A 57093-nucleotide genomic window follows, 5' to 3' on the forward strand; every position below is an offset into this window, starting at 1 on the left:
GCACTCCCCGTGAACTCCACGCCGCCCCTCCCCCCGGCAGCATCGTTCGCCGAGCTGGAAATGCCGGCAGCCCTGCTGTCCACATTGACCCGCCAGGGCGTCACGGAACCGTTCCCCATCCAGGCCTCCACCCTCCCGGACGCGCTCAACGGCCGCGATGTCCTCGGCCGCGGGCGTACCGGATCCGGAAAGACCCTCGCTTTCGGCCTGGCGGTGCTCGCTCGTACCGCCGGCCGACGCGCTGAGCCGCGTAGACCGCTGGCCTTGGTGCTCGTCCCCACCCGTGAACTGGCCCAGCAGGTCACCGACGCCCTCACCCCCTACGCCACGTCCGTCGGCCTTCGATCGGCCACCGTCGTCGGCGGCGTATCGATCTCACGACAGGCCACCGCCCTCAAACACGGCGCGGAGATCCTGGTCGCCACCCCGGGGCGGCTCGCGGATCTGATCAACCGAGGCGCCTGCCGGTTGGACCACGTGCGCATCACCGTCTTGGACGAGGCGGACCAAATGGCCGACATGGGTTTCCTGCCGCAGGTCACCGCACTGCTGGACCAGGTGGCCCCGGACGGCCAGCGGATGTTGTTCTCCGCGACCCTGGACCGCAACGTCGACCGCCTGGTCCGCCGGTTCCTCACCGATCCAGTGACCCACTCGGTCGATCCCTCAGCGGGGGCCGTGACCACCATGGAACACCACCTGCTCCACGTCACGGAGGCGGACAAGCACGATACGACCACACACATCGCCGCCCGCGAAGGCCGCGTCATCATGTTCGTCGACATGAAGCACGCCGCCGACCGGCTGACCCGCAAGCTCCTCACCGGAGGCGTACGGGCCGCCGCACTGCACGGAGGCAAGTCCCAGCCGCAGCGCAACCGCACCCTGGAGCAGTTCCGCACCGGAGACGTCACCGTACTCGTCGCCACCAACGTCGCCGCGCGCGGCATCCACATCGACGGACTGGACCTGGTCGTCAACGTCGATCCGCCCAACGACCACAAGGACTACCTGCACCGGGGCGGCCGCACCGCCCGCGCCGGCGAATCCGGCACCGTGGTCACCTTGGTCCTGCCCAACCAGCGCCGCGACATGGACCGGATGATGGCCACCGCCGGCATCACGCCGCACTCCACGCGAGTGCGGTCCGGCGATGCCGAACTCAGCCGCATCACCGGCGCCCGCACGCCCTCCGGCATCCCCGTGACCGTGCCCGCTCCGGCCACCGCAGGTCCCCGAAACGGCGGCTCCGGGCCGGGCCGTCGCCGCGCGCAGAACCGCCGATCCTCGCGACCCGCGGCGATTCGCACCGCCGGCGTCTGAAGACGTTCACGGAGCGGGCCGCCGAGAATCGTTGTGTCGGCCCCTCATCCTTTCGGGCACCGATCGTTCCAAGGCGGACGTCGGCGGGTCTACGTCAGTGCAGGACGCTGGTGGCGACCGCGGCCCAGGAGAAGGTGAACGCCCAGAATCCGGGGGCGAACCGCAGCCGCAAGAACGCCGGGAGCGGCCGCAGCTGGGCGAGCATCATCAGCGCCCCGTATCCGGCAGGATCGCGCTGAAGGCGTCCATGCGGGGCCCTCTCAGGGACAGGTAGGCGATGGTCGGCACGGCCGGAGGTGCGGCCTCGATCGCCAGCGTCGGATAGAGGGCCGGCGGCAGCGCGGGACGGAAGAAAAGCCGCGCCATGATCATCGAGCCGAGGATGAACCAGCAGATCAGGCCGAGGCCGAGCATGGCGTAGGCCAGCAGCCGCTGCCCGATCGCCGCGACCAGGCCGCCCGCGACCGGTCCAGTTCGACCAAGGCGTACCGGAAGCGATCAGCCGGGCGGTTCGAACTGCTCGATGCGGCCGTCGGCCGGCCCATCACGGACTGACGCACGCGCCGTATCCGGGGGACGACGTCCTGCGGGCCTCGAGCGTCTGTTGTGCGTGATACGGGAGGTAGCGGGCGGTTAGCGTCGGCGTCGGTTCGCCGCGACGGCGCCCGACCACGCCGGTTCGAGGGTCAATGCGCGATCCTGTTTTCGCGCGACACGACCCTGCGCGCTACGCCGGATGTCCCCCTTGCTGTTTGATCATTCGTTGCGCAGAGAGATCTCATCAGTCTCGGCGATGGTGTCGGCCTCGATGGCGCGCAACCCGTTACCGAGCCGCTCGCGAGCCTGGCGCAAAAGCTTGAGTGAATTGGTGAAGGTACTCTGCTCGGCGGCGCGTTCCGGGTCGGCTCCGTGCTCTTCGAAGAGATGTGTCTGAAGAGCCGCCGCGACCTCGTCGGCCGCTTTGAGCGCTTGGTAGATGGCCCGTTCCCGAGCACTGTCGTTGACCATGTGACAAGTATCCCGCCAGGAGGCCGTATCTTCCCAGCCCATCCAGCCGGTGTCCGATGCCCGGCTATCGGGTTGTGAGCCGATAGGGGATGGTGCAGATGACGGCGTCGGTGCTGGCACGAAGCACGGTCGCCAGAAGCAGGCCGCGCTGGTTCTGCAGGATCCGATAGCGCCATCGGCGTGGCTGGACCTCGGGGATGAGGACGGCGACCTGCCGGTCATCTTGCTGCGCTCGCCGGACGTAGTCGACGATCGGGTGGACCAGCGATCGGTGCGGGCTGTTGAGGGTGTCCAGTCGCACGCCGGGATTCCAGCGGTCCCATTCGGCGCGGAAGGCGGCACTTTGGGCTGCTTCGGGGTGGACGCTGACGGCGACGACGTCGTCGCCGAGGGAGAGCGCCGCGTGCAGCGCGTGCTCGGTGAGCTTGCTGATCCCGCCGACGGGCACGATCACCAGGCTCTCGGCCGGTAGCGGGCGGTTCGGGTGCCGGCCCAGGTCGAGTTCGAGTCCTACTGCCCGGTAGTAGCTTTGAATCCGGGAGAACAGCAGCATCAGCGCCGGCACGGTGAGGACCACGACCCAGGCACCGGAGGTGAACTTACTCGCGAGGAAGACGACGGCGGCGGTCGCGGTCAATACCGCACCGGTGCCGTTGAGGGCGGCCCGCAGCCGCCAGCGCCGGGAGCGCCGGCCGTGCCAGTGCCGTACCAGCCCGCTTTGGCTGATGGTGAATCCGATGAACACCCCGATCGCATACAGCGGGATCAGCCGGTGGGTGGCGGCACCGGTCGCCAGCAGCAGAACGGCCGCGAGCACGGCCAGGGCGACGACGCCGTAGCGGTAAACCGGCCGTTCGGCTCGAAGACCGAACAGGTGGGGCAGCCGGTCATCGGTGGACAGCAGGCTCATCAGTACCGGCAGGCCGCCGAAGCTGGTGTTGGCGGCCAATGCCAGGACCACGGTGACGGCGATGTTCGTCGCGTAGTAGGCCCAGCCGGTACCGAAGGAGCCGGCGGTGAGCTGGGCCAGCACAGTGACTCCGCCGCGGGGCGCCACATGCTCGCGGGCGATCAGTACCGCCAGCCCGATCAGCATCGCCCCCAGCAGCGCACCGAGCATCAGCTCTGTGTGCTGAGCGCGGCTGGCACGCGGCCGGCGGAAGGTCGGGACTCCGTTGGCGATGGCTTCGATCCCGGTCAGGGCCGAGCAGCCGGCCGCGAATGCCTTCAGGATCACGATCGTTCCGAGTGCCTCGCTGACGTGGACCGGCTGGGCGCTGCCGACCACGATGGCCGGATGCGCGCGTACCAGACCGACGATGATGACACCGAAGATCGCCGCCAGGAACGCCACCATCGGCAACATGAGGACGCGTGCGCTTTCGGCGATGCCCCACAGGTTCACGGCAGTGATCAAGACCAGGCCGATCAGGCACATCGCGAGGATGTGGTGTCCCAAGGAGGGGAATGCCGACGCCAGGCTGGCCGCTCCTGCGGCGAGGCTGACCGCGACGGTCAGCACGTAGTCGACCACCAGGCTGGCGGCTGCCAGCAGACTGACAGTGGGTCCCAGATCCTTCTTGCCCACCGCGTACGCGCCACCGCCGTCAGGATGCACCGAAATGACCTGGCAGTAGGAGACGACCAGCACGACGAGTAGGCCCGCGATGGCCAAGGTGATCGGTACGGTCAAGCGAAGCGCCGACGTACCGGCCGCCACCAGTACCAGCACGATGGCTTCCGGCCCGTAGGCCACCGAGCTGAGCGCATCAAGCGACAGCGCGGCCAGCCCCCCGAAGCTGGTCAGATGCTCTTTGTTGCCCTCCCCGTGCCGCAGCGGCACCCGCGGCACGACCTTCTTCGGTGCCGTTCCAAAGCTCATAGGCGCCTTCCGCGCTGGCGGCCCTGCCGCCGTCGGTCCTGGGTTGCTTACGCCGTCACGCTGCCAGGCAGGCCCGGCATTCCAATAGTGCCCCCAGATCCAGTCGCCTTCGGCAGTGGCGAAGTCCGACCGCTGCCCCACCGCCCCGGCATTCCGCCACGTACCGCAGAATGAGCGATCGAGCACGTCGCCGCAGCAATCTCCCCTGGCGATGGGCCTTTCTGGCCTCGCTTGTTTCCGGTCTGCGGCCGAACCGATTGGCTTGAGCGAGCAGCTGGCCCGCCGTCCACAGCGCAGCCACGATCCGGCCCTCGGAGAGGATTCGATGACGAGCACGGCCTTGACGATCACCAGTGACGCTCACGCCGAGCGGGTGACCGTCCACCTCGCCGGCGAAGTCGACATCAGCAACGCCGACCTGCTACGCAACACCCTGCTGCAGCACTTGCGCAACGGCCACACGACAGTCACCGTCGACATGACCGGGCTGACCTTCATCGACTGCGCGGGCCTGTCCGCGCTCATGCGCGCCCGCAACGACGCCCATGACCACGGCGGATCAATCCACCTCGACGGCGTCGTACAGCACAGTGTCGTACGGATCATGCACCTGACCGGCATCCGCCGGGCATTCCCCCCACCCGGCGCCGAGACGATCAGGTATTAGAACACATTTCCAGACCGAGGTGCCGGTGGCTGGGGGCAAGTCGTTGGTGCGCAGAATGCCCTCAGTGATTTGATCATCCATCAGAAAAATTCGGCGCGAACCGATGGTGTGCTTCGGTTTTCGGCACCGGGAGGAGCCTTCAAATTTCGACATTGTTTCTCGGGCTGAGATCCTGACGGGGCGCGAAAATTCTCCCTTGGGTACTTCTGGTTTTCGGACGCCGGTGAGCGTAGAGTCAAAGTATCCGGAAACGACGACATCCCCATTTTCAGGCTTGCCTGCCACACCGGCTCACCGAAAAGGGGGTGTCATGCCGATCATGCATCATGTTCCCGCCCGCGAAAGGGCGACTCGCGCCGCACCCGCCTGTCGTGTGCCCGCACCTTCAGGTACAGGAACGTTCCGCACAGCCACCGCGACCGGCTTCGCCTGGCCGACCGGCTTCGCCTCGCCCGCCGGCGTCGTTGGTGGGAGCCACGGCAGCATCACCGTCCGACATCGAAAGAGGAGGCAGCCGCCATGTGGAGGACCGCCGAACACAGAACGACGACCGGTATGCCGTCGCCATCGATGCCGCGGGGCGCCTGGAGCCGACCCACTCGGCCCCGCGCACTGCTCGACGGCGGCTGGTGGCCCCGCTCGGCCGGCCCGGTCGTTGAGCCGGTGCATCTGTATCCCCGGCCCGCGCCCGCCTGTCATCAGAGGCGATCGATGACCACCGTTTACACCACCGCGGGCCACGCCCGGGTCCAGGGTGAGGTAGGTCCGTCCAATTTCCACTGCCTCGCCCACACCATCGCCAGATTGTGCGGTGACGTCGACATCATCACGGCCCCGGCCTTGCGTGAGCGTCTGTATAGAGTCGTTCGCCCCGGTATGAGGCTGCTGATCCTTGACCTGTCCGGAGTGTGGTTCTGCGACGCGGCGGGGCTGGCCGTGCTGATCGGCACCCAGCGCCGCGCTACCCGCCTCGGCGTCACTCTCCGCGTAGTCGCTCCCCGGCCCAGGGTCGCAAAGGTTTTGCATGTCACCGGCCTGGACCGCAGGCTCACCATCTACCCCACGCTGGCTGACGCGCTCGCCCGGAGCGCCGCGATCGGCACTGTCACCTACGCCAGGAACCGGCGAACAAGGCCCCAGAACCCGCAGCGCGTGAGCGAAGTCGGCATCACCGCGCGTGGGATGGCGACGGCGAGGTGAACCATTCGGAAAGTCGCTCGCGGGATGTGTTCCAGATATTGCTGGTTATCGGAAATCGATAAGCGTATAATCGAAGTATCCGGAAAATAAAAACGCCCCGATTCTGAGGCTGCCTGCCACGCCGGCTCCTGAAAGGGGATGTCATGTCAATTCTGCATCGCACCCGCAGAAACGCCCCGATTATTCCACCCGCGCACACTGCAACTGCGGACCCCGTTTCCTCCGGCGAGGCCCGGCCTGAGTCGGCGCCACGAGCGGTGTCTGCGACCCGCACCAGCACGGTCTGGGCGAGTGTCTGGGCCGTCGCGATCATACTGATCGCCGTCATCGTGTTCATCCTGCAGAACACCCGCAGCGTGCAGGTGTCCTTCCTGGGCATGCACGGTGCGCTGCCGCTGGCGGTCGGGCTGCTGATCGCCATGGTCGCGGGGGCCGTGGTCACGCTGGTGCTCGGCACCGCCCGCATCACCCAGTTGCGCCGCCTCGCCCGGCGTCGCCGGTAGCAACCCGCGGCTTTGATCGCACGGTTCTGAAGGTGCGGTGACCATGGAAGGGACGTGCGGTGATGAAGAGTACGCCGGAACGCAGATCGTTGATCGGCCCGTCGTCGCCATCGGTACCGCGGTTGCTCGTAGCGGCGACCCGCTCGCCCCGCACGCTGCTCGACGGTGTTTGGTGGCCACGATCGACCGACCCGGTCGCGGAGCTGCCGGGCCTGGTTCTGGCTCTCCAGGGCCCTGGTCCCCCCGGTGACCACGGCCCCGTGGCGAACATCCTGCTCCGTGTGTCCGATTGGGACAGCCGGCCAAGTCGGCTGCGTATCGAGGGCACGGAAGGTCTGACCGACACCCGTTTCGTGCGGCTCAGCTGGTTCGACACCCTGCGGGCCGGCTTGCTCATCGCGATCAGTGCCGATGGCCACCGCGTCGACCTGCTCACCCTCCCGCCGTATACCGACGAGAACGCCGTTCGAAGCCGTCCATGCCCCGACAGCGGCTGAACCGGCTACGGTCAAGATCGGTTAGAGGTACTGGCCCGTCGCGGCGCCATTGGTCCTCGATACCCGCATCGACACCACGTTGGCCATGTTGATGACGATGCCGCTCTCATCGGCCTCGCGCTCATACCTCGCCTCGTTCAGGACCAGGCTGCGATGCTCGTCGATGGCGTGGGCGACCGCTTCGAGTGCCTCGTTCTCGTCAGTGAAGTCCCGGCATACCACGGAGACGTCTTCCCCGCCTACCGGGTGAAATCGCAGGATAAGTACGATCTTGTCAGGCACGGCCGGTCCCCTTCTGCGCGGAATCCAGGCGAGCGGCCCCACCGGGCCGGCCTCGGCCCCCTAGTCCGCCCTTCCTCGGCGCGGACCCCGACACTCTCAAGTGTGCCCTCGTCTGCGGTCCCAGGAACCAGGGCAATCCAACCGGCCTGGGGATGCTTCCCGCGGTTCGGACGTTCGGGCCGGCCACGGATGCAACGCAGGAAGGGCGCATCAGGGCACGATGAGGACCGGGCACTTCGCGTGTCGGGAGACCTCGTCGGCGACGTTGGACCGGAACAGCGCGGAGGGGCCGCCGTGATGCGGGGAGCCCAGGACGATCAGATCCACGTCCAGCTTTCGCGCCTGATCCAGTACGGCTCGTGGCGTGTATCCCGGCGTACTTTCCAGCAGCAGGCCCTCGGCGTGCAAGCCCGCCGTGGCCAGGACGGCGACGGCGTCGTCGACCATCCGTCGCGCCACGCTACTCGCATCATTTCCTGCCGGTTCGCCGGCCAGTGCCTGACCTGCCAGGGTGCCCAGTATCGATGGCAGGGAGGGGAAGTCTGTGGCCCGCACGTGCAGGATGAGGACCGCCGCGCCGGTCAGCGAGGCCAGTTGCCGAGTCTGGTCCAGCACGGCCTCCGTGTGGGGCGTCCAATCGATCGCGGCCAGGATTCGCTTGTACATCGTCCGGTCCTTCCTCTTGGATCACGCCGTGCCGGCGTCATCCGCCGGTCTCGAGTCCGCGGCCAGGCGGCTTCGCTTGGACGCGGTGGCGTTGCCGGCCGCGTGGAGGTGGCGGAGCACCTGGGCGTAGGAACGGGCGAGGGAGGTCTCCGTGTAGGTGATGCCGTGCTGTTCGCAGCAGGCGCGGACGAGCGCCTGGGCGCGCCGCAGGCTGGGGCGCGGCATGCTGGGGAACAGGTGGTGTTCGATCTGATAGTTCAGGCCACCGAGTACGAAGTCGGTGAACCGGCCGCCGCGCACGTTACGGGAGGTCAGTACCTGACGGCGCAGGTAGTCGACCTTCTCCTCCTCGCCCAGGATGGGCATGCCCTTGTGGTTCGGGGCGAACGAGCATCCCATGTACACGCCGAACAGGCCCTGCTGCACGAGCAGGAAGCACACGGCCTGGAAGGGAGACAGGACGAGGAACAGAGCCCCCAGATAGCCCGCCGCGTGGGTGAGCAGCAGGATCGCCTCGGTCGGTTTCGCCTTCGGTGATGTGCCGGTGCGGTCCAGGAGCGCGCGGACGCTTGCGACGTGCAGGTTGAGGCCCTCCAGCAGGAGCATCGGGAAGAACAGGTAGGCCTGCCATTTGGCCAGCAGAACGCCGAGTCCGCGGCGCGCGCGAGCTTGGGCCTGGGTGAAGGCGATGGCACCGCCTGCGATGTCGGGATCGTGGCCTTCGTGGTTCGGGTGAGCGTGGTGGCGGTTGTGCTTGTCGACCCACCAGCCATAGCTCAACCCGACCAGCAGACCACCATGCAGGCGGCCGAGCAGGTCGTTCGCGCGCTTGGAACCGAAGATCTGCCTGTGTCCGGCGTCGTGCCCGACGAACGCGACCTGGGTGAACATCACCGCGAGGAAGACCGCGACCAGCAGTTGCCACCAGGACCGTCCCAGGAAGGCGAAGACGATCCACCCGGCAGCGAAGAGAACGAGATTCGCCGTGATCTTCAGTGCGTAATAGCCGGGCCTGCGATCGAGCAGTCCCGCTTGCTTGACCTGGCGGGACAACGCGGCATACGCGCTTCCGCGTCCGGCGGCGGGCGGCCCCCGGCGGGAGTGTGCATCCGGTCTGACGGCGTCGACGGCCATTCTGCTTGCTCCTTCGGTTGTTACGAGATGGCAGGGCGTGGATTGCTCAGACGGCGCGCCGGTGGACATAGCACCATCTCCAGGTCGGCCCGGGCCGCAACGCGCGTACCACGGGATGGTCGGTCTCTTCGTAGTGCGCGAGCGCATGCCGACGGGGCGAGTCATCCGAGCACGCCACCCAGCCGCACGTCAGGCACGCCACAAGTCCGGCCCAGTGTTCACCGGTGGCCCGGCATTCCCAGCACGTGCTCGAGTTGGGGGCCACCGGAACGAGCGCATCGAGATGCTCACATCGGGGTGCCGACCCGTTCCCGCTGACGGCTCGCGCATCGAGCGCCATGCCGGCTCCATCCGCAGTCATCTGCGCCCCCTCTCCCCGGAACCGCACGGTGCCCCGCCGGGCTGATTCACTCCCAGTCGACCCGCATCGAGGCCGGATGGAAACCGGCAACCCGAGCAAGCCTCATCATCTGCCCTGATCACCAGGCGAGCGCCCCTGTGGCGGACAAGGGGCGGCCACTCTGGACACGGGCGATGGCGCCGACCGACGGGAACATCGTCACAGGCCTGGATCACGGCCTGCGGCGCGTGCGAGTCTGTACATGATGCGCACGGACCGGCGCCTGGGGTTCCGGGCGCGCCGGGCGATGGCGGCAGGTCGGCCCGGCCGGGGGTGGAGGTGGCGGCCATGGAGCTTCGCCAGCTTCGCTACTTCGTGACACTGGCCGAAGAACTGCACTTCGGCCGGGCGGCCGCGCGCGAGCACATCGTGCAGTCGGCGTTGAGCCAGCAGTTGCAGCGGCTGGAACGCGAGCTGGGGGTACGCCTGCTGGAGCGCAGCACTCACCACGTCGGGCTGACGGCGGCGGGAGCGGCGTTCCTGGTCGAGGCTCGGCAGATCATCGCTCACACCGACCGGGCCGCGCAGGTCGCCCGCAGCGCGGCCGGAACCTCTCCCAGCCTGCGCGTCGGCATCATCGACGCGAGCTACGACTCGATGCCGCAGATCCTGCACGAGGTCCAGGCCAGATACCCCGATCTGGTGATTCACCAGGTCGAGGCCGGCGTACCCGAGCAGTACCAGCAACTCCTCGACGGCCGCCTGGACGTGGGCATCGGACGGGCCGCGCTCGCCCCGCCGGGGGTGGCCTCACACCTGTTCCGCAAGGACCCGCTGGGGGTACTGGTCCCCGATGGACACCGCTTCACGTGTTCGGACGGTGTGCCGGTCGCCACGCTCGCACAAGAGCCTTTGCTGCTCGCCGAGGACGTGCAGGCGCCGGAGTTCAATCAGTTCGTGGTTGAGATGTGCCGGTCGGCGGGGTTCACGCCCGCCGTGTACGAAGGCAGCGTGGAGAGCATTCGCGCCGCCGCCGCGCTGGTCGCCGCAGGCCGGTGCCTGTACTGCGTACCCTCCTCCTGCATCGCCGCCCTCCCCGGAACCATCTGGCGGCCGCTGATCGAACCGGAGTCCCACTATCCGTGGTCGATCCTGTGGCGGGCGACCGACGCCTCCGATCACGTACGCGCCATCGTCACCTGCGCACGGGCGATGTCGCAGCGATTGGGCTGGCTGGCGATCCCGGACCGGACAGCCGGCTGAAACGCCGAGCCGGCGGTCGGTCATCAGCTGACGTGATGAGCCCTGCTCAGGTTCATGCTTTCCGTGCCAGGAACATGCCCGTTGGCTGATGGCATGACCACCATCATCACCGTCGCCGTCGTCCTTGTCGCCGTGGCCCTGCTGGCCCTGATGCTGTCGGTGCGGGTCGTACAGCAATATGAGCGCGGCGTCGTGTTCCGGCTGGGACGCGTCCAAGGCGGTGTGCGGCTGCCGGGGCTCACCTTCATCGCACCGGTCGTGGACCGGCTTCGTAAGGTGAACGTCCAGGTCGTCACCATGAGCGTCCCCGCCCAAGACGGCATCACCGAGGACAACGTCAGCGTTCGCGTCGACGCGGTCGTCTACTTCCGGGTCGTCGACGCCGTCAAAGCCACCGTGAACGTGCAGAACTACCCCTTCGCCGTCTCTCAAGTCGCCCAGACCTCACTGCGCTCGGTCATCGGCCGAGCCGACCTGGACGCCCTGCTGTCCCAGCGCGACCGGCTGAACACCGAACTCACCGCGATCATCGACGGCCCCACCGAGTTGCCCTGGGGGGTCAAGGTCGAACGAGTCGAGCTCAAAGACGTCGCACTGCCCGAAACGATGAAACGCTCCATGTCCCGCCAGGCCGAAGCCGAACGCGAACGCCGAGCCCGCGTCATCACCGCCGACGGCGAATTCCAGGCCTCGACAAAGCTCGCCCAAGCCGCCGCCACCATGGCCGCCGATCCCGCCGCCCTGCAACTGCGACTCCTGCAGACCGTCGTCGAAGTCGCCGCGGAGAAGAACAGCACACTCGTCATGCCCGTCCCCGTCGAACTGCTCCGCTTCTTCGACCGACTCGGGCCTGGACCGGACGGCGTCAGCATGGCGCACGCGTCTACCGGGACTTTTCGTCTCGACCCGCGACCAACGGCGGCCCGGTGAATTCCACGTCCCCGGCCACCCTCCCGACCGAAGAACCCGAACCCGTCAGCTGAACGAATCGGCTCGCCGACCGGCGCGATGGTCGGGTGAACGAGCACCGGCTCCCGATCCGCCCACTGCATCTGGAACGGATCGACGCCGGCCCTACGGAAACGCATCCACATCGAACACCGCTACGGTGAATACTTCGGTCTGCCGGACCTACGGCCGGCCCCGTACGTGACCGGGCCGCGAACCCGCGCCCAGCTCATCGCCGACCGCAACGGCGTTCTGATCGCTTTCAAGGCGATGAACCACTGGACCGCCGACGGCCGGTTCGGCGCGTCTTCCACAAGACAACGAACCGGCCGGTCACTGCTCGGTGCTGTACGCCCTGCGACTCATCGGGGCGACCGAGCGACTACGCCGCAGGTGCTCGCCGGCCCACCGGGATGGGGCACGGACCAGACCGTCGGACGAGCCATCAAGATTCGTGACGGCGTTGTCCAGGTGCCCGCCCGGAGACGGAAGACATCAACCGCAGGTGAAGGAGGTGGTGTAGGTGACCGGCTTCGCTGTGCAGATCTGGGCCGCGCTGATCGGCCTGATCTTCGCGTTGTTCGCGTTCGACCTCCTGGTGGCGGTGCGCCGTCCGCACGCCGTCGGGCTGATCGAGGCCACCGTGTGGTCGGTGTTCTACATCGCGGTCGCGGTCGGGTTCGGGCTGACCCTGTGGGCCGTGGCGGGCGCGCGGGCGGGCACCGAGTACTTCGCGGGCTGGGTGGTGGAGAAGAGCCTGTCGGTCGACAATCTGTTCATCTTCTCGATCACCTTCACCCGCTTCGCGGTACCGGCCGAGTACCGGCACAAGATCCTCTTGTACGGCATCGCGTTCGCGGTGTGCCTGCGCGCGGTGTTCATCGCGATCGGGACGGCCGCGATCAGCCTGTTCTCCTTCACCTTCCTGCTGTTCGGCCTGGTGCTGCTGTGGACGGCGGTGCAGTTGATCCGCCATCGCAACGAGGAGCCCGACGTGGAGGACACCTGGCTGGTGCGCCGGGCACGATCGATCATGCCGGTCGCCGTCGGCTACCACGGCGGCCGGATGCTCGCAGTCGAGGACGGGCGGCGGGTGATGACCCCGGTGCTGCTGGTGTTCGTCGCCATCGGCAGCACCGACCTGCTGTTCGCCCTGGACTCCATCCCCGCGGTGTTCGGGGTGACCAGCGAACCGTTCATCGTGTTCGCCGCGAACGCCTTCGCTCTGCTCGGCCTGCGCGCGCTGTTCTTCCTTCTCGAAGGGCTGCTGGAACGCCTCCTCTACCTCGCCATCGGGCTTTCGCTGATCCTGGCCCTCATCGGGGTCAAACTCATCCTGCTGTTCCTGCACGAGGACGTCACCGAGAGCGTGCCAGAGATCCCCACCCCGCTGTCGCTCGCCCTCATCCTCTTCATCCTCATCGTCACCACGATCGCCAGCGTGCTGCGCGTCCACACGCACCCCGAGGAGCGTGCACATCCCGGTGCGGTGAGCGTCCGTCGCGACCGGCCCGACGACGGCGCCCTGCCGCCTTCCAACCGCCCCCAGGACGGAACGGAACCCCGCCGAACTCACACTCCTCACTCGTGAACCCGCGACGCGGTCGGCGGTCTCATCCCGGTCCGGCCCCCTGCGCAGGCGGCGGAGACGCAGCACTGACCAGGTCGCTCGCGCGTGACCGGTCGCTCCCTCGTTCCTCTTGCGCCGGGCCCTCGAGGGGCGTCGGCGGCTTCACCCCTCGTGCTTCAGGCGATCGCCCGGAGATCTGGGGCTGGTGGTTCCGCTGGTGGGGCCTGGTGGTGGTGCCGGGGTCCGGGCAAGGCGAGTCGCAGTATGCGTTTGTAGACCGATCCGGTCTGTCGGGCCAGTGAGCCGGAGGTGTAGGGGAGTCCGAATCGTTCGCACAGGGCGCGGATTCGTGGCGCGATCTCGGCGTACCGGTTGCTCGGCAGGTCGGGGAACAGGTGGTGCTCGATCTGGTGGCTGAGGTTGCCGCTCATGAGGTGGAGGAGGCGGCTGCCGTCGATGTTGCATGAGCCGAGCAGTTGGCGGACGTACCACTCGCCGCGGGTCTCGCCCTCCAACTGGTCTTCGGTGAAGACTTCGGCGCCTTCGGGGAAGTGGCCGCAGAAGATGATGGTGTGCGCCCAGACGTTGCGGGCCAGGTTCGCGGTCAGGTTGCCGAGTAGGACGGGTACGAAGCCGGGGCCGGCCAGCAGCGGGAACGCCAGGTAGTCCTTGACGATCTGGCGTCGTACCTTGCCGGCGATGGCGCGCGCTTGGGTCCAGGTCTCTTTCAGGCTCTTGTCCCCGGCCGGTATGCGTTCGACCTCCAGGTCGTACAGCGCGATGCCGTACTCGAAGACCAACGCGAGCAGCGTGTTGTAGATCGGCTGGAGAAGGTAGACCGGATGCCAGGGTTGCTCCGGGCTGACCCGCAGCAGCGAATAGCCGATGTCGCGATCCTTGCCGAGCACGTTCGTCCAGGTGTGGTGCACGAAGTTGTGGGAGTGTTTCCACTGGTCGGCCGGGGAGGCGGTGTCCCACTCCCAGGTCGTGGAGTGGATCTTCGGATCGCGCATCCAGTCCCACTGCCCGTGCAGGACGTTGTGGCCGATCTCCATGTTCTCCAGGATCTTCGCGGTGGCCAGCGCCGCAGTCCCGGCCATCCAGGCGGGCGGCAGCCAGGACGCGAACAGCAGGACGCGGCCGCCCAGCTCCAGCTTGCGCTGAGTCGCGATGACGCCGCGGATGTAGCGAGCGTCCCTGTCCCCGAGGCTCGCGATGATCTCTTCGCGGATCCGGTCCAGCTCACGGCCGAACTCCTCGACGTCGGCCGGAGTGACGAACGCGGTGGTCGACATGGTCCCCCCTCTGTGTCAAAGCTCTATCTCGACTGGGCCGGCGGCGGCCGACACACAGGTCTGGACGAGGTCGCCCGCTTCGCCGTGGATCTGGCCGGTGCGCAGGTCACGTACCTGCCCCGAGGCGAGCCGTCCCACGCAGCTGTGGCAGATCCCCATCCGGCAGCCGCTCGGCATGAGGACACCCGCCCGCTCCCCGGCGATCAGCAGCGACGTACCGCCGTCGGCGTCGGCCTGCCGACCGCTCTTGGTGAACCGGATGCAGCCCCCCTCGCCCCCGGCCGTCGGTACGGCCGGGCGGAAGTGCTCGACATGCAGCCGATCAGGCGATCCGGCCCAGTGGTCCTCGGCCTCTTGGAGCATCCCGGCCGGCCCGCAGACCCACGCCGCGCGTTCGGCCCAGTCCGGGCACAGGTCCGGCACGTCGGCCGGCCTGAGACGCCCTCCGGTTCGCGTGTACCGCTCATACAGCCGCAGATTCGCGAACCGCGCCGCCAACGCCCGCAGCTCCGCGCCGAAGATGACATCTGCCGGCGTAGGCGCCGAATGCATCAGGACCACATCGGGCAACCCCCGATACCCGGCATCTCGGTGCGATACGGCGACTCCGGGCTCCGCCGCCCCCCTCGGGGCCGCGCCGGACAGGAGGCCGCGCAGCATCGCCCGTACGGGCGTGATGCCGCTGCCGGCGGTCAGGAACAGCAGCCGCGGCGGTGGCGGTTCCGGGAGGACGAACTCCCCGTCCGGCCCGGCCAGGTGGACGATCACGCCAGGCGTCGCCTGCCGCACCAAGTAGCGGGAGACCAGCCCGTCCGGGGCCGCCTTGACGGTGATGGTGATGCATCCGTCCGGGCGTCCCGGTGGGCAGGACAGCGAAAAGGTCCGCCAGTGACGCACTCCCGCGATATCGACGCCGATGCGGACCCACTGTCCCGGCCGGTGCCGAACCCAACCCTGGCCGGGACGGATCAAGAGCGTCGCCGCGTCGGCGGTCTCCGGGTGGATCGCCTGGATCCGGCCTCGCAGCTCCTGCCCGCACCACAGCGGATCGAACAGCGCGAGATAGTCATCCGGAAGCAGTGGCGTGGTCAGCGACCGTACGGCGCCTGTCAGCCGCCGCAAGACGGCCGACCGGATGGTGGAGCCGGGCGTGCTCAAGAGGTAGGTCTCCAGCGCAGCGCCTGCAACCAGAACCTCGACCGCCGGTCGCCCCCATCGATCAGATCTGCCCCCATGATCCCCGTGATACCCGGCATGGAGACCGCGGATGCCGACGGCCGTCGAGTGGCGAGATGACAGGGAATCAAAAGCGTCACATCGGTTCGCGCCGGATTTGCCGGGGTATAACAAGAATTACCGAGGGCATTTCGTGCGCCGATAGCCAAGTTGACGTCGTCCTGGGCGTGTGAAGATCCGGTTTCTTTTCGGACCGAGGACGGGGCCGACGTCATGGCGCCGCACGTCAGTGATCAAAATGATGTCCTTTCTTCCATCCCGCCGGCGTCGCGGTTGAGCCTGGATCCGGCGTTGAAGCGCCTGGGAATCCTCGACGGCGGCTGGTGGCCGCGCTCCCGTAACGCGAGTGTGGAACTGCCGCTCCTCGTCTCGTTGCTGAACGCACGGGTCGGCGCGATCGTGCGGCTCGGTATCGATGCCCGCGACTGGGACGACGTCCCTCGCCGCCTCACGATCGACGGGCACGCGGTGCGGGTCGGGCGTTTCGCCGACGTGAACCACAAGATCATCGTGACCCGTGGCCCGCAAGACCACATCTTGGTACTTGTCATACCGCCCCAGGCGTCAACGGCTTCGGCGAAAGCCGCCCTGGCGATGGCGGCCGCCGGCAAGAACAGCGGCAGGCCCGAGGAGATCCTTGCCGCCGCCGGCATCGACAACATGGTCGAGACGAACACGCGCCAGGCGGCCCCGGCCGATGATCATCGCTCACGCGGCCGGGAACCTCGCCGTGCGGGCGCCGGCAGCGTACGCCCCATGGTGACCGAGGACGCCCCGCTGGATGAGCCAGGTGAGATCGGCCGCTGGCTCGACGACGGCGCGCCCACCTCGGACCTTCCGGCGACGTACCCGAACTGATGCAGCCCGCGAAGGCGGGGACGAGGATGGGTCGGCGAGCCGGCTCATCCTCGGCGAACGCGTTCAGCGGGAAGCGTAGGCGACGGACCGATGAGAGCCACCACGGCTCGAGGAGGGGACATGCTGGCCGTCTTGACTACGGCGTTGTGGGTCGTTCGTCGGACCGGCGATCGGATGATCCAGCGCTGGCGCTACCAGATCGAGAGCACGCCGGCGACGCCGAGACGGCGCCGAGAGTTGGCCGGTGTGATGCGCGGCCTGCCCGGCCGATACACCGACCGGGTTCCCACGGGCACGCTCCGGCAGATCACCGGCTCGGCCGCCGCCGGGCAGTGGGAGCAGGCCCTCGACCAGCTGATCACGGTCCTGGACCGTCTCGCCCCCGGAATAACCCCGCGGGAACGCGATGAACTGCGGGCCCTCTCCACCGCGCTGGAAATGCCGACCGCGCGGGTCGATGTCCTCGTTCCATCACCACCTCGGTGAGCGTCACCACACCCATCCCGGGGTCGTTAGAGGCTGTTCGGCGACTCGTGCCTCAGCCGCGACGGCAGGCGGCCAAGACCGTGCTGATCGATGTCGGCCCGCTCGAGGTGAAGGTGCCCCGTGATGGGCCGGCACATTCGAGCCGGGCTGAGTGTGTTCACCGAGATCGAGCACCGCGGCGTGGACGACGTGTTCATGCTGGTCTGCGGTGGGCTCAAGGACCTGCCGGAGGCGATGGAACCGCGCCGCCGGACGCGGACGCTGGTACGGGGTCTGCTGGCGGGACTCCCGCGCAAGAACTGCTGGACGTCGGCCGAGCACGCCGGCCTGTGCGCGGCTCCGCATCGCAAGGAGTACGCCGACAGTTGCTGCTGATCGGACGGAACCGCCGCACCGGCGATGCGGTTTGGATCAAAATCATGGCGTGCACCACCCCGCCGCCCAGGGTGTTTCTTCCGGAAAGGTCGGGTAAGGGCCTTTTAGCATTGAATTCTCTCCGAATCGGACCTCTTGGCGACCTGCTGCGGTCGCTCGGCCGGCGCGGGAACGGTTCCGTTGGCCTCGGACGGGGGAGTTGATCATGAACGGCATCGTTGTGGGCGTGGCCGTCGTTGTGGGTTACCTGTTGGGCCGGACACGGAAGCTGAAGCTGGTGATGACCCTGGCGGCTGCCAGAGCGTCCGGCCGGCTCGGCAAGAACTCCGCCGGGCTGGTGAAGCAGGGCACCGAACTGCTCGGTTCCTCGCCCGAAGTCAGAACGCTCACCGAGACCGTACGCGGCCGGCTCCTTCAGGCGGGCAAGGCGGCGGCGGTGGCGGCGGTCAACAGCCAGATCGATGCGTTGAGCGACCGGCTCCAGGAACGCACCCGATCGCTGGGCCGCCCCGCCGCGCCTACTCGAGGCACGGGCCAGGGAGACGATGAGGCCGACGAGGGCCGCTCGGGTCGGGTCGCGGCCGACGAGAAGGAAGGCTATGAAGAGGATCCGGTGATGGGGGAGCGGGAGGAACGGCCGAGGCGGCGTCCGGCGGCCGCAGGCGATCGTCCGCGCCCGCAGCACCATGAGCCAGACACCGAACCCGAAGACGATGACGAAGCGGAACAGGCCGGGCAGGCGGGCCGGCCGCCCGTACGGCGGAGCCGGAGGTGAGAGCTGTGACCGACCGACTTCAAGAGACCGCGCAACGCGTCGCGGGAAAGGCGCCGGGTGGAAGTCTCATGCAGGACCTGCACACCGACCGCCTGACCGGCGAGGTGCAGAAACTACTGACGGCGGTGGCGAATCGGGGTGCGACCTCACTGCTCGGCAAGGTCGAGGGCGTCACCGGACGGCTCACCGACTACTCCGAAATGGGCGGCTCGGGGCTGTTGTCGGCGCTGACCGGAAAATCCGGGGGCGCAGGCGTGCTGTCGATGCTCACCGGCGGGGGAGGCGGCGACGGTTCGTCGCTGAGGGACCGGCTGGCTCCCGGCTTTAATGCGCTCAAGGCGTACACCAAGACGAAACTGCAGCAGAAGTTCGGCAAGAGCGGCGGTAAGGGAAAGAAGTTCAAGATCACCAACATCGTCGAAACCCTCGACGTCGGCGTACCGCTGCGTCTGGCCTATAACCAGTGGACCCAGTTCGAGGATTTCCCCAGCTTCATGAAGAAGGTGGAGAGCGTCGAACAGGCGGCTGATGAGAAGCTCAACTGGAAGGCGCAGGTCTTCTGGTCGCACCGGACCTGGGAGTCGACCATCCTCGAACAGATCCCTGACAAGCGCATCGTGTGGCGCTCCAAGGGACCCAAGGGCTGGGTGGACGGTGCCGTCACCTTCCACGAACTCGCGCCAGAACTCACCCGCATCGCGCTGGTCCTCGAGTACCACCCGCAGGGGTTCTTCGAGAAGACGGGCAACCTCTGGCGCGCCCAGGGCCGCCGGGCCCGGCTGGAGTTCAAGCACTTCCGCCGCCACGTCATGACACAGGCGATCCTGCGCCCGGACGAGATCGAGGGCTGGCGCGGTGAGATCCGCGACAGCCAGGTCGTCAAGGACCACCAGACCGCCCTGCGTGAGGAGAAGCAATCGCCCGAAGAACCCGAAGAACCCGAAGGGCGCGAAGAACTCGAAGAGTCCGGCGAGTACGAGGGTGAGGGCGAACAGGTCGAGGAACCGGAACACGCGGGCGAACAAGGCGAGAAGCACCAGGGCCAGGAGAAAGAAGATCGCGAACCCGAAGGCCGGAGGCGAGCCGAAGCGGCGCGAGCGCGGCGGGGATGATGTACCGCACCGGTCGGTGAGGGAGTCCTCACACGCGACGGCCGGGCAACGGCGCATGCCCCTCGGTGAGCCCCGCCCGGCCAGGGAGCGCAGCACGCTCTCGGAGACCCCGCGCAGGTTGCCGCGTTCCATGATGTAGTACGCCGTGCTGACTCCCGCGAGCTGGGCGACCTCCTCGCGGCGCACGCACCCTGCGCATGAACGACGCCGAGACCCAGCACCTATTCGACCTCGCCCGCGCGGCCTCCGAAGGCACCAGGACACGTCGCGCCAAGCCTCGGCCGGCCCGGCTGCCCCAGCGTGCGGCGCAGCTGATCGACACCATGTCCGACGTAGCCACGGTCGCCCTCGGGCCCCTCGGCGACGTGCTCGCGGCCAACACCCTGGGACGTGCACTGTTCCCGCACCTCTTCCCCGACAACGGCCGGCCCCTCAACCACACGCGCTACCTCTTCCTCGACGACCGCGCCCGCGACTACTACGCCGACTGGGAACACGACGCCCGCCACGTCGTCTCGGCCCTGCGCCTGATCGCCGGCCACGACCCGTCCAATCCCGCCCTCATGGCTCTCATCGGGGAGCTCGCCACCCACAGCCCCGAGTTCCGCACCTGGTGGGCAGGCCACACCGTGACCGTCCACGCGGCCGGAACAAAAGCGATCCGCCATCCTGTCGTCGGCGCACGGAGGTCTTGCGGTCGGCGCGCCGGACCGCCACCTCGTGCTCGGCCCACAGCCGCCGGAACTCGGCGCTCAAAACAGCCGGAAGCCACCTTCGCCCAGATCGACGCCCACCTGCGTCAGATCGGCTCCCCACGGGGAGGATCTGCCCGACGGCGTAGGCGGTCAGATCCTTGGAGAAGCCGTCGCGGGCCGACGGCAGGGACGCCGTGCGTGATCCGGCCGACAGCATGATGCCGATCGCCGCGCTCGTGCCGGCTTCTCTGGAGTCACGTTCGTTCGAATGACGCGGTCGTGGGCCGCCCGCATTGACACGCGTCACCTGAACCTGCTGACCAATGCCGAATTCGACGGCGATCCATTACCGGAGGACGTACGGCCGTACGTGCCGGTATGGCGGGTTCTCTCAGGCGTCGGCGAGACTCATCGCCGGGTCGCTACCGCCTCCTGGTGGCGAACGTGAGGATCTCCGCGGCTTGGTGTTCGTCGTTGATCACCGCGCGGGCGACCTCGCTGAGCAGCCGGTTGTGGGTCCGGGCATAGGCGCGCATGTGCCGGAAGGCCTCATCGACGTCGATCCGTCCGTAGCCGGAGAGAGTGCCCTTGGCCTGTTCGATGATGATGCGGCTGTTCAGGGCCCCCTGGAGTTGATCCACGATGGCCTCACTCCGGGTGAGGGCGCGTTGGTGGAGGATCGCGATCGTCGTGATGTCGGCCAGGGCTTGGCCGAGCGCGAGGTCTCCATTGGACAGAGGGCTGGTGACGGTGCGGAACAGGTTGATGGTACCGATCGTCTGTTCTCGCAGCAGCATCGGCAGCGCGTGGACGGTGCGGAACCCCTGCCGCTGCGCTTCGGCCACGAAGCCGGGCCACCGCTCGCGCCAGCGCGTCAGATCGACTGCGGTGACAGGTCTTCCGGTGTGGAAGCATTGCAGGCAGGGACCATCGTGGTCGGCCTGCAACTGGAACAGCTCCACCATTCTGGCCTGCTCGTTGGAGGAGGCCAGAAGACCGAGACGCCCGTGTCCGTCGGTGAGCAACAGGCCCACGGCCGTCACGTCGAGCAGGTCGGCGCAGTGGGTGGCCAGGCGATGCGCCAGATCGATGACGTCGTAGTCGCCGGTGATCGTATCGGCGATGTCGATGAAGGCCGACATCAGCGCCGGCTCCCTGGGGATGAGCGGCGAACTCATGACTACTCCCCTTCGCTCTGTCCCTTCTCTGTGGGGATCTGCAGCCGACCGGTCAGCACGTCGTCGGCGACCGCCTCCAGCGACCGTGAATGGCTGAACGCGTGCGCGCGCAGTCTGGCCAGTGCGTCCTCGGTGGAGATGCCGAGTCGCCCGGCCACCGACCCGACGGCCTGATAAACCAGGGCATGAGCGCGCGTGGACATGCTGAACAGGTCGATCTCACCGTCCGAGCCCTCTGCCGAGCGGATCTTGAAGTTCAGCAGTACGGTGGTCACCGCGTCGGCCACCACGAGCGCCTCGGCCGTCTCGGCCAGCGGGCCTGTCCGCGCGCGGTGACAGTCCAGGACACCGATCCCGATCACACCGACCAGCAGCGGAAAAGCGAACAGCGCGGCCGCTCCGGCGGTCTCGGCTTCGCGCGTGAACATGGGCCACCGGGCACGTGCTTCGTCCGCCTGCACGTCCGGCACCAGCACCGGCCGAGCGGTACCGAACGCGGTCACACATGGTCCCTCGCCGAGACGGAACTGAAGTTCCTCGATCCGGGCGCCCACGTCGTCACTTGCTCCAAGTAGCATGCGTCCACCGGCCGGGTCCCGTGTCATCAGGGAGAGACCCACACCGTCGACGGGCAAAGCGCCGATACACGCATCACACAACTGTTCGGGTAGCTCCGCTGCCTCCGCAGGAGAGGCCACGATTCTCGCCAATGCTCCTGCCAGCCGAACACGATCAACAGCCATGGCGTCCCGCCAACCGGCTCGATAGTCCGGCCGGGTACGCCACGGGCGTCTGGATGAACGCATCCGACCCTTGTTCGTTCTCCAACTCAAGGCTATACCCGCAACCAGGCGCGAAAACCCTCTGACCAGGGGCGACCAACGCGGGCGCTGCACGAGTGAATCGTTCCATCCTGGACAGTGCCGCCGACCGGCGAGCCTGGCCACCCCGAGGGGCTGAGCGGGAACGGCCGCCGCTTCACCGGCCGGCGAATACCGTCCACCCTGTCTGCGCGGCCCGCTCCCTGGACACGAGAGTAGAGTGTGAATAGCGGTGCCGCCCCAGACCCTGGCGACGTCCAGACCTTCATGGAGCCCCAGGAAGAGGCGGCAGATGACCTGGCAACGACCAACACACCCCGTATCCGGGCAGGCGGAAGCGCGGTGGCCGCGATGACCGAGATTCACGCGGTCGGGCCGCCCGCCGAAGGAAGCATCGCCGGCCGGATACCACCTGACGAACGATCCCGCGGCCACGGACCGGCTCTTGTGCCGGGCCTGCTGGCCGCTGCGGCCACCGCGGACACCTGCGCGGTCATCACCTCTCGGCTGTTCGCCGCCGGATTGGATCTCGACCTCCTGCTGAAATCGGCGGGGCGGGCTAATACCAGGCGAATCAGGCGGATCGTCGGTGAACTCAACGCCTCCATCGAGGACCTGCAGCGGATCATGTTCTCCGTAGCCAGTCTCAGCGATCGCGGAGGAGAATGACGCGGATCCGCGGCCGTGCGGTAACGCGGCCTGCACGCGTTCGGTCGTCGTGCACGTACGGGTCCGCAGCGGAAGACCACCTTTCTCCGTGCGGGGCGTGGGCGTCCCCGGCGGTGCGGACATCGCAGCGGGGCGTTGTTCCAGCAGACCTGGAAGCCGGTCTCGGACCAGTGCGATGCCCCCGACGCAGGGGGCCTGGACGCCTGGGCCGGGGCACTGCCGCAGCCGCCCTGCTGGGCACATCGCTGGTGGCGTCAAGGCCGCCCTCGACCATGGCTACCTGATCCGCCGCCACGGCCGAACGCGAATCACCAGCGGGGTAGGCGCGGGCCGGTGTCGCCGCGACCTCAACAGGACTCAGCTAAGCCGCTCAATTCCACGATCCGGCGGACGGGCGACTGCATCACGCCAGGCAGCCTCGGACGGTCGACCTCACCGTCGGGGGTGAGGCAGGCCTGATCACCGGTGGTAGGGATGGTGATCGCGACGGTGGTGGGAATACAGGCCCCGATGAGCGGGGCGAGAGCCGGGACGATCCGCCACGCCCGAGCATGAACATACTTCGCCACACCTAAAAATTTCATGAAACACTATTCTGCAATCGGGCATCAGATGGCGACGACCGGGGCACCGGGCGGCACCGCCGGCGGATGAGGAGCACAACGTGACCCATGTCATCCGCGCATCCGGCGACAAGCCCTGGACGTTCTTGACCAACCACGCCCGGGCACTGATCAACATCGCCCATAACCCCAGCACGCGACTGCGTGACATCGCCGATGCGATCGGCATCACCGCGCGCGCCGCCCAGACGATCGTCAACGACCTGGAAGAGAGCGGCTACATCACCCGCACCCGGGTCGGGCGCCGCAACCACTACAGCGTAGATCCCACCCGCCCGTTCCGGCACCCTGCCGACGCCGGCCACCGCATCGAGGGGCTCCTGGCCCTGTTCGCCGATCACGACCACGACCGCGCAGCGACGGGTCCCGCGCCCAGGAACCGGAGAGGACGCGGCGATGAGCACCCCACCATCGCCGATGACCACCCTTCAACGCGCAGGTGAAACTGTCCAGGAGCAGAGCGAGATCAGCTGATGAGCATAGGTTAGAAGTACTGGGAAGCGGCGATTTCCGCCTTTTGCGGCGTTCGCTAACCCGGGACGCCGTCAAGGACGAGGCTGCGGTGGGCAAATGAAAAATGAGCCAAAATGTCGCAAGATCGCGGCGGACCGCTCGGAAGGGTTCGGCGAGCGCTTGCTGGGTGTGCTGCTGGACCGGGCTCACGAGATGACGCCCCAATTGATCGCTCCGCTGGTCGCGGAAGAGGTCGCCAGAATCGGTGGTCGGGACATCTCGATCCTCTTGCAGGACTATGACCAGCTGATGCTCGTCCCGCTAGCGGGCAGAGGGCTCAGGGTGGGTGCCGATGAGAGGATCGATGACTCACCGGCCGGCTGGGCTTTCCTTCACGCGATCCCCGTCGAACAGCCGCTGTCCAATGGCGTACGGATGTTCCTGCCGCTCCTGGACGGCAGCGACGACGTGGGGGTCATGGCGGTCACCCTCGACACCGTCGATGACGACGACCGGCGGTTGCTGCGGCGACTGGCCGGTCTGGTCGCCGACATGTTGGTCACCAAGAACAGCTACACCGATCAGTTCTTCCGAGCCCGGCGCCGCGAGCCGATGAGCGTGGCCGCGGAGATCCAGTGGTCACTGTTGCCCCCGCTGACCATGGTCACTCCGCAGGTCGCGGTGGCCGGAATCCTCGAGCCGGCCTACGACGTCGCAGGCGACAGTTTCGACTACGCGCTCAACGACGACACCCTCCACATGGCCGTCATCGACGCGATGGGCCACGGCCTGAACGCCGCCGTACTGGCCACCGTCGCCATCGGCGCGTATCGACACGCCAGACGCGCTGACGTCGGGCTCGCGGAACTGTACGCCTTCATGGACACGTCCATCGACGAGCAGTTCGGGCCCGACCAATTCGTCACGGCACAAATGATGCGCCTGAATATCGCAACAGGTCACCTGCAATGGGTCAACGCCGGGCATCCCGCACCACTGCTGATCCGCGATCATCAGGTGATCCAGAGGCTGGAGAGCCCCGGAACCCTGCCGGTCGGATTCGGAGGCGACCAGCCGCGGATCAGCGAACGAATGCTCCACCGCGGCGACCGTGTCCTGTTCTTCACCGACGGTCTCATCGAGGAGCACAAGGCCGGTGGGGAGCAGTTCGGCGAGGAACGCCTGATCGACTTCGTCGAGAGTGCTGGGCGCGTCAGTCAAGGCGTGCGGGAGATGGGCGTGCGGGAGATGGTGCGGACTCTGTCCCACGCGCTGATGAGAGAACGGGGTGGGATCACCACCGACGATGCAACCCTTTTCCTGGTCGAATGGCGCGGGGGCACCGTCGACCACCTCGCCAACGTGGAGACATAGCCGGCCCGTCACCTCTTTCGCGCCACGGCACACTCGGCGACCACGCCAGAGGCCGCCGACTCAGCATGGTCTTTACCTTCCGAGCCGAGTGATCTTGGGGACTGCGAGGGTATTCTTTGATTACCGAGGATTTTCCCGTGCGTTGGCACTCAGGTCGGCGTCGCCCCGGCTATACACCGTGATCGGACCTCACACGGGTCCTGAACAGGTCAGGCGATCATGACGCCGACACTGCTTTCCCACCGCACACCGCTCAGCGCCGTCGCCAGTGTGCTGCCGAGGGTCGACTCCTCGGTGAGACTCAGGTTGGATGCCGTCCTTGCCGGGCGGAGCCCGCTGGATGGGGCATGGTGGCCCTATTCCCATGACGCCGCGGCAGAACTACCCGGCCTCATCGCAGCTGTCGATCAACAGTTGGGCCGGACCACGCTGCGTGTCTGCTTGCACGCCGATGCCTGGGACCACATCCCTCGCCGCATCGCGGCCCGGGGACGCCGGATCGAAGTAGGCCGGCTCCACGGCACCGACCCGCGCCTGATCACGCTGATGTTCGCGGGGGCCGACGCCATCAACCTGGTGACCATGCCGTCGGACAGCACAGGCGGCCCGGTGACGGCCAGGTTCACGCCCGGCTTCGCGGGCACCGTTGACCTGCGTCCGGCCGATTCCCTCACCATCATCCGCCATCCGCTCAGTCCGGCTCCGGTGCACAGGATCCTGGTGGGTCGGCCGGTGATGATAACGACACAGTGAACCGCGGGGCGTCTCCAGAGCACACCGCTTCCGGATGCGAGCATCGCCGGTGGCGGCTTCCTCGTCCTGGCCGGACTCTGGCCAGCGGCCGAACGGCGGGCTGCTCAGGCGTGGCCGAGCACGCCCGGCCCCTTCATACGGTGCGGCTTCATACGGTGCGGCGGCATCGGGATCACGAGCTCTCCCTTTCCTGCCGGGCCTGCACCAGCAGCGCCGCCACGAGGTCGTCTCTCCCGTCCCCGCTCTGAAGGGGTGCTGTCCGGCGTTCTTCCCTGTCCTGATCGTCAGCTTCTTGGCGATCTCGGGGACGGGCACGCCCTTGTCCTTGAGCGCGCGGGCGAACAGCAGCATGTCGTCGTCGATGACCTTCGGCCGTCCGCCGTGGTTGCCCTTGTTCGCGGCGACGGCATGCCCCTCCAGGGTCTTCTCCCGGATGTAGTTGCGGTCGAGCTGGGCGGCGACGGTGAGGACGGCGAAGAACATGGCGCCCATGCCGTTGATGTCGTACGCCAGCTTGAGCGCCTTCTCCAGTTCCGGCCGGGTCTTGACCCGGGTGCTGCGAGTCAGGGCTGGTCGCCCACGAGAGCGATTGCGCGCGTCTCGGGAACTCCCAGCATCAGCAGGCTCGTGATCGTCGCTGCTCGGGCGCCGAGGGTCCCGTTCGACAGGTCGCTGTCCGCGATGGCGAACACGACGCCGTAGGCAACCTGGCTCAGAATGCCTGCCGGCAGGTGCTGTGCGAACACGTCGCTGTCCTGGCCCCGTTTCACGAGGTCGGCGAGGAGTTCGTCGACCGGCCCGAGCAGGCCGTGGATCGCCTCGCCGTACTCGCCACGGCGCAGCGCCAACAGCACTCGGTACCGGTGCGTCACCGGCCAGACGCGGGCGATGAATTCGACCCACGTCGCGTCCGCTTCCGCGCCGGCGGCGTTGACTTCGGTGAGCACGGCCGCCATCTCGGCCACGGCCCGTTCCGTCAGTGTCCGAACCAGGTCGGTGCGCGAGGGGAAATGTCCGTAGACGGTGCGACGGACGACGCCGGCGGCGGAGGCGATCTCGCCCATGCCGGCGTCGGGGTTGTCTCCCAGCACGTCGAGGGCGACGTCGAGGATGCGATCACGTGTCTCGTTCAACGAGCGCACACGGGAGGACTCGGTAGGCACGACACCATTGTTGCACACCAGTGTGCAGCGAATTAGACTGCACATCAGTGTGCAGTGCACACCTGTGTGCAACGGAGAGTTGCGCCGCGTTTCGAAGCTCAGGAGAAGGCCATGACCGCACCGACGCCGCCGACCTCGACCCCCGTGCGCCCGTTCACCGTCTCGATCCCGGATTCAGAGATCGATGACCTGAAGCGGCGACTGGCCGGAACGCGATGGCCGGATCCGGAGACGGTGGGCGACTGGTCGCAAGGGGTTCGCTTGGAGAGCGCCAGATCTCTGGTCGACTACTGGGAGCGCGGCTACGACTGGCGGCGCTTCGAGTCCGAGCTCAATCGCTTCCCACAATTCCTGACCGAGATTGATGGGCTGGACATCCACTTCATCCACGTCAGGTCCAAGAATCCCAACGCGATGCCGTTGATACTCACGCACGGATGGCCGGGCTCGATCGTCGAGTTCCTGAAGCTGATCGGCCCGCTGACCGATCCGGTTTCGTTCGGAGGAGACGCCGCCGATTCATTCGACGTCGTCGTCCCGTCGCTCCCCGGGTTCGGGTTCTCCCAGAAGCCCACGGAGACCGGGTGGACTGTATCGCGCATCGCAAGCGCGTGGGTGGAGCTGATGAAGCGTCTCGGCTACACGAGATGGGCCGCGCAAGGCGGCGATTGGGGTGCCGTCGTCACCACCGCCCTCGGGGCCATGCAACCTGAGGGGCTTCTCGGAATTCATCTGAACACCCAGTACGCCTTTCCCGCACAGATACCCGACACCTTGTCGCCCGAACAGCGCTACGCCGTGGAGGCCCTCGCCCTCTACACCGGCGATCTCGGTGGGTCGAACCACCTTCAGCGCACGAAGCCGGAGACTGTCGGATTCGCCCTGGCGGACTCTCCCGCTGGTCAGGCAGCCTGGATCTACGAGAAGTTCCAGTCCAAGACCGACAACCACGGGCTCGCCGAGGACGCCCTCAGCATGGACGACATGCTCGACGCGATATCCCTCTACTGGTTCACCAACAGCGCAGCGTCGTCCGGCCGCATCTACTGGGAGAACAAATCGGCCACTCTCGCCGGCCCGAAGCTGACACTTCCGGTCGCGGTGACCGTCTTCCCGAGGGACATCCCACGCCTGCCACGAAGCTGGATCGAAGACACCTACAGCAATCTGATCCACTACGGCGAGGCCGACAAGGGCGGGCACTTCGCGGCCTTGGAACAGCCCGAGATCCTGGTCAGCGAAATCCGCACCGGCCTGCGCACCCTTCGCTCCTGACGCCAACGCGCGAGCTCGGGAGCGCACGCGTATCACTCGGGCTTCACTGAATCGACCAAAGGCGCTGCGGGTGCAGCATGCCTTACCAAAGGCGTGAGGTCCATCACGTTTCCGGGGCCGAGTTTCTGGTGGAATCTCGCGACGAGGGGCTCCTAGTTCTCCACGACCTGGAGCCCGCCATGGATCTCCCGGCGCAGGTCGGGGCTGGCGAGATAGTCGCAGGCGAATATGGTGCCTACGGTGCGGCCCAGTTCTTCGAGCGCAGCGTAGGTGGGGTGCTCAGGACCGCCGCGGGTGAAGTGCCGCAGGACCTGCTCGGCCTCGGCGGTGCCGAGGCGGAGCGTGGTGGCGCATAGAAGCGGGTCTTGCCGTCGACGTCGGCGTACTTCTTGCGCGGTCACTTCTCGCGAACGTCCTTGTGGGAGGCGTGGCGAGGCTGCCGGGGCGCCGGCAGCCTCGCCCTGTGACTTCGGTTCTGTCTCGCCCGTGGTACGCACCTGGTCGAGGTTCGCCTAGCTCAGCGGCTTGGCGGTGCAGTGGAGGTCCCTGGCCGGGAGCTTCCCGTCGGCGAGGAACGCGACGGTGGCGGCGTCGGCGCACGTCGAGCCCGCGTGGTAGACGTAGTGGCCGCCGTTGTCGACACCGACGAAGCTCGCACGGGAGCCCAGCGTCCGGCGCAGGCCGAGACCGGTTTCCCACGGGGTGGCGTTGTCGCGGCGGTTCTGCAGGATCAGGACGTCGCGGGGACCTTGCGACGTGACCTTCACGGGCGCCTCGTTCGGAGCCGGCCAGAACGCGCACGGCCAGATGTTCTTCGGCATGCCGTCGGTCAGCGGCCACGCCTTGCGGTCCGCGGCGGTGTCGGCGGCGTACTTGTTCATGTCGTGTGACCATGCGGCGTCTCCGCAGGTGAGGGCCAGGAACATGGTGGTCTGGTTGTCCGCGGGCACGCCGGGCTCGGGCGGGTTGGCGGTCGACACCTGCCCCAGCACGGCCTTGTCCTGGTCCGACAGCTTCCCGTCGGCCAGGTCGGCCGCGGCCTTCCAGAGCCGGGTCAGCAGCGGAAGCGTCTCGTTGTGCAGCAACAGTGAATAGGTGACCTGCCGGAGAGTCAGCCCGTTCAAGGACATGCTCGTGCCCGGCAGCGGGGCGGGCGTACGGTCGAGGCGGTCGGCCAGGGCCAGGTAGTTCTTGGTCACCGTGGGGATGTCAGCGCCGAGCCCAAGGCTGTCGTTGTGCGCGGCCGCGATGCGGGCGGCGTCGGGGAACCGGTCGGCCATGCCCTTGTTCCAGGTGGCGGCCTGCTGCTGCCAGACGAGGTTCGGGTCGACGTTGCCTTCGAGGATCATCCGGTCGGTGCTGCCGGGGAAGAGCGCGCGATACACCGCGCCGAGGTACGTGCCGTAGGACTGGCCCCAGTAGGAGATCTTCTTCTCCCCCAGGGCTTGGCGGACCCGGTCCAGGTCCCGCGCGGTATCCGGCGTGTTGAAGAACCGCAGGTCGTCCCCGACCGACGAGGCGCACTGCCGTGCGGTCTTACGGGCTTGGGCGACGTTGGCCGTGATCGAGCCGTCGGCGGCGGGGTAGGGGAACAGGTCCGCCAGGTTGGGGTCGCTCAGGTGGCAGCTGATCGGCGCGCTGTGCCCGACCCCGCGCGGATCGAATCCGATCAGGTCGTACCGGTCGAGCACGGACGCCGGCAGGGTCGGCGCCATCTGCCCGGGCATGTCCAGGCCCTCCAGGGCCGGTCCACCCGGATTGAGTAGCAGCGCACCCCGCCGCTTGCCGGGCTTAGCCGTGGCGATCCGGGACATTGCGATCGAGATGCTCTTACCTCCCGGGTGCCGATAGTCCAACGGCACCTTTACCGTCCCGCACTTTTCCCGCGGATCCCTCTTCGCTCCTTTCACGAGCTGAGGACAGGCTCCCCACGCGATCGCGCTCTTGTTCGAGGTGGTCGAGGCCGAAAGCGTCGCCTGAGCAGCCGGCTTACCCGAATTGGAATCCGAGTCGGACGAACACGACGTCATCATGCTCGCCAGCACCCCGATTCCGGCCAGCATTGCCACCGCGACGCCGCTCCTCGCATGGGAGTTGCTGGGTGGAAAAACTTCTTTCATCGTCAAGTCACGCCTTTCAAACAGGTGTCTGCCACGAATGGGATGTACGGGACGGCCGACGCGTCGGCCGATGAACCAAAGCTATGAGGCGGAACGGATACCGCGCTTCACCTCGTGGGAGACATTTCGGATAGCTCGATCGAGGGACAAATCGCGGGAGGAACTCCCGCGCATAATCGCAGGAGCTAACTGGCATCGGGCGTGAGCTCAGCCCCGACGGCGCCCTGGCCGATCTTGAAGGTGCCGGTGTCATCTGCCCACTTCCAGCCCTGAAGGGCGTCGCCGCAGGGGACATCGACAACTAACAACGGAATCTCAAAGATTTCTCAGGCCGGGGTCGGTGCGGCGGACGCCTTGCGCCGGCGAATGTGGCCGTAGCGCCGGGCCTGGCCCAGGAGCAGGACCGTCGTGGTCCCACAGACCAGGAGTGCGATGATGCTCGCCTCGGGGCCGAAGCTCCCGCCGCTCAGCACCGACGAGCCGGACACCGTGCCCTTGAAAAGACCCAGCGTGTGGTCGGACGAGCCGGAGACGTTGGTCCCGAAGATGCCGCCCTCGGCGAAGTTCCAGCCCAGGTGCAGCCCGATCGGCAACCACAGCGTACGCGCAACGGTGTAGGCCGCGGCGAGCATCAGCCCGCCCTCGATGGCGATGGAGACCGCGCCGTAGAGCGTGGCGCCGGAGTTGATCAGATGCAACGCCCCGAAGAGGATCGCGGAGACCGCCATCGCGCCCCACGTGCCGGTCTTCTCCTCCACGATGCGGAACAGCACGCCGCGGAACATCACCTCCTCGGCGACGGCCACCGCGCACGTCATACCGAACGCACCGATGGCAGCGGCGAGGTTGCCCCAGCCGTGGATGCCGTACCCGCCGAAGACGGCGATGATCGCGATGGTGATCGCGAACAGCCCGATTCCGAGCAGCGTCCCGCGGCGTACCTCGGCGACCGCGCCGGGCCGGCCCACCTCGCCCGCCTTGCGGCGTTCGAGGACGCGCACCATCTTGGCGTACCCCAGCAGCACGAGCCACGCGAGGAGCGGCCCGACCAGAACTCCCACGATCAGGAGCGCGACGGCGTTGCTCTGTACGCCTGAGTAGATCGAGCCTATGACGCCGTCGGCCACCACGCTCAGCACCAGCAGTACGACCAGGCGCACCCACGCCGGTCGCGGCCCCCACTGGGGCTTCTCCTCGGGCTGCTGCTCGATCCGTTCCTGCTCCGCCGTCGAATCGGCGCGTTTCCTCACGATGGCCTCCGTTAGGTCGCGGCCTCGGATGCAGGCCGAACTGCCGGAAACGCTACGGACGGCAGGGCCGGGGAATCATCGCGCCGACGTGGACAACCTGGGTAGCTCGCTCGGGGGATAACGCCGGTCAGTACCCGCTGACCAGGCCGTTCTGGTAGGCGAAGACCACCACCTGCACACGGTCGCGCAGGCCGCGTTTGGTCAGGATGCGCGAGACGTACGTCTTAACAGGCGGCAGTGCGTCATTTGTGCGAGCCGGGGCGGTTTTTCTAGCTAGATGCTTCGCCGGTCTCCCAGGTTCGCGTGACATCCGTCACGGCGGAAAAACGGGAAATCCGGATCTTCCTCTGAACCTCCACGGCATTGCCGGACATCGAAGTTATTAGTCGAGTCAGTAAGCAACCGGAGAGGTTTTACCCATGCAGTTCAAGAACCTGCGTACCACTGCCGCTCTGGCTTTTGGTGTCGGAATGGCCGCTCTCGCCCTCACCGGCTGCAACATCGACGGCAACGTGTCGACGTCGTCAGGTTCATCGGCGCAGCCGGCACCGAGTTCGTCGGCGACGGCGTCGGCCGCCAATGGCACCCACGACGGGAAGACGGCGGCGGCGCGCACCGATCAGGGTGACACGCCGAGCTGCATGGGATCCGAGCTTGAAGCCGATCTGCAGCTTCAAGATCCCGGCCTTAATGGACTGGGAGCGGAAACGGAAGCGGAAAAGGCGATCGCCACGCTGACCATTACCAACCGGTCGAGCGAAACCTGCTACCTGCCGGCCGGCTGGACACCGCTCGGGAAGGGCGGGCGAAACAACTACACCGCCATTCCCGCGTCCCAGGTGAGCTACCCCGGTGCCGGCACGACCATCACGCTGCGGCCCGGTCGTTCGGCCTTCGCCGGAACCAAGTGGCACACCACCAAGGGCTGCCCCGGCGGCGTCACCGACGGCCTCGGCGTCGCCTGGCACAGCACCTGGATCCCGCTCACCTACCACGGCCTCGACGACGGCTACCAGCCGCCGATCTGCGACAGCCTCACCCTGGGCACGCTCCAGCCCACCATGAACGGCGTCAACTTCACCTGACACATCCTGAAGGGGGCAGGCCAGGCATACAGCGTCGTAGGGAGCGGGAACGTGAGTTCCCGCTCCCTACGCGCGTCAGCCGCAGGCCGGTGGCCGCGACAGTGAGGGCGCAGCGACTCCTTCGATAAGCCTGATTGCTCGGCTCTTGCGGCGGACGGGGTTCCGTGACGTCCATGGGACCGAGTTCCTTCCCGGAAAGGCCGCTTCCTGAAAGGATCTGGTCGGTTACGTGAACACGGATGTTCTTCTGGCGGAGGGGCGCGGACGGTGGATGCTGACTACCTTCTGGGCGGCCGGTACCGGCTGGTCCGGGAGATAGGCGCTGGGGGATTCGGCCGGGTATGGCAGGCGCGCGACGAGGAGCTGCGCGTCGACGTCGCCGTCAAGGAGGTGTGGCTGCCGCCGGCCACGTCGTCCGCCGAGCACGGGGAGCGGCTGACGCGCGCCAAACGTGAGGCCCGCAACGCCGCGAGACTGCGCGGGCACCCCAACATCGTCGCCGTGCACGACGCCCTTACCGTCGATGACGCGCCCTGGATCGTCATGGACCTGGTGCGCGGCCACTCACTGGAACAGCGCATCGCCAAGCGGGGACGGCTGCCCGTCAACGACACCGCGGGGATCGCCGCCGCACTGCTGAACGCCCTGGCCGCCGCCCACGACGCCGGGATCACCCACCGCGACGTGAAGCCCGCCAACGTCCTGCTCGCCGACGACGGCCGTGTGCTGCTCACCGACTTCGGCATCGCCGAGCACCACGCCGACACCGGCCTGACCGCCTCCGGCACCATTGTGGGCTCCGTGGAGTACATCGCGCCCGAACGCCTCGACGGCAAGGCCGACGGCCCCGCCGGCGACCTGTTCTCCCTCGGCGCCACGCTCTACCACGCCGTGGAGGGCGCCTCCGCGTTCCGCCGCGACACCCCCACCGCCACCATCACCGCCGTCCTCCTGCGCGACCCCCCGCCCCTCGCCCACGCCGGGCCGCTCACCACACTCATCACGCGACTGCTGGACAAGGATCCCCACGCGCGCCCCGACATCGCCGAGGCCCGCCGTCTCCTCGACACCCCCCACGCCGGCGAGGCCACCACCACGCCCGCGACCAAGCGACTCACGGCACCCACCGCGACGAAGGTCCTGCCCACCGCCTCCGGGACCGACCACGATGTCAGCAAGTCCCCGGCCCGGCCGAGCCCGGCGCCGAAAAAAGCGCCCCCGAGGAAAAATCCCGACCCTCTCCGCTACGCCGGGGGCGTCATCGCGCTCCTTATTCTCGGAATCATCTTCGTGCCGAAATTCATCCACCACTCCGGCACGTCGGGGATGCCCGCCGGATGCGCAGAAGTCAGGACCGCCTGGGACCGTCACAACCAGACGGTCAGAACGAGGACTGATTCTAATCTCGCTCCGGGCTACCGGCAGTTGGGCGATGACATGGGTGCGGCGGCACCGAAGGCCGCCGACCCTAACGTCAGATCGGTGATCCAGAATCTCGCTGACGCCAGTCACGCAATCGCCGATGACCTGGAACGAGAACAGGCCGGCGACAATGCGGATGCCAGTGATTACAACCGCGACATGTCGAAATGGGCCACTGCCAATAACCAACTCATAGGAATCTGCCAATGACTGCCTCGCCGTGGACGGCGGTGGTTCTTAGATGGTGTGTCTTCGGAGAAGAGGACAGCGCGGGCCGTGTGCCCGCGCTGTCCGTGCCGGTGACTGTCACCTCAGGACGGGGAGGCGGCGGACCAGCCGGGTCCTGCTCCACGGGCCGCCCAGGCCGAGGGTGTCGCCGGCGTGGACCAGGGCGAGGCCGATGATGAGCAGCGCGTAGATGAGGTGGTCGTCCATGAAGACGTTGCTCGCCGGGGGCAGGACGACGCTCCACATCATCACCAGCATCAGCGTGCCCGCCGCGGCGGCGACACGCATGCCGATGCCCAGCATCAGCGCCGCGCCGATGCCGGCGAGGCCCAGCATGAACAGCCAGTCGGCCCACGCCGCTCCGGCGATGCCGTGGTAGAAGCCCTTGAAGGGGCCGGCCGCGGAGAACTTCAGGAAGCCCAGCGTCGGGTGCCCGCCGTGGATCCACGCCTGCTTGGCGGCGGTCTCGTGACCGAGCCCGAAGAGCTTGTCGAGGAACGCCCACAGGAACACGAATCCGAGCGACAGCCGGGCAATGGCCCAGACGTACGGGGCGACCGGGGAGGTGGGGCGGGGCGGGTGGTCTGCCGGGGGGACGGGGTGGCGGGTGTCGGGCTTGCGGTCGGTGACGGCCATGGGGGCTCACTCCTTCGGCGTACCGGAGAACTTCCGGCTGCCCTTACTCAACGCCACGCGCCAGGGGCGGCCGCAGAGGCGAAAGCACATGGGCGGCGGGACCTTCGTCCTTCGCGGCGGAGGGGCTGCAAGGCCGGTCTTGGGCATGCCGAAGACCGGCCGGTCGGCAGTGGAGATGCCGACCGGCCGGTCGCGCGGACGTCTCAGGTCATCGGGCGTCGCCGGTCGGCGCGTCCCTGCTGATACGGCGGCCCGTGACGCGGCTGGGCCGGATCCGCAGGAACAGTTCCCTCGGACCTCCCGCCCATGGTTCGACGCCCGCTTCGCGGACCGACGCGCGTTCGTCCTCGGACTCCACATGGTGCAGGGAACCCTGGATGAGGACGCTCCATCCTTCGCGCGCCGCAGGGTCGAGTTCGTCGATCTCGAACGCGACCTTGTACTCGGCGTTCGCGATCCCGGTGCGGAGGTCCTCATCGGTCGGGCTGTCCTGGGCGGTCCGGAACACGATCGTGTCCTCGTACAGCGCGTAGTTGACCGGAAGGATCGTGGGACCGTACCGACCGTTGTAACCCAGCCGCCCGACACCGCCGGGCGAGATCAACCGCAGACACTCGGCCTCGTCGAGGGAGACCGGCGTCGGCGCGCCACTGATCGGACCCGACCCCGTGGCCCCGGCCTGAGCAGAGCCGTCGGCTACCTCACCAGTCATGCCATCACCCACATCGATAGTCCAGATGGTCCTGTCCGAATCGGCGGAGCCCACGAACCTGGAGGTCCCGGGACCCCGCCGGCAAACCCGCGCTCGGCGCCCGTCACGAGCGGTGTTCTCCGCGAATGACGACGACGGGACACTTTGCGTGGTGCACGCAGTGCTGGCTCACCGAGCCGAGGAGCGCGCCCGTGAAACCACCGTGTCCCCGGTTGCCGACCACGATGAGGTCGGCGCCCTCGGCCGCGTCCAGGAGCACCCGGGCGGCGTTCCCTTCCATGACGCGTGCGTTGACGGGCACCTCGGGTCGCTGCCCGGCCTCCTGCTCGATCGCCGCCTCGAGTGCCTTGGCGGCGGCGGCCTTGATGTCGTCCGCTCCCACGACGGCCATGTCCCAGCCGAAGCTCGTCGGGACCTCCCAGCCGATCACCGCATCCACCGCCGCCCCGGTCAGTCGCGCCTGCCGCAGGGCCCAGCGCAGGGCCGCCCGCGACGGCTCGGATCCGTCAACGCCGACCACGATCCGGTCCTGGTTCTCACCGTGTTCGTTCGCCACGGGGGCGTCTCCTTCCACTCGGCGAAGTTCCCAGCAGGTCTCCCTGCTCACAAAGCCCGATCACGCGGAGACATGCGAGTGGTGGTGCGCCCGTGTCGTCCCAGCGTCCTCATGGTCCTCATCCGACACCATCCGTTTTTCGGACGATAGGGGCGAAGGTCCCAGGTCACCGCGCCCAGCGCGGCGGACGTCGTACGTGCCCGCGTTCTCGTGTTCGTTACCTGACGCGCCCAATATCTAGGGGTGGTGCGCCACATCCACCACTACATGTATGGTTCTCGTGTTGCTGGTTCGCCTGCGCCTCCTGTGGCGGGTGTTCAAGGGAACCCGGTGAGAGTCCGGGACTGCCCCGCAGCGGTGAGTGGGAACGACCGCCGTCAACGGCACTGGGCTCGATCGGGCCTGGGAAGCGACGGCCTGTAGGACACGCCCGATGGACGGGCGTGGTGCCCGCGAGTCCGAAGACCTGCCGGCGACCCGTGCGTGAGAGCGCGCGGTCGTCCAGGCCTCGCGGGAGGGCCGGCGGCGGAGCCTGTCGTCCGTGCGCCTCTTTTCCGCGAGGGTGAAGCTCGCGAGGAGAGAGCACGTGACACAACAGCTCATCGCGTCCCCGACGCCCATCACCACTCCCGAGGCCACGCTCGCGGCCGACATCGAGAGCGTCTGCGCCGGGCTGCCGGACGCCGATCCGCTGCTCATGGCCGGAGCCGGTGACCTGGCCGAGGCCGTACGGCGGGCCGCCGCGCTGGTCGTCACCGACCCGGTCTACTCGACGGTGGCCGCCCGGCTGCTGGCCCGGTCCATCGCGAACGAGACCGGACCGGTGACCTTCGCCGAGTCCGTCGCGGCCGCCTACGAGCAGGGCCTGCTCAACGAACGGACCGCCGGGTTCGTCGCCCGCAACGCGGCGGCGCTGGACGCGCTGGTCGACCACGGCGCCGACGACCGGTTCACCTACTTCGGGCTGCGCACCGTCTACGACCGCTACCTGCTGCGGCACCCGACGACGCGACAGGTGCTGGAGCGCCCGCAGCACTTCTTCCTGCGGGTGGCCTGCGGGCTGGCCGACAGCGTGGCCGAGGCGACGGAGCTCTACGGGCTGATGTCGCGGCTGGCGTACCTGCCGAGCTCGCCGACGCTGTTCAACTCCGGCGCCGCCCGCCCGCAACTGTCCTCGTGCTTCCTGCTGGACTCCCCGCGCGACGAGCTCGAGGCGATCTACGAGCGGTACGGCCAGGTGGCGCGGCTGAGCAAGTACGCGGGCGGTATCGGGATCTCCTGGAGCCGGGTGCGGAGCCGGGGCTCGCTGATCCGGGGCACGAACGGGCACTCCAACGGGATCGTGCCGTGGCTGCGGACGCTGGACTCGAGCGTCGCGGCGGTCAACCAGGGCGGCCGGCGCAAGGGCGCCGCGTGCGTCTACCTCGAGCCCTGGCACGCCGACGTGGAGGAGTTCCTCGAGCTGCGGGACAACACCGGGGAGGACGCGCGGCGCACGCACAACCTCAACTTGGCCAACTGGGTGCCGGACGAGTTCATGCGCCGGGTCGAGGCGGATGCGACCTGGTCGCTGTTCGACCCCAAGCAGGTGCCGGAGCTGGTGGACCTGTGGGGCGAGGACTTCGACCGGGCGTACCGCGCGGCCGAGGCCGAGGGCCGGTTCGTCCGGCAGGTCCCGGCGCGGCAGCTGTACGGGGCGATGATGCGCACCCTCGCCCAGACCGGCAACGGCTGGATGACGTTCAAGGACGCCGCGAACCGCGCCTGCAACCAGACCGCCGAGCCCGGCAACGTCGTCCACCTTTCCAACCTGTGCACCGAGATTCTCGAGGTCACCGACGACACCGAGACCGCGGTGTGCAACCTCGGTTCGATCAACCTCGCCGCCCACGTGACCGACGACGGGGTCGACTGGGCGGGGCTGCGGGCGACCGCGCGTACGGCGGTGCGGTTCCTGGACCGTACGATCGACCGCGGCTTCTACCCGACGCCGGAGGCGGCGCGGGCGAACCGTCGCTGGCGGCCCATCGGGCTCGGCGTGATGGGCCTGGCGGACGTGTTCTTCCGGCTGCGGCTGCCCTTCGACTCGCCCGAGGCGCTCGCGCTGTCCACCCGCATCGCCGAAGAGATCGCGCTCGCGGCGTACGGGGAGTCGGCGGCGCTCGCCGCGACGTACGGCCCGCACCCCTCCTACGACCAGACCCGCGCCGCCCGCGGCGTCCTGCACCCGGATCACTGGCCGGACGCCGAGCGGGTGCACGCCGACGAGTGGGAGGCGCTGCGGGCCCGGATCGGCGCGGTCGGGCTGCGCAACTCACTGCTGGTGGCGATCGCACCGACCGCGACCATCGCCTCCATCGCCGGCTGCTACGAGTGCATCGAGCCGCAGGTGTCCAACGTCTTCAAGCGTGAGACCCTGTCGGGGGAGTTCCTGCAGATCAACACCTACCTGGTGGCGGACCTCAAGGCACGAGGGCTGTGGACGCAGCGGGTCCGTGACGCGATCAAACGCGCCGACGGATCGGTGCAGGAGATCGAGGAGCTTCCCGAAGAGCTGCGGCGGCTGTACCGCACCGCCTGGGAGCTCCCGCAGAAGGCGCTGATCGACCTGGCCGCGGCGCGGACGCCCTACATCGACCAGTCCCAGTCGCTGAACCTGTTCATGGCCACTCCCACGATCGGGAAGCTGTCGTCGATGTACGCCTACGCGTGGCGGTCTGGCCTCAAGACCACGTACTACCTGCGGTCGCGGCCGGCCACCCGGATCGCGCAGACGACCGTCGCCCCCGTCCAGGAGGAGGCGCTCATGTGCTCCCTGGAGAACCCCGAGACCTGCGAGGCATGCCAGTGAGCGAGCGTAGCGAGCGAACCGTGAGCATAGCGTCCCTGATCGCTCCCCCGACGAAGGAGGGCTCATGAGTCTGCTCGACCCCGGTATGGATCTGACCCTGCGGCCGATGCGCTACCCGGCCTTCTACGACCGGTTCCGTGCCGCGATCCGCAATACCTGGACCGTCGAGGAGGTCGACCTGCACTCCGACCTCGCCGACCTGGCCCGGCTCACCCCGGAGGAGCTGCACCTGGTCAACCGGCTGGTCGCGTTCTTCGCCACCGGCGACACGATCGTGGCCAACAACCTGGTGCTCAACCTCTACACGCACCTGAACGCGCCCGAGGCCCGCCTGTACCTGTCACGGCAACTGTACGAAGAGGCCGTGCACGTGCAGTTCTACCTGACCCTGCTCGACACCTACCTCCCCGACCACGACGAGCGGGTCAAGGCGTTCGCCGCCGTGGAGAACATCCCGTCGATCCGCGACAAGGCGGAGTTCTGCTTCCGCTGGATCGACTCCCTCGGCGCGATGGACCGGCTGCGCGGCCGGGAGGACCGGCGGGCGTTCCTGCTCAACCTCATCTGCTTCGCCGCGTGCATCGAGGGGCTGTTCTTCTACGGTGCCTTCGCCTACGTCTACTGGCTGCGCGACCGCGGCCTGCTCAACGGCCTCGCCTCGGGCACGAACTGGGTGTTCCGCGACGAGTCGATGCACATGGAGTTCGCCTTCAGCGTCGTCGACACCGTACGCGCCGAGGAGCCCGAGCTGTTCGACGAGGAGCTGACCGGGCAGGTGACGACGATGCTGGAGGAGGCCGTCGCCGCCGAACTGGCCTTCGCCCATGACCTGTGCGGCGACGGCCTGCCCGGCATGACCGCCACCGACATGCGCGCCTACCTGGAGAACGTCGCCGACCAGCGCCTCGCCCGCCTCGGCATGCCGATCCGGTACGGCACCGCGAACCCGTTCCCGTTCATGGAGCTGCAGGACGTCCAGGAGCTGTCCAACTTCTTCGAGCGCCGGGTGTCGGCCTACCAGGTCGCCGTCGAAGGGACGGTCAGCCTCGACGAGGCGTTCTGACCTTCGGCGCGCGCCGTGGCTACCGGGCGCGGTCGTCCTCCGCTTCGGGCCGCCAGGCCATGCCGGGTACGACGAGCGGGCCGCCGGTGACCGGGTCCGGGACGACGACGGACGTCAGGCCGAAGACCTCCCGGACCAGGTCCGCGGTGACCACGTCACGCGGCGGGCCCTGGGCGATGACGCGGCCGGCCTTCATGGCGACGATGTGATCGGCGTAGCGGGCGGCCTGGTTGAGGTCGTGGAGGACGGCGACGACGGTGCGGCCGCGCTCATGGTTGAGCTGCCGGATCAGGTCCAGGACCTCCACCTGATGAGCGATGTCCAGATACGTCGTGGGCTCGTCGAGGAGCAGCAGGTCGGTGTCCTGGGCCAGGGCCATCGCGATCCACGCCCGCTGGCGCTGGCCGCCCGACAGCTCCTCCACCGGCCGCTCGGCGAGGTCGGCGGTCGCGGTGCGTGTCAGGGCCTCCGCGGTGGCCCGCTCGTCGTCCTCCGACCACTGCTGCCACCACTTCTGGTGCGGTTGCCGACCGCGTGCCACCAGGTCGGCGACGGTGATCCCGTCCGGGGGAGTGGGCGACTGAGGGAGGACGCCCACGGTCCGCGCGATCTGTTTGCGGGAGACGCGGGCGAGTTCGGCGCCGTCCAGCAGCACCGTCCCGCGGCGTGGCTTGAGGAGCCGGCCGAGGGCCCGCAGCAGGGTGGACTTGCCGCAGGCGTTGGGGCCGACGATGACGGTGACCTGCCCGTCGGGGATCTCCAGGTCCAGTCCGTCGACGACGATCCGGTCCTCGTACGCGAGGGTCAGGTCCTGCGCCGTGAGGCGGCTGGTACCAGTACGACTCATGACGTGGTGCCTCCGGAACGGCTGCGGGTACGGACGATGAGCCACATCAGGTACGGGGCGCCCACCACGGCGGTGAGGACGCCGACCGGCAGCTCGATCGGGGCGAACAGGCGGCGGGCCAGCAGGTCCGCCACGACGACGACCAGGGCGCCGGCCAGCGCGGAGGACAGCAGGGGGATCTGGACCGTACGGGTGAGCCGGCGGGCGATCTGCGGTGCCAGCAGGGCGACGAAGTCGATGGGCCCGGCGGCGCCGGTCGCCATCGACGCCAGGACGACCCCGAGCACGGCCAGGCCGAGCCGGATCCGGTCCAGCGGTACGCCCAGGGCGGTGGCCGTGTCGTCGTCGAAGAGCGCGCTGCGCTGAACGCGGGCCGCCCACAGCGCCGCCGGCAGGGCCACCAGCATGACGAGGGCGAGCGGCGCCGCGTGGTCGTACCCGCGCCCGTTGAGGGAGCCGGTCAGCCAGACCTTGGCCTGCTGCGCGACGAGGTAGTCGCCCTTGGTGAGGAACACCTGCGTGAGAGAGCCCAGGGCCACCGAGATGCCGATGCCGACCAGCACGAAACGCGAGGCGCTCAGCCCGCGCCGCCACGCGAAGACGTACACCAGCAGCGTCGCCGCGAGGCCGCCGCCGACGGAGATGTACGGCAGGGCGTCGTACGAGGCGACGCCGAAGCTCATCGCGGCGACCGTCGCCGCGCCCGCGCCGTGCGTCACGCCGATGACGTCGGGGCTGGCCAGCGGATTGCGGGCGACGGTCTGGATCAGGGCGCCCGCCACGCCGAAGGCGGCCCCGGCGAGCAGGCCCACGACGAGGCGTGGCAGGCGCAGGGTGCCGACGACGAGTTCGTCGGGACTGGGCCGGCCGAGCAGGACCCGGCACACCTCCACCGGGGAGACGAAGGACTGGCCGACGCACAGGGAGGCGACCACGACCGAGGCCAGCAGCACGGCGAGCGTCACCACGACCACGAGGGCCCGGCGGTGCACCAGGAGGCTGCCGCGCCCGAGCCGCAGCACGACATGACCGGGCGGCCGTACGGCCCTCGGACGGCTCGACACAGGACTGCTCACGCGCCCTCTCATGAGGCCACCACCGTCTTGCGGCGTACGAGCGCGATGAGGAACGGCACGCCGAGCAGCGCGGTCATGACGGCCACCGGCACCTCCGAGGGCGGGAAGATGATCCGGCCGAGCACGTCGGAGACGAGGAGCATCACGGGGCCGAGCAGCGCGGCCAGCGGTAGCACCCAGCGGTGCGCGGTGCCGACCAGGGCGCGCGCGATGTGCGGTACGGCCAGGCCGGTGAAGGCGATGGGACCGACGGCGGCCACCGACGCCCCGGTGAGCACGGTCGCCCCGAGCGCGCCGAGCGCGCGCAGCAGGGCGACGTTGTGGCCCAGACCCATGGCGGCGTCGTCGCCGAGGGCCAGGGCGTCCAGCCCGCGGGACATCGCCGCGACCAGCACCAGACCGGCCAGCAGGAACGGCCCCACCTGGCCGATGATCTCGCTGCCGCGTCCGCTGATCGAGCCGACCTGCCAGAAGCGGAACTCGTCCAGGGCGCGGGCGTTCGTGGTGACGACCCCGGCGACGACGGAGGCGAGGAACGCGTTCATCGCGGCGCCGGCCAGGGCGAGCTTGACCGGCGAGGCGCCGCGGTACCCGCCGCTGGCGACGGCGTACACGCCGACCGCCGCCAGCGCCGCACCCGCGAACGCGAACCAGACATAGCCCACGAGCGTGTGCACGCCGAAGAAGGCGATCGCGCACACCACGCCGACCGACGCGCCCTGGCTGACGCCGAGGACGCCCGGTTCGGCGATCGGGTTGCGGGTCACGCCCTGCATCACGGTCCCGGCCAGCGCGAGCGCGACGCCGACCAGCACGCCGATGACGGTGCGGGGCACCCGCAGCGACCGCACCACCTGCGCGTTGTCACTGGTCCCGCCGTGCAGCAGGGCCTGGAACACCTCTCCGGGGCCGATCTGCCGACTGCCCACCGCCAGGCTCAGCAGCACGGCGATGAGCAGCGACAGGAAGGCCGCCAGCAGCCAGGCGACACGGCGGCGGGTCGATGGCGACATGCGCCGCGCTCACCCTCTCTTCCGGGGACGGGCGGTCACGCCGTCAGGTACTTCTGCAGGTCGTCCAGGACCGCGTCGGCCGCGGTGACGCCCAGCCCGAGGTACCAGGTCTCGTCCGGCACGTCGTACGCGTGGCCGTCCTTGACCGCCTTCAGGTTCTTCCACAGCGGGTTGCTCTGGGCCTTGTTCTTGTCGGTGGCCTTCGGGTCGCCGTACACGCCGGTGAAGATGTAGTCGGCGTCGGCCTGGTCGATGTTCTCGGCGCTGACCTCGGCCGCCAGGTCGTTGATGTCCTGGTTCTTCGGGCGCGGGATGCCGACGTCCTTGAGGATGGTGCCGATGAAGGAGGCGTTCGCGTACAGCCGGATGACGCCGTTCGGCAGGTAACGCACCATCGACACGGTCGGCTTCTTCGCGCCCAGCTTGACCCCGAGGACCTTGGCCTTCTCCTTGTACGCGGCGAGCTTCGCCTCGGCCTGCGCGGTCCGGTCGAGCGCGGCCGCGTTGAGGAGGTAGTTCTCCTTCCAGGTGAAGCCGGGACGGATGGAGAAGACCGTGGGGGCGATCTTCGACAGCTCGTCGTAGGAGTCCGCGGCGCGGAGCTGGCTGCCCAGGATCAGGTCGGGCTTGAGCGCGGCGATCGCCTCGAGGTTGAGGCTGCTGATCGTGCCGACGTTCTTCGGCGTGCCCGCGTCGTTCTTCAGGTACGACGGCAGCTCCGGCGACCCCTCGGTCGGGGCCAGCCCGACCGGCTTGATCCCCAGCGACACGACGTTGTCGAGCTCGCCGACGTCCAGCACGACGACCCGCTGGGGCTGCGCCTTGATGACCGTACGGCCCATCGCGTGCGTGATCGTCCGCGGCCACTGGCCCGGCTTGGCGTCCGTCCCCATCGCGGCGGTCTTCTCCGCGGCGCTCGCGAAGTCCTTCCCGCCCTTGGCGACCGACTGCTTGTTCTTCGCCTCGGCGCCGCCCTCCTTCCCGTTCCCGGTGGACCCACCGCCGCACGCCCCGAGGGACAGGACGGCGGTGATGGCGAGAGCGACGGCGGCCGTGCCGCGACGCCGAAGAGACACCCGAGGCTCCTTTGCTGTGGATCAGCTAGCAGTTAGGTGAGCCTAACCTATGCCGGAACTGCGCAAATTGCGGCACCGGCAGTCGTGCCGATCCGGTGGCCGGGCGGAGCGCAGGGCGACCGCCCGGAGGAGGGCGTCCCGGCACGCCTGGACGGCGGGGTGCCGGCTGCGGCCGCGGCGTACGGCGGTGAAGAGGCGGCGTGCGCGCTGACCGTCGGGGAGCCGCCGCAGCGTGACGGTCGGGGGTTGCCCGCTCCAGACGAGGTCGGGAAGGAAGGCGGCGGCGTGTCCCTGCTCGACGAGGCGAAGGTGGAGCAGGAGGTCGGTGGTCTCGAACCGTACGTCGGGTTCGAAACCGGCGTTGCGGCACAGGGTCATGGCCCAGTGCCGCGCGGCCGTGCCCTCGGGCTCCATCACCCACGGGTGGTCCGCGAGCGAGCGCAGCGCGGCCATCGGGTCGTCGGCGTCCGGGCCGGCGGTGTCAGGGGCGTCGGCGGCCCGGCCGTCGGCCGGTTCGGGCAGCGCGAGGTGCAGGGGGTCGTCGAGCAGGTCCTGCTCGTCGAGTCCGGCGGGCCGCGGGTTGGGATTGCCCGGGTACTCCTCGGCGAGGACCAGGTCGAAGTCGCGGGCCTGCAGGGCGGGCAGGGCCTTCTCCGGTTCCAGGTGAGTGAGGTGGACGCGCAGGTGCGGGTGCAGGTCGCGCAGCAGGCCGAGCGCGGCCGGGACCAGGGCCAGGGCGGCCGTCTGGAACGAGGCGACGCGCAGGGTGCCGGTCAGCTCGGTGAGGGAGGCGGAGATCTCCGCCTCCGCGCGCTCCAGGCGTTCGAGAACGGCTTCGGTGTGGGCGACGAGGATCTCGGCCTGCTCGGTCAGCCGCACCCGCCGCCCGACCGGTTCCAGCAGCCGGACGCCGACCTCGGCCTCCAACTGCGAGAGCTGCTGGGAGATGGAGGAGGGCGCGTAGGACAGGGCCGCGGCGACGGCCGCCAGCGTGCCGCGGTGCTTGAGCTCGCGCAGCAGGCGCAGTCGGTGCAGGTCGAACACGGGCGGATCGCTTTCCCCGCCGTCGCGGAGCGGCGCGTCGAACGGTCGGTTTCTCCGATGAATATACGTCGAAAACATCCGCTGGACCGATCGGAGGAGGACGCCGCACCCTGGACGCGTGCCTGAGAACGTGTCCTCCCGCCCCGTGTCGCCGTGGGTCGCGCGGCCCGGCGCCCGTACCTGGAGATGTGCGCCCGCGCCCGCCGAGGTGCGGGCCTTCCACACCGCGCTGCCCGACTACGCGCCCACACCGCTGACCGAACTCCCGCCGCTGGCCGCCGAGTTGGGAGTCGGCCGGGTCTTCGTCAAGGACGAGTCGTGCCGTCTGGGACTGCCCGCGTTCAAGGCGCTGGGCGCGTCCTGGGCGGTCCACCGCGCGCTGTCCGCGCGGGCCGTGAGCGGCGGAGGACCGGGCCCGGTCACCCTGGTGACCGCCACCGACGGCAACCACGGCCGGGCGGTGGCCCGCATGGCGCGCCTGCTCGGGCAGCACGCCCACGTCTTCGTTCCGCAGGGCGTGCACCCGCAGGCCGTGGCGGCCATCGTCGCCGAGCGGGCGCGGGTCACCGAGATCGCGGGGTCCTACGACGAGGCCGTACGCGAGGCGGCCGAGGCGGCCGCCACGCCGGACGCGGTCCTGGTCCAGGACACCGCCTGGCCGGGCTACGAGCAGATCCCGGGCTGGATCGTCGAGGGCTACTCCACCCTCTGCGCCGAGGTCGACGAGCAGTTGACCGCCGCAGGCGTCACCGAGGGACCCGGCCTCGTGTCCGTACCGGTGGGCGTGGGATCACTGGCCCAGGCCGTCGTCACGCACTACCGCAGCCGCCCGTCCGGGCGGGCTCCGGCGCTGTTGTCGGTGGAGCCGGAGGCCGCGTCCTGCGTCCTCGAGAGCCTCACGCTGGGCGAACCCGTCGGTATCACCACGGGTGAGACCGTCATGGCCGGGCTGAACTGCGGCACCCCGTCCAGCGCCGCCTGGCCCTTCCTGCATGGCGGGCTGGACGCCGCCGTCGCCATCCCCGACGCCGACGGCATCCGGGCGGTCGCCGACCTCGCCGCTCTCGGCGTCTCCTCGGGCCCCTGCGGGGCCGCGGCGCTCGCCGGTCTCCGCGCGGTGCTCACCGGCGCGGGCGCCGAAGAGCGCCGGACGGCGCTGGGGCTCGGGGCGACCTCGGTGGTCGTCCTGCTGAGCACCGAGGGTCCGGCCGCCAACCCAGGAGATGGATCATGACGAACCCCACGATCACCATCGACGGCGACCGCCTGTGGCGGTCCCTGATGGACCTCGCCGAGATCGGCGCGTACGACGACGAGCGCACCGGTCTGCGCGGCGTGAACCGCCTCGCCCTCACCGACGCCGACGCGGCCGGCCGCCGCCGGGTCATCGCATGGATGGAACAGGCCGGCCTGGCCGTCCGCGTCGACCGGATGGGCAACATCTACGGCCGCCGCGAGGGCACCGACCCGACCGCGGCCCCCGTCCTGACCGGCTCGCACATCGACAGCGTCGCCACCGCCGGCGCCTTCGACGGCTGCCTCGGCGTCCTGGGCGGCATCGAGGTCGTCCGTACTCTGAACGACCGCGGCATCACCACCCGCCGCCCCATCGAGGTCGGCGTCTTCACCGAGGAGGAGGGCGTCCGCTTCGGCACCGACATGCTCGGCAGCGCCGTCGCCGCCGGCCGCCTCACCCTGGAGTACGCCCACGGCCTGACCGACCGCGACGGCCGCACCCTCGGCGGCGAACTCGCCCGCACCGGCTTCGACGGCCCCGCCGACGTCCGCCTCGCCCCGCCGTACGCCTACGTCGAGTGCCACATCGAACAGGGCCCCGTCCTGGCCGAGAACGGGGTCGAGGTCGGCGTCGTCACCGGCGTGCAGGGCATCTCCTGGCAGGAGATCACCATCCACGGCCGCGCCGCCCACGCCGGCACCACCCCCACCCACCTGCGCGCCGACGCCGGGCTCGCGGCCGCGCAGCTCACCGTCCACCTGCGGGCCATGGTCGACTCCGGCGCGTACGGCGACCTGCGCGCCACCGTCGGCCACCTCGTCGTCCACCCGGACCTGACCAACATCGTCCCGGCCCGCGCCGAACTGACCGTCGACCTGCGCAACCCCGACGACGCCCAGATGGCCCGCGCCGAGGAGGCCCTCGCCGCGTTCCTGCGCGACCTGGAGGGGAGCCGGCCGGGGCTCTCGTCGACCACCCGGCGGATGGCCAAGACCGGCTACGTCCCGTTCGACGAAGGGGTGCAGAAGGTCATCGCGCAGGCCGCCGACGACCACGGTCTGGCGCACGTCTCGCTGCTCTCCGGCGCCGGCCACGACGCCCAGGAGATCGCCGCGCTCTGCCCCACTGCCATGATCTTCGTACGAGGCGAATACGACGGCATCAGCCACAACCCGCGCGAGTACTCCACCCCCGAGGCGTGCGCCCACGGCGTCGACGTCCTGGCCACCACCCTCCTGCGCCTCGCCGACCAGGACTGACCGCGACACGTCTCCCATGCCGCGCCGCCCTTGTCTCCCAGGGGCGGCCGCAGAACTTCGGAAGGTCCCCATGCTCCCCGAGACGCCCTCGACCGCAGCGGCTCCCGATCCCGTGGACCCCGGCAGCCTGCTGGCCCGGCTGATCGCCATCGACTCCGTCAACCCGGACCTCGTGGCCGGTGGGGCCGGCGAGAGCGTCATCGCCGACTTCTGCGGCGAATGGCTGGCCGCCCGCGGCTTCGAGGCGCACCGCCTGGAGAAGCGTCCCGGCCGGCCCTCGCTCGTCGCGATCGCCCGCGGCACCGGCGGCGGCCGGTCCCTCATGCTCAACGGCCACCTCGACACGGTGGGCCTGGCCGGCTACGACGGCGACCCGCTCGACCCGCAGGTCCGCGACGGGAAGATGTTCGGCCGCGGGGCCTTCGACATGAAAGGCGGTATCGCGGCCATGATGGTGGCCGCCGCCCGCGCCACCGCGGGCGGCCCGCTGCGCGGCGATGTCATCCTCGCCTGCGTCGCCGACGAGGAGCACGGCAGCTTCGGCACCGAGGAGGTGCTCGAGTCCTTCACCGCCGACGCGGCGATCGTCGCCGAGCCGAGCCATCTGGAGGTCACCCTCGCCCACAAGGGCTTCGCCTGGTTCGACGTGGAGATCGAGGGCCGCGCGGCCCATGGTTCGCGGCCCGAGCTCGGCATCGACGCGATCGCCAAGGCCGGGCACTTCCTGGTCGCGCTGGAGGAACTGGGACGGTACCTCGCGCTGCGCCCGGCACACCCCCTCCTGGGCACCGGCACCGTGCACGCCTCGGTCATCCACGGCGGCCAGGAGCCCTCCACCTACCCGGCGCGCTGCCACGTCACGCTCGAGCGCCGCACCGTACCCGGTGAGAGCGCCGACGGTGTCGAGCGGGAGTTGACCGCGGTGCTCGAGCGCATCGCCGGCACGGTCCCCGACTTCTACTACCGGCTGACCCGCGGCCTGCACCGCGAGCCGTTCGAGGCCGATCCGGAGGCGCTCGTCGTCCGTACCCTGACCCGGCACGCGCACGAGGTCCTCGGGCGCCCGCCCGTGGTGCGCGCCGAGCCCTTCTGGACCGACTGCGCCCTCCTGGACCGCGCGGGCATTCCCTGCCTGCTCTTCGGCGTCGACGGCGCGGGCGCGCACGCGGCCACCGAGTACGTCGATCTCGCCTCGCTGGACCGCCTCACCGACATTCTGACCGGCACCATCGCGGACTTCTGTTCCTGAGCCTCGGCGGCGCGCATTCCGACAGGGGGGCGGAAGTGACGGAGAAGGCTTCGAAGGGCGGCTCAGAAACGCCGAGGGGTCCCGGAACCGATATGCCGGAAATGGCGTCCTAGCTCTGCTTCGCAGCGACGGGGCAACCGTTACGATCTTCCGGACATTGACGCATCTGGGGAGTGGGTTCACCGTGCAACCCCCGCAGCCGCCGTACGGCGGTCAGCCGCCCGCGTACGGGCCTCCGCCCGGTCCGCCCGGACCGCCGATGCCCCCTGGGCCCCCGGGATGGGGGCCGCCGCCCCCGCGACGGCCGAACAACAACGGCGTGGCGGTCGTCATCGTCCTCGTCGCCGTCTTCGTGCTGGTGATCGGCGGCGGCGCCATCCTGTGGCTGGGATTCCACGTCGGCGACTCGGCGCGCAAGCACGCGGTCGCGGTGCCCACGCTGCCGGACCTCCCGACGCCGCCCACCTACAGCCCGCCGCCGCTGCCCAGCTACTCGCCGTCCTTCCCGTCCGGCCCCGACTCTCCGACCGACACCTACTCACCGCCGGACACGTACTCGCCGCCGCCGCAGTACTACGGCGCCATCGCCGTGGCGAGCGACGGCAGCGTCGGCAAGTCCTGGGACTACAGCAGCGCGTCCGCCGCCGAGAAGCGCGCGTTGAACGAGTGCCCCCGCTCCCACTGCAAGGTGCTCGTTGGTTTCATGAACAGCTGCGGCGCCGTCGCGTACAACCCCCGCACCAACAGGTACTGGGGCGGTCGTGGCGCCACGAAGACCGCGGCCGAGAAGGACGCCATCTCCAACGCGGGCGGCGGCCACTGGATCACCTGGGTGTGCACCACCCGGTAGGGAGGCGAGAGCCGGGCCCGCCTCTCTGCGGGGGCCCGGCGGCTGTGCCTCGGCGTTTCTGCGCGAGCGGCTCGTCATGGGTCGGCCTGGCGGCGCCGCCGGCCTTGGCGGGGATGGCGTAGTGGTACGCGCCCCGCACGATGCCCACGTCATGGGCCCCGTTGAAGCGATCCCTTCGCGATCACCGGTCACTCGAAAGACCTCTGATTCGGCTCGGCGCGCGGGTGCTCCGCGCGCCGCGCGGCTCGCCGCGCCGGGGTGGCCGCCGAGTCCACGCACCCTGAACAAGAATCATTTGTTCTCTTGAATCATTCTGGTTAGTGGATTAGGTTGAGGGCTATGACGCCATCCCAGCCCCCGACCTCCGCCGAGGAGCTGCGCGGTGTCGGCCTGCGGGTGACGGCCGCCCGCGTCGCACTGCTCGAGACCGTACGGACCGGTGACCACCTCGGCGTCGAGGCGATCGCCTCCGGGGTGCGCGACCGCGTCGGCCACGTCTCCTTGCAGGCCGTGTACGAGGCCCTCCACGCGCTCACCGCCGCGGGCCTCATCCGCCGCATCGAGCCGGCCGGCAGCCCGGCCCGGTTCGAGGGACGCATCGGGGACAACCACCACCACGTCGTGTGCCGGTCGTGCGGTGCCGTCGCCGACGTCGACTGCGCGGTCGGCGAGGCGCCGTGCCTGACCGCGTCCGACGACCACGGCTTCTCGATCGACGAGGCCGAGGTCATCTACTGGGGCCTGTGCCCCGCCTGTGCCACCGCCAGCAGTTCCTGAACACTGTGAACCGCCTTTTCCGGAGGGATCCCCATGACTGAGAACGATGACGCGATCGTCACAGACGCCAAGACGGAGGGTGCAGGCGGCTGTCCGGTCCCGCACGGCCGTACCCGCGCCCCGCACCCGACCCAGGGCGGCGGCAACCGCGGCTGGTGGCCGGATCGGCTCAACCTGAGGCTGCTCGTCAAGAACCCGCCGATGGCCAACCCCTTGGGCCAGGAGTTCAACTACGCCGAAACGTTCAAGAGCCTCGACCTCGCCGCGGTGAAGCAGGACATCGCACGGGTGCTCACGGACTCGCAGGACTGGTGGCCGGCCGACTTCGGGAACTACGGACCACTGATCATCCGCATGGCGTGGCACAGCGCGGGCACCTACCGCATCAGTGACGGCCGGGGTGGCGCCGGGGCGGGCCAGCAGCGCTTCGCGCCCCTCAACAGCTGGCCGGACAACGCGAGCCTCGACAAGGCCCGCCGCGTGCTGTGGCCCGTCAAGCAGAAGTACGGCCAGAAGATCTCGTGGGCCGACCTGATGATCCTGGCCGGCAACGTCGCCCTGGAGACGATGGGCCTGAAGACCTTCGGCTTCGGCGGTGGCCGCGAGGACGCCTGGGAGGCCGACGAGGACGTCTTCTGGGGCCCCGAGACCGCCTGGCTGGACGACGAGCGCTACAGCGGTGAGCGTGACCTTGAGAAGCCCCTGGCCGCGGTGCAGATGGGCCTCATCTACGTCAACCCCGAGGGCCCGAACGGCAACCCGGACCCGGTCGCCGCGGCACGCGACATCCGCGAGACGTTCGGCCGCATGGGGATGAACGACGAGGAGACCGTCGCCCTGATCGCCGGTGGCCACACCTTCGGCAAGACGCACGGCGCGGCCCCGGCCGACGCCATCGGACCCGAGCCCGAGGGCGCCCCGCTGGAGGACCAGGGCCTGGGCTGGAAGAACTCCTACGGCACCGGCAAGGGCCGGGACTCCCACACGAGCGGTCTCGAGGTCACCTGGACGCCCACCCCGACCACGTGGGACAACACCTTCTTCGAGCTGCTCTTCGGTTACGAGTGGGAGCTGACCGAGAGCCCGTCCGGGGCGAACCAGTGGCGGCCGAAGGACGGCGCCGGGGCCGACACCGTGCCCGACCCCGAGGACGGCTCGCTGACGCGCGCGCCGGGGATGCTCACGACCGACCTCTCGCTGCGCTTCGACCCGATCTACGAGCCGATCTCGCGGCGCTTCTTGGAGAACCCCGACGAGTTCGCGGACGCGTTCGCCCGCGCCTGGTTCAAGCTGACCCACCGCGACATGGGCCCGAAGCAGCGCTACCTCGGCCCGGAGGTGCCGGCCGAGACGCTGATCTGGCAGGACCCGATCCCGGCGGTCGAGCACGAGCTGGTCGACGCCGATGACATCGCCGCGCTCAAGGCCCGGCTCCTGGACTCCGGTCTGTCGATCTCCCAGCTGGTCACCACCGCGTGGGCGTCGGCCGCGTCGTTCCGCGGCACCGACAAGCGCGGCGGCGCCAACGGCGCGCGCATCCGGCTGGAGCCGCAGAAGAACTGGGAGGTCAACAACCCTAACGAGCTGACGACCGTGCTGCGCACCCTGGAGCAGGTCCAGGAGGCGTTCAACGCCGAGCAGACCGGTGGTAAGCGGATCTCCCTGGCCGACCTGATCGTGCTCGGTGGGTGCGCGGCCGTCGAGAAGGCCGCGAAGGACGCCGGCCACGACATCGTGGTGCCCTTCACTCCGGGACGCGCCGACGCGTCGCAGGAGCAGACCGACGTCGAGTCGTTCGAGGTGATGGAGCCGTCGCACGACGGATTCCGCAACTACCTCATGAAGGGCAACCTGCTGCCGGGCGAGTTCCTCCTGATCGACCGGGCGAACCTGCTCACGCTGAGCTCGCCCGAGATGACGGTCCTTGTCGGTGGTCTGCGCGTGCTGGGCGCCAACCACCAGCAGTCCTCCCTGGGTGTCCTGACCGACCGTCCCGGGACGCTGACCAACGACTTCTTCGTGAACCTGCTCGACATGGGCACGGTGTGGAAGCCGGTGTCCGAGGAGTCCGAGACCTTCGAGGGACGCGACGCCTCGGACAACGTCAAGTGGACCGCCAGCCGTGTCGACCTGGTCTTCGGCGCCAACTCCGAGCTGCGCGCGGTCGCCGAGGTCTACGCGAGCGACGACGCGAAGGAGAAGTTCGTGACGGACTTCGTCGCGGCGTGGGACAAGGTCATGAACCTGGACCGGTTCGACCTCGTCTGACTCGTCTGACCGGCTGACGGGTTCTGGCCGTCCGGTGACCGGGGTCTCGTGGACCTCCGGTCACCGGACGGGGCCTGCGACTCGTACGCTCACGAACTCTCTGGTCCGCCGTGGCGGCGGACCAGGTAACCATGGTTGAGGGCCGCCTTGACGCCGCCGACGATCGCGCCCTGCAGCGCGGCGGCGGCCAGGACCTCGACCCAGCCGCGCTCGACGTCCCCGGCGTCGGGCGCGTCGTCCTGTCCGGAGACGAGCTTCCAGGTCTGCTTGAACAGCGCTCCGGCGATCAGGCCGCCGGCCAGGCCGAGGACCGCCGAGACCGGACGGGAGATCGAGTCGGACCGGCTCATGACCGGCTCCAGTGGTCCCTAGTGCTCACGATGCCCGCACCTCTTCCCGTTCGGGGGTTCCGTTTACCGGTTCGGTGCGGCGGGATACCCGGTGAGCACGCGGGCTAACGCGACATTTCGGTTCAGTCCCCGAGGTCCCACAGGAGGCGGTAGTACCGCATCCGGTCCGGGTCGGGACGGACGCCGTAGGCGTCGAGGAGGAGGCCCTCCCATCCGGGACCGTAGTTCCACTCGGTGCTCCAGGTGGCGATGGCGAGGTCGGCCCATCGGTCGGCGACGCCGAGCCGGCCGAGGTCGACGTGGGCGGACCAGCGGCCGTCCTCACCGATGAGGGTGTTGGGCGCACAACTGTCGCCGTGGCAGACGACGAGCCGGTCATGCGGCGGGGTCTCCGCGAGGACCGCGAGCGCCCGGTCGACTCCCAGGGGGCGGTGCGCCGGGTCCCATCGCGTCGCGTCGACGCGGCCCTGCGCGGCGCGCCGGCGGGCGTCGGCGAGCCGGTCCTCGGCCGCCCAGGAGAACGGGCACTCCGCGACGGGAAGCGCCTCGTGGAGGGCGCGCAGACCCTCGCCGACGGCCGTCACCGCCGTACGCGGCTCGGCCTTCCACCGGTCGGCGACGGCGCTCTGGCCGGGCAGCGCGGCGGTCACGAGCCAGGAGCCGTCACCGTCGGCGCCCTGGTCCAGCACCCGCGGCACCGGGGTGAACGCCACCGCCCAGGACAGCCGGACGGTCTCCTCGGTGAGGTCGAGTCCGCTGTCCGGGGGAGCCCATTTGACGAAGCACCGGTCCGGGTCCGCGCCGACCTCGAACGTCAGCCCGCCCAGCTCGTTCTCCCACACCGCACGCACCGGCCGGCCCGCCGCCAGGGCCGCCACGCACGCGGGAACCGTCACATCCGATCGCGGGGGTCCGGCAACCATCGCCCAATCCTGTCACGAGACGGGCCCCGCGGTCTCTTGACGCGAATCGTGCTCCCTGGGCTATATTCGGCCTAATTCTTAGGAAACCTTCCTTATCTTTGAGGCCGACCCGGGCCTCGATCGCGACGACGGCAGGGAGGAGGCCCTACCTCTTACTTCGAGTCTTAGTTGAAGCACTGACCTTCCTGAGAGGACCCCCGCCATGAATCAGGAACGCTTCTCCCGTCTCCGGCTCCGGCTGCTGGCCGGCGCCGCCGCCCTCGCGCTGCCGCCGATCGTCGCCGCGGCCTCCCCCGCCTGGGCCGCCACCGGACAGATCACCGGGTACGGCGGCAAGTGCGTCGACGTCGCCGCCGCCAACAGCGCCAACGGCACCCAGATTCAGCTCTACAGCTGCAACGGCACCAGCGCGCAGCAGTGGACGGTCGGGACCGACGGCACCATCCGCGGTCTCGGCAAGTGCCTCGACGTCGCCGCCGCCAACAGCGCCAACGGCACCAAAGTGCAGCTCTACGACTGCAACGGAACCGCCGCCCAGTCGTGGACCGCGGCCGCCGACGGCAGCCTGCGTGCGCTCGGGAAGTGCCTGGACGCCACCGGCCCCAGCTCGGCGGACGGCACTCCGCTGCAGATCTGGGACTGCGCCGGCAGCGCCAACCAGAAGTGGACGCTGCCCGGCGGGACCGGCACCCCGCCGCCCGCCTCCGGGCGGATTCCCGGAGCCCCTTACCTCTACATGGGCTGGGGCAACCCGCCCAACCCCGCCACGGTCATGAACGCCACCGGGGTCAAGTCCTTCACCATGGCGTTCGTCAACTCCAGCGGCGGCTGTACCCCCGCCTGGGACGGCTCCAGGCCGCTCACCGGCGGCGCCGACGCCCAGGCGATCTCGGCGATCAAGGGCGCCGGCGGCAGCGTCGAGGTCTCCTTCGGCGGCTGGTCGGGCAACAAGCTCGGCCCGAACTGCTCGTCCTCCTCCGCGTACGCCGGAGCGGTACAGCAGGTCATCAACGCGGTCGGCCCGGCCGTGGTCGACTTCGACATCGAGAACTCCGACGAGTTCTCGAACTACACGGTGCAGGACCGGATCCTCGGCGGCCTGAAGATCGTCAAGCAGAACAACCCCAACGTCAAGATCGCCGTGACGTTCGGCACGACGACGAGCGGCCCCAGCGGCGACGGCGTCCGGCTCATCAACCAGTCCAAGGCGCTGAACGTGCCGATCGACAGCTACACGATCATGCCGTTCGACTTCGGCGGCGGTTCGAACATGTACCAGAGCACCGTCAACGCGGCCGAAGGCCTGAAGACCGACCTGAAGAACGCGTGGGGCTGGACCGACGCCCAGGCCTACGCGCACATGGGGATCTCCGGCATGAACGGCCTGTCCGACCAGCAGGAGACCACCTCGACGGCGACCTGGACCCAGATCCGCGACTGGGCGCTGTCCAAGGGCCTGAACCGCCTGGCGTACTGGGCGGTCAACCGTGACCACTCCTGCCCCGGCGGGGGAGTGCAGTCCACCTGCAGCGGCATCTCCCAGAACGACTGGGACTTCACCCGAATCACGGCCGGCTTCTGACCGAGGCCGTCCCCACCGCTCCGGTCACCGTCGCCATAACCGTTGGCGGCGGTGACCGGAGCACCCCCTGTACGACGCCCCTCGCCCGATCACCGATCGCGTCCGAGGACCCCGGCCGCCACGGCGTTGGTGAGCACTCATCCGGCCACCGTCAACGCCCAGGATCAGCCAGATCCGTCAGTGGGTGCGGGCGACCGCCGTCCAGCCGGCCGTCAGTGGCTTCTCGGCGCGGGTGGGCCGCCACTCGCACAGGTGGACCACGCCAGGGTCGATGACGTCCATGCCGGCGAGGAACGCGGTGACCTGGTCACGGGTCCGCGCGATGAAGGGGGCGTTCGCGCCGCGGTACGCGGTCGCCACGTCGAGGTTGCGCGCCTCTTCCACCGCGGCGTGGGAGAGGATGACGTGGCTGCCGGGCGCGAGGGCGTCCCGGTACCGCCGTACGAGACCGGCGGGGTCCTCCTCGTCGGGGACGAAGTGCAGGACGGCCACGAACAGCAGCCCGACCGGCCGGTCGAAGTCGATCAGCCGCCGGACGTGCGGGTCCTTCAGGACGGTGTCCGGATCGCGCAGGTCGGCGCGGACGGCGGCGGCGCGCTCGGCGGAGGACAGCAGCGCGTTCGCGTGGGCCACCACGACCGGGTCGTTGTCCACGTAGACGACGCGGGCGTCCGGGTGGACGGCCTGCGCGATCGCGTGCACGTTGCCCTGCGTCGGCAGGCCCGAGCCGAGGTCGAGGAACTGGTCGACCCCGCTTTCGGCGACGTACCGGACGGCCCGCTGAAGGAACTCCCGGTTGGTACGCGCCACCGCGGCGACGTTCGGGAGGACCTCGGTGACCTTTCCGGCGGCCTGCCGGTCGGCGCGGAAGTTGTCCTTGCCGCCGAGGAAGTAGTCGTACATGCGCGCGACGTTCGGTGTCCTGGGGTCGACCTCGAGCCCGGCCGCCGCGTCCTCGGTGGAATCGCTCATCCCGTCACGTCCCGGCCGCAGCCTCCGCACCGATCACAGCGATCCATGATCGTGATCGTAGCCGGGAGCCGGACCGCATAGCCGCCATCACCTGGATTGGGCCGGGCACTGGGATCAGCGCCCTGGATTTCGGTGCCGCCAACGACGGCGATCCGGGGCGTTAACGCACGCGCTCATGGCGCGGATGTTCCTGCATGCCCCGAGCCCGTTCCCGCCCGCCAGG

General features: G+C 69.0%; 56 protein-coding genes, 1 pseudogene and 1 riboswitch (1 of these 58 running past the window's edge). Of the genes and pseudogenes, 30 read left to right on the forward strand and 27 right to left on the reverse strand.

The features are described from left to right. Positions 1-1323, forward strand: partial view of a DEAD/DEAH box helicase gene (locus tag ABD978_RS42745; protein WP_345367265.1) — the 3' portion only. 93 nt of this gene lie to the left of the window's left edge; only the last 1323 of its 1416 coding nucleotides appear in the window; its start codon lies off the left edge, out of view; its stop codon occupies positions 1321-1323. A 207-nt stretch (positions 1324-1530) separates the two neighbouring features. Here ABD978_RS42745 and ABD978_RS42750 read toward each other — a convergent pair whose 3' ends face one another. From ABD978_RS42750 to ABD978_RS42760, 3 genes are all read right to left on the reverse strand, one after another. After that, a complete protein-coding gene (locus tag ABD978_RS42750) occupies positions 1531-1776 on the reverse strand; it encodes an SLAC1 family transporter (protein ID WP_345367442.1) in 246 nt (81 codons plus the stop codon). Between the two features lie 303 nt (positions 1777-2079). Then, positions 2080-2331: a hypothetical protein gene (locus tag ABD978_RS42755; protein ID WP_345367267.1), complete on the reverse strand. Its 252-nt coding sequence runs from the start codon at positions 2329-2331 to the stop codon at positions 2080-2082. Between the two features lie 64 nt (positions 2332-2395). Beyond that, the gene (locus ABD978_RS42760; protein WP_345367269.1) at positions 2396-4213 is read right to left on the reverse strand and encodes an APC family permease; all 1818 of its coding nucleotides are present in this window, start codon (positions 4211-4213) and stop codon (positions 2396-2398) included. Positions 4214-4538: 325 nt separating this feature from the next. Here ABD978_RS42760 and ABD978_RS42765 point away from each other — a divergent pair, with 325 nt between their 5' ends. The 4 genes from ABD978_RS42765 (at position 4539) to ABD978_RS42780 (ending at position 7080) form a co-directional block, all read left to right on the forward strand. Then, positions 4539-4880 carry an STAS domain-containing protein gene (locus ABD978_RS42765; RefSeq protein ID WP_345367271.1) on the forward strand — a complete coding sequence of 114 codons (342 nt, stop codon included), beginning with the start codon at positions 4539-4541 and terminating at the stop codon, positions 4878-4880. A gap of 711 nt (positions 4881-5591) precedes the next feature. Then, positions 5592-6080, forward strand: a complete 489-nt coding sequence (locus tag ABD978_RS42770; RefSeq protein WP_345367273.1) for an STAS domain-containing protein — start codon at positions 5592-5594, stop codon at positions 6078-6080. A gap of 257 nt (positions 6081-6337) precedes the next feature. Beyond that, entirely contained in the window at positions 6338-6583 is a 246-nt protein-coding gene (locus ABD978_RS42775; protein ID WP_345367275.1) for a lipopolysaccharide assembly protein LapA domain-containing protein, read from the forward strand. A 62-nt stretch (positions 6584-6645) separates the two neighbouring features. Beyond that, positions 6646-7080 carry a DUF5994 family protein gene (locus tag ABD978_RS42780; protein ID WP_345367277.1) on the forward strand — a complete coding sequence of 145 codons (435 nt, stop codon included), beginning with the start codon at positions 6646-6648 and terminating at the stop codon, positions 7078-7080. Between the two features lie 21 nt (positions 7081-7101). Here ABD978_RS42780 and ABD978_RS42785 read toward each other — a convergent pair whose 3' ends face one another. The 4 genes from ABD978_RS42785 to ABD978_RS42800 form a co-directional block, all read right to left on the reverse strand. Then, on the reverse strand, positions 7102-7362 hold the full coding sequence (locus tag ABD978_RS42785) for a hypothetical protein (protein WP_345367279.1): 261 nt from the start codon (positions 7360-7362) through the stop codon (positions 7102-7104). A 210-nt stretch (positions 7363-7572) separates the two neighbouring features. Next, the gene (locus ABD978_RS42790) at positions 7573-8028 is read right to left on the reverse strand and encodes a universal stress protein (RefSeq protein WP_345367281.1); all 456 of its coding nucleotides are present in this window, start codon (positions 8026-8028) and stop codon (positions 7573-7575) included. A 21-nt stretch (positions 8029-8049) separates the two neighbouring features. Further along, positions 8050-9162, reverse strand: coding sequence for a fatty acid desaturase family protein (locus ABD978_RS42795; RefSeq protein ID WP_345367283.1), 1113 nt, complete (start codon positions 9160-9162; stop codon positions 8050-8052). Between the two features lie 46 nt (positions 9163-9208). Beyond that, positions 9209-9523: a UBP-type zinc finger domain-containing protein gene (locus ABD978_RS42800; RefSeq protein ID WP_345367285.1), complete on the reverse strand. Its 315-nt coding sequence runs from the start codon at positions 9521-9523 to the stop codon at positions 9209-9211. Between the two features lie 327 nt (positions 9524-9850). On the opposite strand from ABD978_RS42800, the gene ABD978_RS42805 reads away from it, so the two are divergent. From ABD978_RS42805 to ABD978_RS42815, 3 genes are all read left to right on the forward strand, one after another. Further along, positions 9851-10765 carry a LysR family transcriptional regulator gene (locus ABD978_RS42805; RefSeq protein ID WP_345367286.1) on the forward strand — a complete coding sequence of 305 codons (915 nt, stop codon included), beginning with the start codon at positions 9851-9853 and terminating at the stop codon, positions 10763-10765. Between the two features lie 93 nt (positions 10766-10858). Next, positions 10859-11695, forward strand: a complete 837-nt coding sequence (locus tag ABD978_RS42810; protein ID WP_345367288.1) for an SPFH domain-containing protein — start codon at positions 10859-10861, stop codon at positions 11693-11695. A gap of 541 nt (positions 11696-12236) precedes the next feature. Beyond that, positions 12237-13304 (forward strand): TerC/Alx family metal homeostasis membrane protein, encoded by a 1068-nt coding sequence (locus ABD978_RS42815; protein ID WP_345367290.1) that lies wholly within the window; start codon positions 12237-12239, stop codon positions 13302-13304. A 155-nt stretch (positions 13305-13459) separates the two neighbouring features. Here ABD978_RS42815 and ABD978_RS42820 read toward each other — a convergent pair whose 3' ends face one another. After that, on the reverse strand, positions 13460-14578 hold the full coding sequence (locus ABD978_RS42820) for a fatty acid desaturase family protein (RefSeq protein WP_345367292.1): 1119 nt from the start codon (positions 14576-14578) through the stop codon (positions 13460-13462). Between the two features lie 15 nt (positions 14579-14593). Next, the gene (locus ABD978_RS42825) at positions 14594-15700 is read right to left on the reverse strand and encodes a ferredoxin reductase (protein WP_345367294.1); all 1107 of its coding nucleotides are present in this window, start codon (positions 15698-15700) and stop codon (positions 14594-14596) included. 327 nt (positions 15701-16027) lie between these two features. On the opposite strand from ABD978_RS42825, the gene ABD978_RS42830 reads away from it, so the two are divergent. From ABD978_RS42830 to ABD978_RS42855, 6 genes are all read left to right on the forward strand, one after another. Next, on the forward strand, positions 16028-16672 hold the full coding sequence (locus ABD978_RS42830; protein ID WP_345367296.1) for a DUF5994 family protein: 645 nt from the start codon (positions 16028-16030) through the stop codon (positions 16670-16672). Between the two features lie 120 nt (positions 16673-16792). Then, positions 16793-17158: a hypothetical protein gene (locus tag ABD978_RS42835; protein ID WP_345367298.1), complete on the forward strand. Its 366-nt coding sequence runs from the start codon at positions 16793-16795 to the stop codon at positions 17156-17158. Between the two features lie 123 nt (positions 17159-17281). Continuing rightward, positions 17282-17533, forward strand: a complete 252-nt coding sequence (locus ABD978_RS42840) for a hypothetical protein (protein WP_345367445.1) — start codon at positions 17282-17284, stop codon at positions 17531-17533. Positions 17534-17738: 205 nt separating this feature from the next. Further along, positions 17739-18308, forward strand: coding sequence for a hypothetical protein (locus tag ABD978_RS42845; RefSeq protein WP_345367300.1), 570 nt, complete (start codon positions 17739-17741; stop codon positions 18306-18308). Between the two features lie 68 nt (positions 18309-18376). Then, positions 18377-19420 (forward strand): SRPBCC family protein, encoded by a 1044-nt coding sequence (locus ABD978_RS42850; protein WP_345367302.1) that lies wholly within the window; start codon positions 18377-18379, stop codon positions 19418-19420. Between the two features lie 197 nt (positions 19421-19617). Continuing rightward, a complete protein-coding gene (locus ABD978_RS42855) occupies positions 19618-20334 on the forward strand; it encodes an MmyB family transcriptional regulator (protein WP_345367304.1) in 717 nt (238 codons plus the stop codon). 203 nt (positions 20335-20537) lie between these two features. Here ABD978_RS42855 and ABD978_RS42860 read toward each other — a convergent pair whose 3' ends face one another. Together ABD978_RS42860 and ABD978_RS42865 are read right to left on the reverse strand one after the other, a co-directional pair. Beyond that, entirely contained in the window at positions 20538-21293 is a 756-nt protein-coding gene (locus ABD978_RS42860) for a GAF and ANTAR domain-containing protein (protein ID WP_345367306.1), read from the reverse strand. A gap of 2 nt (positions 21294-21295) precedes the next feature. Continuing rightward, on the reverse strand, positions 21296-22099 hold the full coding sequence (locus tag ABD978_RS42865) for a GAF and ANTAR domain-containing protein (protein WP_345367308.1): 804 nt from the start codon (positions 22097-22099) through the stop codon (positions 21296-21298). A 366-nt stretch (positions 22100-22465) separates the two neighbouring features. On the opposite strand from ABD978_RS42865, the gene ABD978_RS42870 reads away from it, so the two are divergent. The 4 genes from ABD978_RS42870 to ABD978_RS44155 all read left to right on the forward strand — a co-directional run bounded on the left by ABD978_RS42870 (position 22466) and on the right by ABD978_RS44155 (position 25986). Then, on the forward strand, positions 22466-22783 hold the full coding sequence (locus ABD978_RS42870) for a hypothetical protein (protein WP_345367310.1): 318 nt from the start codon (positions 22466-22468) through the stop codon (positions 22781-22783). 664 nt (positions 22784-23447) lie between these two features. Beyond that, complete coding sequence (locus ABD978_RS42875) at positions 23448-23849, forward strand: helix-turn-helix transcriptional regulator (RefSeq protein ID WP_345367312.1); 402 nt, start codon at positions 23448-23450, stop codon at positions 23847-23849. 127 nt (positions 23850-23976) lie between these two features. Continuing rightward, the gene (locus tag ABD978_RS42880; protein ID WP_345367314.1) at positions 23977-25233 is read left to right on the forward strand and encodes a PP2C family protein-serine/threonine phosphatase; all 1257 of its coding nucleotides are present in this window, start codon (positions 23977-23979) and stop codon (positions 25231-25233) included. 219 nt (positions 25234-25452) lie between these two features. Beyond that, positions 25453-25986: a DUF5994 family protein gene (locus tag ABD978_RS44155; RefSeq protein ID WP_425550825.1), complete on the forward strand. Its 534-nt coding sequence runs from the start codon at positions 25453-25455 to the stop codon at positions 25984-25986. Positions 25987-26549: 563 nt separating this feature from the next. Here ABD978_RS44155 and ABD978_RS42890 read toward each other — a convergent pair. Further along, positions 26550-27119 carry a TetR/AcrR family transcriptional regulator gene (locus ABD978_RS42890; RefSeq protein WP_345367318.1) on the reverse strand — a complete coding sequence of 190 codons (570 nt, stop codon included), beginning with the start codon at positions 27117-27119 and terminating at the stop codon, positions 26550-26552. 141 nt (positions 27120-27260) lie between these two features. Between ABD978_RS42890 and ABD978_RS42895 the strand changes: the two genes are divergently transcribed. Beyond that, positions 27261-28424, forward strand: a complete 1164-nt coding sequence (locus ABD978_RS42895; RefSeq protein WP_345367320.1) for an epoxide hydrolase family protein — start codon at positions 27261-27263, stop codon at positions 28422-28424. 152 nt (positions 28425-28576) lie between these two features. Here ABD978_RS42895 and ABD978_RS42900 read toward each other — a convergent pair whose 3' ends face one another. From ABD978_RS42900 to ABD978_RS42915, 4 genes and pseudogenes are all read right to left on the reverse strand, one after another. Further along, positions 28577-28825: a Tn3 family transposase gene (locus ABD978_RS42900; RefSeq protein WP_345367322.1), complete on the reverse strand. Its 249-nt coding sequence runs from the start codon at positions 28823-28825 to the stop codon at positions 28577-28579. Positions 28826-28936: 111 nt separating this feature from the next. Continuing rightward, complete coding sequence (locus ABD978_RS42905) at positions 28937-30238, reverse strand: alpha/beta hydrolase (RefSeq protein ID WP_345367324.1); 1302 nt, start codon at positions 30236-30238, stop codon at positions 28937-28939. A gap of 632 nt (positions 30239-30870) precedes the next feature. Continuing rightward, a complete protein-coding gene (locus ABD978_RS42910) occupies positions 30871-31794 on the reverse strand; it encodes a CPBP family intramembrane glutamic endopeptidase (RefSeq protein WP_345367326.1) in 924 nt (307 codons plus the stop codon). A 127-nt stretch (positions 31795-31921) separates the two neighbouring features. Further along, positions 31922-32023: pseudogene (locus ABD978_RS42915) on the reverse strand (DNA-binding response regulator); the annotation flags it as partial. A gap of 190 nt (positions 32024-32213) precedes the next feature. Between ABD978_RS42915 and ABD978_RS42920 the strand changes: the two are divergent. Together ABD978_RS42920 and ABD978_RS42925 are read left to right on the forward strand one after the other, a co-directional pair. After that, the gene (locus ABD978_RS42920) at positions 32214-32879 is read left to right on the forward strand and encodes a DUF4232 domain-containing protein (RefSeq protein ID WP_345367328.1); all 666 of its coding nucleotides are present in this window, start codon (positions 32214-32216) and stop codon (positions 32877-32879) included. A gap of 267 nt (positions 32880-33146) precedes the next feature. Then, entirely contained in the window at positions 33147-34511 is a 1365-nt protein-coding gene (locus tag ABD978_RS42925) for a serine/threonine-protein kinase (RefSeq protein WP_345367330.1), read from the forward strand. Between the two features lie 96 nt (positions 34512-34607). On the opposite strand, the gene ABD978_RS42930 is transcribed toward ABD978_RS42925, so the two are convergent. From ABD978_RS42930 to ABD978_RS42940, 3 genes are all read right to left on the reverse strand, one after another. Beyond that, on the reverse strand, positions 34608-35165 hold the full coding sequence (locus ABD978_RS42930) for a hypothetical protein (protein WP_345367332.1): 558 nt from the start codon (positions 35163-35165) through the stop codon (positions 34608-34610). Between the two features lie 208 nt (positions 35166-35373). Then, a complete protein-coding gene (locus ABD978_RS42935; protein ID WP_345367334.1) occupies positions 35374-35877 on the reverse strand; it encodes a pyridoxamine 5'-phosphate oxidase family protein in 504 nt (167 codons plus the stop codon). 103 nt (positions 35878-35980) lie between these two features. Beyond that, positions 35981-36433, reverse strand: a complete 453-nt coding sequence (locus tag ABD978_RS42940) for a universal stress protein (protein ID WP_345367336.1) — start codon at positions 36431-36433, stop codon at positions 35981-35983. A gap of 270 nt (positions 36434-36703) precedes the next feature. Beyond that, a riboswitch (cobalamin riboswitch) is annotated at positions 36704-36921 on the forward strand. Positions 36922-37019: 98 nt separating this feature from the next. On the opposite strand from ABD978_RS42940, the gene ABD978_RS42945 reads away from it, so the two are divergent. Both ABD978_RS42945 and ABD978_RS42950 read left to right on the forward strand, forming a co-directional pair. Beyond that, entirely contained in the window at positions 37020-39284 is a 2265-nt protein-coding gene (locus ABD978_RS42945; RefSeq protein ID WP_345367338.1) for a ribonucleoside-diphosphate reductase subunit alpha, read from the forward strand. 64 nt (positions 39285-39348) lie between these two features. Continuing rightward, on the forward strand, positions 39349-40347 hold the full coding sequence (locus tag ABD978_RS42950) for a ribonucleotide-diphosphate reductase subunit beta (protein ID WP_345367340.1): 999 nt from the start codon (positions 39349-39351) through the stop codon (positions 40345-40347). Positions 40348-40366: 19 nt separating this feature from the next. Here ABD978_RS42950 and ABD978_RS42955 read toward each other — a convergent pair whose 3' ends face one another. Genes ABD978_RS42955 through ABD978_RS42975 form a run of 5 tightly spaced genes read right to left on the reverse strand, consistent with a single transcriptional unit; the run spans position 40367 to position 45403 of the window. Continuing rightward, on the reverse strand, positions 40367-41194 hold the full coding sequence (locus ABD978_RS42955; protein ID WP_345367342.1) for an ABC transporter ATP-binding protein: 828 nt from the start codon (positions 41192-41194) through the stop codon (positions 40367-40369). Beyond that, complete coding sequence (locus ABD978_RS42960) at positions 41191-42270, reverse strand: FecCD family ABC transporter permease (RefSeq protein WP_345367344.1); 1080 nt, start codon at positions 42268-42270, stop codon at positions 41191-41193. The genes ABD978_RS42955 and ABD978_RS42960 overlap by 4 nt, the downstream gene beginning before the upstream one ends. Before the next feature lie 8 nt (positions 42271-42278). Beyond that, a complete protein-coding gene (locus ABD978_RS42965) occupies positions 42279-43283 on the reverse strand; it encodes a FecCD family ABC transporter permease (RefSeq protein WP_345367346.1) in 1005 nt (334 codons plus the stop codon). A 35-nt stretch (positions 43284-43318) separates the two neighbouring features. After that, on the reverse strand, positions 43319-44359 hold the full coding sequence (locus tag ABD978_RS42970; protein ID WP_345367348.1) for an ABC transporter substrate-binding protein: 1041 nt from the start codon (positions 44357-44359) through the stop codon (positions 43319-43321). Positions 44360-44401: 42 nt separating this feature from the next. Continuing rightward, positions 44402-45403, reverse strand: a complete 1002-nt coding sequence (locus ABD978_RS42975; protein WP_345367350.1) for a LysR family transcriptional regulator — start codon at positions 45401-45403, stop codon at positions 44402-44404. A gap of 118 nt (positions 45404-45521) precedes the next feature. Here ABD978_RS42975 and ABD978_RS42980 point away from each other — a divergent pair, with 118 nt between their 5' ends. The 6 genes from ABD978_RS42980 to katG all read left to right on the forward strand — a co-directional run bounded on the left by ABD978_RS42980 (position 45522) and on the right by katG (position 53043). After that, entirely contained in the window at positions 45522-46637 is a 1116-nt protein-coding gene (locus ABD978_RS42980) for a pyridoxal-phosphate dependent enzyme (protein ID WP_345367352.1), read from the forward strand. Beyond that, on the forward strand, positions 46634-47899 hold the full coding sequence (locus ABD978_RS42985) for a hydantoinase/carbamoylase family amidase (RefSeq protein WP_345367354.1): 1266 nt from the start codon (positions 46634-46636) through the stop codon (positions 47897-47899). The genes ABD978_RS42980 and ABD978_RS42985 overlap by 4 nt, the downstream gene beginning before the upstream one ends. Positions 47900-47969: 70 nt before the next feature. Then, complete coding sequence (locus ABD978_RS42990) at positions 47970-49148, forward strand: ArgE/DapE family deacylase (protein WP_345367356.1); 1179 nt, start codon at positions 47970-47972, stop codon at positions 49146-49148. A 319-nt stretch (positions 49149-49467) separates the two neighbouring features. After that, positions 49468-49998, forward strand: a complete 531-nt coding sequence (locus tag ABD978_RS42995; RefSeq protein ID WP_345367358.1) for a DUF4189 domain-containing protein — start codon at positions 49468-49470, stop codon at positions 49996-49998. 339 nt (positions 49999-50337) lie between these two features. Further along, a complete protein-coding gene (locus tag ABD978_RS43000) occupies positions 50338-50775 on the forward strand; it encodes a Fur family transcriptional regulator (RefSeq protein ID WP_345367360.1) in 438 nt (145 codons plus the stop codon). Positions 50776-50808: 33 nt separating this feature from the next. Then, on the forward strand, positions 50809-53043 hold the full coding sequence (gene katG, locus ABD978_RS43005) for a catalase/peroxidase HPI (protein WP_345367362.1): 2235 nt from the start codon (positions 50809-50811) through the stop codon (positions 53041-53043). A gap of 89 nt (positions 53044-53132) precedes the next feature. On the opposite strand, the gene ABD978_RS43010 is transcribed toward katG, so the two are convergent. Then, on the reverse strand, positions 53133-53393 hold the full coding sequence (locus ABD978_RS43010) for a DUF4235 domain-containing protein (RefSeq protein ID WP_345367364.1): 261 nt from the start codon (positions 53391-53393) through the stop codon (positions 53133-53135). Between the two features lie 122 nt (positions 53394-53515). After that, positions 53516-54289 (reverse strand): aminoglycoside 3'-phosphotransferase, encoded by a 774-nt coding sequence (locus ABD978_RS43015; RefSeq protein ID WP_345367366.1) that lies wholly within the window; start codon positions 54287-54289, stop codon positions 53516-53518. A gap of 229 nt (positions 54290-54518) precedes the next feature. Here ABD978_RS43015 and ABD978_RS43020 point away from each other — a divergent pair, with 229 nt between their 5' ends. Continuing rightward, positions 54519-55898: a ricin-type beta-trefoil lectin domain protein gene (locus tag ABD978_RS43020; protein WP_345367368.1), complete on the forward strand. Its 1380-nt coding sequence runs from the start codon at positions 54519-54521 to the stop codon at positions 55896-55898. 177 nt (positions 55899-56075) lie between these two features. Here the strand turns inward: ABD978_RS43020 and ABD978_RS43025 are convergent, their stop codons facing one another. Then, complete coding sequence (locus tag ABD978_RS43025) at positions 56076-56870, reverse strand: SAM-dependent methyltransferase (protein ID WP_345367370.1); 795 nt, start codon at positions 56868-56870, stop codon at positions 56076-56078. Positions 56871-57093: the final 223 nt, after the last annotated feature.

This window comes from Actinoallomurus liliacearum, assembly GCF_039542035.1.
GTDB classification, from domain to species: domain Bacteria; phylum Actinomycetota; class Actinomycetes; order Streptosporangiales; family Streptosporangiaceae; genus Actinoallomurus; species Actinoallomurus liliacearum.

Coding starts and splice junctions, on each gene's coding strand:
- ABD978_RS42755 (WP_345367267.1), bottom strand. CDS start 2,331: ATGGTCAACGACAGTGCTCGGGAACGGGCCATCTACCAAGCGCTCAAA.
- ABD978_RS42760 (WP_345367269.1), bottom strand. CDS start 4,213: ATGAGCTTTGGAACGGCACCGAAGAAGGTCGTGCCGCGGGTGCCGCTG.
- ABD978_RS42765 (WP_345367271.1), top strand. CDS start 4,539: ATGACGAGCACGGCCTTGACGATCACCAGTGACGCTCACGCCGAGCGG.
- ABD978_RS42770 (WP_345367273.1), top strand. CDS start 5,592: ATGACCACCGTTTACACCACCGCGGGCCACGCCCGGGTCCAGGGTGAG.
- ABD978_RS42780 (WP_345367277.1), top strand. CDS start 6,646: ATGAAGAGTACGCCGGAACGCAGATCGTTGATCGGCCCGTCGTCGCCA.
- ABD978_RS42790 (WP_345367281.1), bottom strand. CDS start 8,028: ATGTACAAGCGAATCCTGGCCGCGATCGATTGGACGCCCCACACGGAG.
- ABD978_RS42795 (WP_345367283.1), bottom strand. CDS start 9,162: ATGGCCGTCGACGCCGTCAGACCGGATGCACACTCCCGCCGGGGGCCG.
- ABD978_RS42800 (WP_345367285.1), bottom strand. CDS start 9,523: ATGACTGCGGATGGAGCCGGCATGGCGCTCGATGCGCGAGCCGTCAGC.
- ABD978_RS42805 (WP_345367286.1), top strand. CDS start 9,851: ATGGAGCTTCGCCAGCTTCGCTACTTCGTGACACTGGCCGAAGAACTG.
- ABD978_RS42810 (WP_345367288.1), top strand. CDS start 10,859: ATGACCACCATCATCACCGTCGCCGTCGTCCTTGTCGCCGTGGCCCTG.
- ABD978_RS42820 (WP_345367292.1), bottom strand. CDS start 14,578: ATGTCGACCACCGCGTTCGTCACTCCGGCCGACGTCGAGGAGTTCGGC.
- ABD978_RS42830 (WP_345367296.1), top strand. CDS start 16,028: ATGGCGCCGCACGTCAGTGATCAAAATGATGTCCTTTCTTCCATCCCG.
- ABD978_RS42835 (WP_345367298.1), top strand. CDS start 16,793: ATGCTGGCCGTCTTGACTACGGCGTTGTGGGTCGTTCGTCGGACCGGC.
- ABD978_RS42840 (WP_345367445.1), top strand. CDS start 17,282: ATGGGCCGGCACATTCGAGCCGGGCTGAGTGTGTTCACCGAGATCGAG.
- ABD978_RS42845 (WP_345367300.1), top strand. CDS start 17,739: ATGAACGGCATCGTTGTGGGCGTGGCCGTCGTTGTGGGTTACCTGTTG.
- ABD978_RS42850 (WP_345367302.1), top strand. CDS start 18,377: ATGCAGGACCTGCACACCGACCGCCTGACCGGCGAGGTGCAGAAACTA.
- ABD978_RS42855 (WP_345367304.1), top strand. CDS start 19,618: ATGAACGACGCCGAGACCCAGCACCTATTCGACCTCGCCCGCGCGGCC.
- ABD978_RS42860 (WP_345367306.1), bottom strand. CDS start 21,293: ATGAGTTCGCCGCTCATCCCCAGGGAGCCGGCGCTGATGTCGGCCTTC.
- ABD978_RS42865 (WP_345367308.1), bottom strand. CDS start 22,099: ATGCGTTCATCCAGACGCCCGTGGCGTACCCGGCCGGACTATCGAGCC.
- ABD978_RS42870 (WP_345367310.1), top strand. CDS start 22,466: ATGACCGAGATTCACGCGGTCGGGCCGCCCGCCGAAGGAAGCATCGCC.
- ABD978_RS42880 (WP_345367314.1), top strand. CDS start 23,977: ATGAAAAATGAGCCAAAATGTCGCAAGATCGCGGCGGACCGCTCGGAA.
- ABD978_RS44155 (WP_425550825.1), top strand. CDS start 25,453: ATGACGCCGACACTGCTTTCCCACCGCACACCGCTCAGCGCCGTCGCC.
- ABD978_RS42895 (WP_345367320.1), top strand. CDS start 27,261: ATGACCGCACCGACGCCGCCGACCTCGACCCCCGTGCGCCCGTTCACC.
- ABD978_RS42905 (WP_345367324.1), bottom strand. CDS start 30,238: ATGTCCCGGATCGCCACGGCTAAGCCCGGCAAGCGGCGGGGTGCGCTG.
- ABD978_RS42920 (WP_345367328.1), top strand. CDS start 32,214: ATGCAGTTCAAGAACCTGCGTACCACTGCCGCTCTGGCTTTTGGTGTC.
- ABD978_RS42930 (WP_345367332.1), bottom strand. CDS start 35,165: ATGGCCGTCACCGACCGCAAGCCCGACACCCGCCACCCCGTCCCCCCG.
- ABD978_RS42935 (WP_345367334.1), bottom strand. CDS start 35,877: ATGACTGGTGAGGTAGCCGACGGCTCTGCTCAGGCCGGGGCCACGGGG.
- ABD978_RS42950 (WP_345367340.1), top strand. CDS start 39,349: ATGAGTCTGCTCGACCCCGGTATGGATCTGACCCTGCGGCCGATGCGC.
- ABD978_RS42955 (WP_345367342.1), bottom strand. CDS start 41,194: ATGAGTCGTACTGGTACCAGCCGCCTCACGGCGCAGGACCTGACCCTC.
- ABD978_RS42965 (WP_345367346.1), bottom strand. CDS start 43,283: ATGTCGCCATCGACCCGCCGCCGTGTCGCCTGGCTGCTGGCGGCCTTC.
- ABD978_RS42985 (WP_345367354.1), top strand. CDS start 46,634: ATGACGAACCCCACGATCACCATCGACGGCGACCGCCTGTGGCGGTCC.
- ABD978_RS42990 (WP_345367356.1), top strand. CDS start 47,970: ATGCTCCCCGAGACGCCCTCGACCGCAGCGGCTCCCGATCCCGTGGAC.
- ABD978_RS43000 (WP_345367360.1), top strand. CDS start 50,338: ATGACGCCATCCCAGCCCCCGACCTCCGCCGAGGAGCTGCGCGGTGTC.
- katG (WP_345367362.1), top strand. CDS start 50,809: ATGACTGAGAACGATGACGCGATCGTCACAGACGCCAAGACGGAGGGT.
- ABD978_RS43010 (WP_345367364.1), bottom strand. CDS start 53,393: ATGAGCCGGTCCGACTCGATCTCCCGTCCGGTCTCGGCGGTCCTCGGC.
- ABD978_RS43020 (WP_345367368.1), top strand. CDS start 54,519: ATGAATCAGGAACGCTTCTCCCGTCTCCGGCTCCGGCTGCTGGCCGGC.
- ABD978_RS43025 (WP_345367370.1), bottom strand. CDS start 56,870: ATGAGCGATTCCACCGAGGACGCGGCGGCCGGGCTCGAGGTCGACCCC.